This window comes from Thalassococcus profundi (assembly GCF_003344785.1).
In the GTDB taxonomy this organism is placed as follows: domain Bacteria; phylum Pseudomonadota; class Alphaproteobacteria; order Rhodobacterales; family Rhodobacteraceae; genus Puniceibacterium; species Puniceibacterium profundi.
The window spans coordinates 112,821-168,671 of the sequence record NZ_QPMK01000004.1 but is presented as its reverse complement, the minus strand read 5'-3'; the positions used below and the strand labels follow the sequence as shown (position 1 = coordinate 168,671).

Genomic DNA, 55,851 nt, shown 5'->3' with positions numbered 1-55,851 from the left:
TACGACGCCACCCGCATCGCCGACCGTCTCGACAACATCCATTTCGTGCAGCGGCCCATGGTTGCGCGCGACATTCCCGACCCCCGCGAGATGGATCTCAACACCCTCTACGCCTGCTGCGCCGGGACCACCAAGCACGTGGGCACGTCGTTCAGCGAAGCCGCCTTTGCCCGCGATGCCCTGCGGATGCTGCACCTGATAGCGGGGACCGAAACTGCCTGGCGCGCGCGGCCTTTCGTCAGCAATTCCAACTGCTTCGTCGTCCCGCCGATGAAATTCGCGCTGGAAAGCTGCGAGGTGATGGAGGCCTGTATCGAGGGCGGCATGCCGGTGCTGCTGCTCTCCGCAGGCCAGGCCGGGGCCACGGCGCCCGCCTCGATCGCCGGGGCGATTGTGCAGGCGGTGGCGGAATGCCTGGCAGGGCTGGTCTACGTCAACGCCATAAGGCCCGGCCATCCGGCAATCTTCGGCACCTGGCCTTTCGTTTCTGACCTGCGCACCGGCGCGATGTCCGGCGGGTCCGGCGAACAGGCGCTGCTGACCGCGGGCTGCGCACAGATGCATCGCTACTACGACCTGCCCGGCGGCGCCGCGGCCGGCATCGCCGATGCCAAGCTGCCCGACATGCAGGCCGGATGGGAACAGATGTGCTCCAACGTGCTGGCGGGCGCGTCGGGTCTCAACATGGTCTACGAAGCCGCGGGCATGCATGCGTCATTGCTGGGCTTCTGCCACGAATCGCTGATCCTCGGCGACGACCTTATCGGCCAGGCGCTGCGCTGCGTGCGTGGCATAGAGGTGACCGAGGACGCGCTCAGCCTCGAGGTTATTCGCGCCACCTGTTTGGACGGACCGGGCCACTACCTGGGGTCGGAGCAGACTCTTTCGCTGATGCAGACCGATTACGTCTATCCCAACCTCGGGGACCGGTCCTCGCCCAAGGAATGGGCTGAACGCGGCCAGCCCAACCTGATCGCTGCCGCCACCGCGCGCAAGATCGCGCTGCTGGCCAGGCCTTCTACGGCGCGCTTCGATCCGATGACCGACCGCGCCATCCGCGCGGCCTTCCCCATCCACCTGCCCGCCTGACCCCGCATCGACCCGGCACGCCCTGCCTCGGCTTCATCTTGCCCCTAAACCTCCGGGGGAGTCCGCGCGCCCCGCGCGGACGGGGGCTGGCCCCCGCCCGGCCCAGGGTCTACACCACGTGCATCACCGCCCTTCAGGAGCCACGCCGATGCCCTACCTTCTCCTCGCTCTCGCGATCCTCGCCGAGACCATCGGCACCACGGCGCTGCAGGCCAGCCAACAATTCACCAAACCCCTGCCGTCGCTGCTGGTGCTGGTCTGCTACGGGCTCGCAATTTATCTGCTCGCGGTCTGCCTCAAGTTCTTTCCGGTCGGCATCGCCTATGCGCTCTGGGCAGGGCTCGGAATCGTGCTGATCGCGCTCCTGGGCTTTCTGGTCTTCGGCCAAAGGCTCGACCTGCCGGCGGTCATCGGCATCGCGCTCATCATCGCCGGGATCGTGGTCATCAATCTCTTTTCCGAGACTGCGACGCATTAGGGTCTGGCCTTTCGGACCGTCCCGCTTTAGGGCGCAGGCAGCACACCCGAAAGTGAGACGAACATGGACCTTCGCAACGTTGCGATCATCGCGCATGTGGACCACGGCAAGACGACGCTGGTGGACGAGCTTCTGAAGCAATCCGGCACCTACCGGGAAAACCAGGCCACCACCGAACGCGCCATGGACAGCAACGACCTCGAGCGCGAGCGCGGTATCACCATCCTGGCCAAGGCCACCTCGGTCGAATGGAAGGGCCACCGCATCAACATCGTCGACACCCCCGGCCACGCCGATTTCGGCGGTGAAGTCGAACGCATCCTGAGCATGGTCGACGGCGTCGTGCTGCTGGTCGATGCCGCCGAAGGCCCGATGCCGCAGACCAAGTTCGTGACCTCCAAGGCGCTGGCGCTGGGGCTGCGGCCCATCGTGGTGCTCAACAAGGTCGACAAGCCCGATGCCGAACCCGACCGGGCGCTCGACGAATGTTTCGACCTCTTCGCCAACCTTGGCGCCGACGAAGACCAGCTCGACTTCCCGCATCTCTATGCCTCGGGCCGCTCCGGCTGGGCCGATGCTGAACTCGACGGGCCGCGCAAGAACCTCGACGCGCTCTTCAAGCTGATCCTGAACCACGTTCCCGCGCCGAAACAGCTCAAGCGCCAGGACGAGGATTTCCGCATGCTGGCGACGACGCTGGGCAACGATCCCTTCGTGGGCCGCATCCTCACCGGCCGCGTGGAATCGGGCAAGATCAAGGTCGGTGCCACCGTGCAGGCGCTGAGCCGCATCGGCCAGAAGATCGAACAGTTCCGCGTGACCAAGATCACCGCCTTCCGGGGCCTCGCACAGCAGGACATTCCCGAAGCGGTGGCAGGCGACATCGTCAGCCTCGCGGGCATGACCAAAGCCACCGTCGCCGACACGATCTGCGCGCTCGCGGTCGAGGAACCGCTCGAAGCGCAGCCCATCGACCCGCCGACCATCACCGTGACCTTCGGCATCAACGACAGCCCGCTGGCGGGTCGCGACGGCAAGAAGGTGCAGTCGCGCGTCATCCGAGAACGTCTGATGAAGGAAGCCGAAAGCAACGTTGCGATCAAGATCAAGGACACCCCCGGCGGCGAAGCCTTCGAGGTGTCGGGCCGCGGCGAACTGCAGATGGGCGTGCTGATCGAGAACATGCGCCGCGAAGGGTTCGAGCTCAGCATCTCGCGGCCGCAGGTCATCATCCGCGACGGCGAAAACGGCCCCGAAGAGCCGGTTGAGGAAGTCACCATCGACGTCGACGACGACTATTCCGGCGCGGTGATCGAAAAGATCACCGGCGCGCGCAAGGGCGAGCTGGTAGAGATGAAGCCCGCCGGCGCCGGCAAGACCCGCATCATCGCCCATGTGCCCGCGCGCGGTCTGATCGGCTATCACGGCGAGTTTCTCACCGACACCCGCGGCACCGGGGTGATGAACCGCGTCTTTCACAGCTGGGCGCCACACAAGGGCGCGATCCCGGGCCGCCGGGCCGGGGTGCTGATCTCCATGGAGAACGGCACCGCCGTGGCCTATGCGCTCTGGAAGCTTGAGGATCGCGGCAAGTTTTTCATCGGTGCGCAGGAAGCGGTCTACACCGGCATGATCATCGGCGAGCACAGCCGCGACAACGACCTCGAGGTGAATCCGCTGAAAGGCAAGCAACTCACCAACGTGCGCGCCAGCGGCACGGACGAGGCGGTGCGCCTGACCACGCCGATCACGCTGACCCTGGAACAGGCCATCGCCTATATCAACGACGATGAACTGGTCGAAGTGACGCCGAATTCGATCCGGCTGCGCAAGCGCTACCTCGACCCGCACGAACGCAAGCGGATGGCGCGGGCCAGCTGACACGGCTCCAGCGCCCCGGACCACGGTCCGGGGCATCGCCGTTCAGAACGGCCCCTTGAAGATGAAGAACGCCCCCAGCGCGATGAATCCGAAGCCGACAGCATGGTTCAGCGTCAGCGGCTCGCGCAGGTAGACAACTGAGAACACCGCGAAGACCACAAGCGTGATGATCTCCTGAAAGGTCTTGAGCTCTGCCGCCGAGTAGACGCCATGGCCGAGCCGGTTGGCCGGAACTGCCAGGCAATATTCGATCAGCGCGATTCCCCAGCTGACGAAAATCACCAGATAAAGCGGCTGGCCGGGGAATTTCAGATGCCCGTACCAAGCCAGTGTCATGAACAGGTTCGACGCCGCCAGAAGCACCAGCGGCAGCCAATACGCCATCGGCATGTCGTTCGTCTTACTCGGTCGTCTCGACGATGATCAGGTCACGCTCCGACGCACCCCGCGCATGGTCCAGCGCCTCCTGGTACTCGGGCGAGCGGTAGCATTGCTCCGCCGCCTCGAGGCTGGGAAAGCGCGCTACCACGTGCCGGGCCTTTTCCGTGCCATCCGCCGCCGTGTTGCCTTCTAACGTCGCGAAGGCGCCGCCGCGGGCGATGAAGGACCCGCCATGCGCGGCGATGGCCGGACCCGCAAGCTTGGCATAACGGCCGTAGGCCTCGGCATCGGTGACGTGCACATGGGCGATCCAGAGTGCGGGCATGGTCTATCCTTCCAGAACTTTCTCCGCCGCGGCGATCGCGGCCTCTGCATTCTCGGCGCTGGCGCCACCGCCCTGCGCCATGTCGGGCCGGCCGCCGCCGCCCTTGCCGCCCAGCTCCGGCACCGCCGCCTTCACGAGGTCGACCGCCGACACGCGTCCCGTCAGGTCCTGCGTGACGCCCGCCGCGACCGCCGCCTTGCCCCCGGTGTCGGCGATCAGCAGAACCGCGCCCGACCCCAGCTTGGCCTTCAGGTCGTCGATCAGCGGCGGCAGGTCCTTGCCCGACACGCCCGACAGCACCTGCGCGAGGAAGGGCACGCCGCCCACGTCCCGCGCCGCGGCGCCGCCGCCCTGCCCCGAACCGCCGGACATCGCCAGGTCGCGGCGCAATTGCGCCAGCTCGTTGCTCAGCGCGCGGCGTTCCTCCAGCAGCGCCTGCACCCGCGCCACCGCCTCGGCGCCGCCGACCTTGAGCATCGTCTCGATCTCGCTCAGTGCCTGGTCCCGGCCCCGCAGCGCCGCCATGGCGGGCGCACCGGTCAGCGCCTCGATCCGCCGCACGCCGGCCGAGGACGCGGTTTCCGAGGTCACCGCGAACATGCCGATGTCGCCGGTGCGCTGCACATGCGTCCCGCCGCAAAGCTCCAGCGAATAGGTCGTCCCGTCCGCGCCTTTGCCGGATCCGGGCAACGCTCCCATCGACACCACGCGCACCTCGTCGCCGTATTTCTCGCCGAAGAGCGCCTGCGCGCCGATGGCGCGGGCATCGTCCGGGCTCATGATCCGGGTCGACACGGCGCTGTTCTGGCGAATGTAGTCGTTCACCTCGCGCTCGACCTGTCCGATCTCCGCGGCACTCAGCGCCTTGGAATGGCTGAAATCGAACCGCAGCCGGCCTTCGGCATTGAGCGATCCGCGCTGCGCCACATGGTCGCCGAGCGCCCGCCGCAGCGCCTCGTGCAGCAGGTGCGTCGCCGAATGGTTGGCACGGATGGCGCCGCGGCGGGCGTGATCGACCTCCGCCGCCACCGCCTCGCCCTTGCTCAGCGCGCCTTGCTCGACCTCGACGAGATGCGCGAAAAGCCGTCCGCCGCCCATCCTCTGGGTGTCGGTGACGCGGGTGCGGTCCTCCTCGTTCTCGAGCCGGCGCAGGTAGCCGGTGTCGCCGACCTGGCCACCGGCCTCGCCGTAGAACGGCGTCTGGTTCAGCACGACCCAGCCGCTTTCCCCGGCCTCGAGCCGCGACACCAACGCGCCGTCCTTGACCAGCGCCAGCACCTGCGCTTCGGCGATCTCGGTGTCGTAACCCAGGAAATCCGTGCCGCCGTGCTGTTCTAACAGGTCGAACCAGATCGCGAGGTCGGCGCTTTCGCCGGTGCCGGACCACGCCGCGCGCGCCTTGGCCTTCTGCTCGGCCATGGCCGCGTCGAACCCTTCGATATCCAGCGTCCGGCCCTTTTCGCGCAGCGCATCCTGGGTGAGGTCGAGCGGAAAGCCATAGGTGTCGTAGAGCTTGAACGCCGCTTCGCCCGGCAGCGCCACATCCTCGGGCAGACCCGTGAGTTCATCGTCCAGAAGCTTCAGTCCGCGGTCCAGCGTCTGCTTGAACTTGGTCTCTTCGCCCAGCAGCAGGTCCTCGATCAGCGGCTGCGCGCGCCCCAGCTCGGGGTATGCCGCCCCCATCTGCCGCACAAGCGCGGGCACCAGGCGATACATGATCGGATCCTTCGCGCCCAGCATGTGCGCGTGCCGCATGGCGCGGCGCATGATCCGGCGCAGCACGTAGCCGCGACCGTCGTTGGACGGCATCACCCCGTCGGCGATCAGGAAGGAGGTCGAGCGCAGGTGATCCGCGATGACCCGGTGATGGGTCTTGCCGGGGCCGTCGGGGTCCGACGACGACACCTCGGCGCTGGCCTCGATCAGGGCGCGCATGAGATCGGTGTCGTAATTGTCGTGTTTGCCCTGCAGCAGCGCGCCAATCCGCTCCAGCCCCATGCCGGTGTCGATCGACTGCATGTCAAGCTCGCGCATCGAGCCGTCCTCGAACTGCTCGTTCTGCATGAAGACGATGTTCCAGATCTCGATGAACCGGTCGCCGTCTTCCTCGGCGCTACCCGGAGGGCCGCCCCAGATATGATCGCCGTGATCGTAAAAGATCTCGGTGCACGGCCCGCACGGCCCGGTCGGCCCCATCTGCCAGAAGTTGTCCGAGGTGGCGATTGGGATGATCCGGCTTTCCGGGACGCCGACCTTCTTCCAGATCTCGAAGGCCTCGTCGTCGGTGTGATAGACGGTGGCATAAAGCCGGTTCTTGTCGATGCCGAAGTCGCGGGTGATCAGCTCATAGGCAAAGGGGATGGCTTCGGTCTTGAAATAATCGCCGAAGCTGAAATTCCCAAGCATTTCAAAGAAGGTATGGTGCCGTGCCGTGTAGCCCACGTTGTCCAGATCGTTGTGCTTGCCGCCGGCGCGCACGCATTTCTGGCTGGTTGTGGCGCGGGTGTAGTCGCGCCGTTCGACCCCGGTGAAGAGGTTTTTGAACTGAACCATGCCCGAGTTGGCAAAGAGCAGCGTCGGGTCGTTGCGCGGCACCAGCGGGCTCGACGGCACGACCTCGTGGCCCTGTTTTTCGAAGTAGCTCAGAAAGGTCGAGCGGATGTCGTTCAGCGTCTGCATGTCTTGGGGCCTTCGGGGCTTGGAGCGGCGTTTGCGCAGGTGTAGCGCCGCACCCTGCCGCTGTCCATAAGCCCAAGGTCTTTCCGGTCTGCGCCATCCTCCGGCACGAAAAAGGGCGCTCCCCTAGGAGCGCCCTGATACTGGTCTTCCATGCCGATGGCCGGCCGAGATTCTCAGGCTTCCATCACATCGTCTTCGGAACTGTCGGTCTCATCCATGTGGAAGTCGAGCCCGTGCGCCGCCCGGATCTTGTCCTCGATTTCCAGCGCGACGCGGCTGTTCTCCTTGAGGAAGGTCTTGGCGTTCTCCCGGCCCTGGCCGATGCGCTCGTCGCCGTAGGAATACCAGGCGCCGGATTTTTCGACCACGCCGGCCTTGACGCCCAGATCCAGCAACTCGCCGGTCTTGGAAATGCCCTCGCCGTACATGATGTCGAACTCGACCTGCTTGAACGGCGGCGCCACCTTGTTCTTGACCACCTTGACACGGGTGGCGTTGCCCACGACCTCGTCGCGGTCCTTGATCGCACCGATGCGGCGGATGTCGAGCCGCACGGAGCTGTAGAATTTCAGCGCGTTGCCGCCCGTCGTCGTCTCGGGCGAGCCGAACATGACGCCGATCTTCATCCGGATCTGGTTGATGAAGATCACCATGCAGTTGCTGCGCGCGATCGAGCCGGTCAGCTTGCGCATCGCCTGGCTCATCAGGCGGGCATGCACGCCGACGCTGCTGTCGCCCATGTCGCCCTCGAGCTCGGATTTCGGCGTGAGGGCCGCGACCGAATCGACCACCACGACGCTGACCGCGCCCGAGCGCACCAGCGTGTCGGTGATCTCGAGCGCCTGTTCGCCGTTGTCGGGCTGCGAGATCAGCAGTTCGTCCAGGTCGACGCCCAGCTTGCGCGCATATTGCGGATCAAGCGCGTGTTCGGCATCGACGAAGGCGCAGACGCCGCCCTTTTTCTGTTCCTCTGCAACGCAATGCAGCGTCAGCGTCGTCTTGCCCGAGGATTCGGGGCCGTAGATCTCGATGATCCGGCCCTTGGGCAAGCCGCCGATTCCCAGCGCGATGTCGAGCCCCAGCGATCCGGTCGAAGTCGATTCGATATCCTTGAGCGGATTGTCTCCGCCCAGCTTCATGATCGAGCCCTTGCCGAACTGCCGTTCGATCTGCGCCAGGGCGCTGTCGAGCGCCTTCTGCTTGTCGCCGCTCTTCTTGCTGTCCATGGTCAAAAGATCCGCCGCTGCCATATTTTGCACTCCTTATTCCATACCCGCGGTCGGGTTTCCATCCCCGCCGCCTGGCTGCAATTGCTGCTTTCGTTCGCCTCTTGTTCTCACCTTCATGCGGACAAAAGAAGAACATTTCAAGTAAATTCGTCACTTCCTCACCTTTTACCTTTTCGGTTAAGGAGTGGTTTACGGCGACGGGCAGCAAGGAGGGCGGCGGCATGTTGGTGTTCTGGAAACAGCGTCTGGTGATGCTCGCCGTGCCGAAGACCGGCACATCGGCCTACGAGGCGGCGCTCGGTCCGCATGCCTCGATGACGGTGCTCGATCCGCCCGAGCTGAAACACGCGCCGGTCTATCGCTACAATCGGTTCTTCCGCCCGATGTTCGAGAAAATGGGCGTCGAGCACATGGATGTACTGGCGGTGATCCGCGAACCGGTGTCCTGGCTTGGCAGCTGGTACCGGTACCGCCAACGCCCGTTTCTCAACGGCAAGCCGACCTCGACCGCGGGCATGGATTTCGACGCGTTCGTGCAGGCCTATTGCCAGGGCGATCGCCCGCCCTTCGCCAATGTCGGCAGCCAGTCCAAATTCGTGGAGCCGCGGCCCAACGGCACCGCCGTGAGCCACCTGTTCCAATACGAGGATCAGGCCCGGCTGATCGGGTTTCTCGAGCATCGGCTCGGGCTGACGCTGGACCTGCCACGCGAGAACATATCTCCGCGGGCCGCGCTCGACCTGGCGTCGGACACCGAGGCGAAGCTGCGGCGCAAGTGCGCCGAGGATTTCGCGCTCTGGGACCGGGCCGGACAGCACGGGTGAACGGGCGCGACCTTAGCGCAGGCGCGACGCGTTTTGAGGCCCCTGCCGGCGCGCCGTACAGCGCCGGCGGCACGGGACGGGACCCTCCGGCGTTTCGCGTTGAACCTTCCTCAACTGACGCTGCCTGAAATCAAAGATTTCAACGCGTTAAGCGATAACTCTCGTGTCAAGGTAAACGCAAAATGCTCTGGCGGGACCTAATCGGTCAGGCGATCTGCTGGTGCACGGTTTCGGTGAGATCGTTGAGCGAAAACGGCTTCGGCAGGAAGGTCGAATTGGGGATCTGTTCCTTGTCGCTGCCAAAGATATCCTCGGCATAGCCCGACACGAAGACCACCCGCGTGTCCGGCCGGTCCTGAAGCGCACGCCGGACCCAGGTCGGGCCATCCATGCCTGGCATGACCACATCGGTGACGAAGACATCCACCGTCAAGTCCCTGTCCGAAAGCACGTCGAGCGCCGCCTCGGCGCAATCGGCCTCGATCACGGTAAAACCCCGCAGCTTGAGCGCGCGCGACGCAAAAGCGCGCACCGGCGCCTCGTCCTCGACCAGCAGCACGACGCCGCGTCCCTGGGCGGGCATCTTGCGCGGCAGGTTGGGTTCCTTCCCGGCGTGCGGCACGAGGCGCGCGTCATGGCTGGGCAGCAGCAAGGTGAAACAGCTGCCTTTGCCCGGCTCCGAATCGACGAAGATGAACCCGCCCGTCTGCTTGACGATGCCATAGACCGTCGAGAGGCCCAGCCCCGTGCCCTCGCCGGTGCGCTTGGTGGTGTAGAACGGCTCGAAGATCTTTTGCAACTTGTCGCTGGGGATGCCGATGCCCGCGTCGATCACCTTGACCGAGACGTAGGATCCCGGGGCCACCTTGGCGCGGTCGCGCAGCATCGGTTCCTTGAGGAGAAGCTGCCCGGTCTCGATCACGATGTCGCCGCCGTCCGGCATGGCATCGCGGGCATTCACCACCAGGTTCATCATCACCTGTTCCAGCTGCCGCTTGTCGCCACGGATCGCCGGCAGGACCGGATCGTGCCGCAGGGTCAGCGACACCTTCTCGCCCACCAGCCGGTTCAACAGGTGGGTGAGATCGGACAGCGTGTCGCGCAGATCCATCACCTCCGGGCGCAGCGTCTGCTTGCGCGAAAAGGCCAGAAGCTGGCCCACGAGCGCGGCGGCGCGGTTGGCGTTCTGGTGGATCTGCACAAGATCCCCATAATCCGGGTCACCCTGGTCATGGCGCAGCAACATCAGGTCGCAATGTCCTGAAATCGCAGTCAGAAGGTTGTTGAAGTCATGCGCCACGCCACCCGCGAGCTGGCCGATCGCCTGCATTTTCTGGCTTTGGACGAACTGCGCCTCCAGCGTCTTGAGTTCTGTCGCGTCGTTGAGCACCGCGACCAGCGCAGGCTGGCCGTTCTCGACGATGCGGTTCAGCGTGACCTGGACAAAGACCTCGCGGTCGCGGCGTGTCAGCCGCAGGAACTCCGACCGGCTGAGCCCTCGCCCCGCCGCCGCATCGGCAAGCCAGTCCCGGATCGAGCGGCCCAGCCCCTCCATATAGTCCGAAAGCTTTGCGCCCGCGGTCTCTTCGGCGTCAAGCATCGACCGCGCCTCGGCATTGGCCTGCAGGACCTCTCCGTCGGCGGCGACCTTGAGAAGCGGCACCGGCAGGTAATTGAAATCGGTGGTATCCGCGGCGGGCGTCTTTTCGGCGGGGACCGGCAGAAGCACCAGCTCTTCGCGTCCCGGCCCGGTGGGGATGACGCTGGCCAGGTAGGACACCGGCCCGTCGCCGGTCAGCACTGCGTTGATCTTGCCGGACCGCAGCGGCGGGTCGGCCAGCACGTCGTCGATGCGTTTGGCGCGTTTCCCGATCAGGTTGCGCGCCACCTCGTTCATCGACAGGACCGCCCCGTTCCGACCCAGCGTAAACACCGGCATCTGGCGCGCCGCGACAGCCGCATCCGAAATGTCCCCGCCTTCGAAGGATTCGATCCGCCACATCAGGCAGCCAGGCGCGATGGCGCGGGCGGTGATGCGCAGGTGACCGCCGCCGACGGGGATATCCTCGGTCGCGACGGCGCTGTCCTGCGCCCCCTGTTGCAGCCGGAATAGAATGGCCGCCGGGTTGGCAAAGAGCGGGCGCAGGAGGCCGGTGATGCTCTGCTCAGCGCCGGGGCCGGACGTGCGCCCGAAGCGGCTGCGCGCGGCCTCGTTGAGGCTGAGCACGGCGCCGTCGGAATCGGTGAGCACGCAGGCGGCGGCGTCCCGCTCCACAAAGGCCGAGATGACGCGGAAGTTGCGCCTTTGCGCGCGGCCGACCCAGACCTGGATCACCCAGACACCGGCCGCGATGATCAGGAAGGCCATCCCCCCCGCGATCAGACCGAGCTGGACCGCGCGCGACGGGGCAACCGCCGCCATCCCGATGCAGACCAGACCCAACAGCACCACGAGAGCCGTGCGGCGGGCCAGTCCGCGCGTGCTGCGCGCCATCGACCCGATGTTGAGAACTGCGTCCGACAAATTCTTCCCCCGACCAGAACCGTGATTCGCGTCGTGTCTTTTTAAGCGGGCAAGGTTTAAGCGCGACTTAACTCTCGCGTGTCTACCTTTGGTGGAATTGGGAGATTAGCGCAGGCGCGTCATGCAAGCGACAAAAAATCCGTCACCGCCGTCGGCAGGCAGGAATTGCCGATCGGAGGCGCACCGCCATTCGGGTAAATCGGCACAGAAGATCCTGATCTGGCTCATATTTTCCGGCTCCAGCACGGAACAGGTCGCATAGGCCAAAACGCCGCCCGGAGCCACGTACCCTTGGGCCCGGCGCAGGATGGCGGCCTGCACGTCGCGCAGGGCGTCGAGCCGGTCGGGCGTCAGGGTCCACTTGCCCTCGGGTGCGCGCCGCCAGGCGCCGCTGCCGGAACAGGGCACGTCGCAGAGCACCACGTCGTACTGGCCAGTCGGGTTGGGCAGCGGAACGATCTCGGCTCCGGCCCGTGCCGCGCGGGCGGGCAGATCGCGCATGCGCCCGGGATCGCTGTCATGGGCCATCACCTGCCCGCGGGTGCGTGCCGCCATGGCCAGCGCCTTGCCGCCGCCGCCGGCACAGTAATCGAGCACGCGCTGCCCGGGACGCAGGGGCAATGCATCGACAACCGCCTGGCTTGCCGCATCCTGCAACTCGACCAGCCCGTCGCGGAAAGCCCTCGATCCGTTGATCCGGCGCGGGTTCTCCAGCACCTCGAGCGCCTGCGCGGATAGCGGGTGCGGACGCGTGGCGATCCCGTCCTCGTTCAGCGCCGCCTGGGCCGTCGCGATATCGGCCCGCAGGGTGTTGACGCGCAGGAACACCGGCGCGCGGTGGCGCAGGGCCTCGGCCACGTCGGCTGCGGCGTCACCCAGCGACTCGCGGAAGAGCGCACACAGCCAGTCCGGAAGGTCCATGAGGTCTTCCGCGCCGGGATCGGACCCTGCGGCGCGTTCCCGCTCGTCAAGCGGCGCGGGTGCGTGACGCTCGCCGGTGAAAAGCCTGTCCGGATCCTCGCCGGACAGCAGCAAAGACCCGCGCAACAGCGCCCGGCCGCCCTCGCCCCCGCCGCGCACGGCGGCGGACCGGCGGCGGCGCAGCACGTCGAACACGAGGTCGCGCACCGCGGCGCGGTCGCCGGAGCCGGCATAGCGCGCGCCCCGCGCCCAGTTGGTCAGCGCCTGTTCGGCTGCGATCTCCGGTCCGATCCGGTCCAACACCTCGATCGCCGCCTGCGCGCGGGCTGCGGGGGTCATATCAAAACCCCGGCGATGGGATCAGCCCATGCGATAGTTGGGGCTTTCGCGGGTGATCTGAACGTCATGCACATGGCTTTCCTTGAGGCCTGCACCGGTGATCTTCACGAAGGTGCAGTTGCGGCGCATCTCTTCGACCGTGGCGTTGCCGGTGTAACCCATCGCGGCACGCAGGCCGCCCACCAGCTGGTGCAGCACGGCGGTGGCGGTGCCCTTGTAGGCCACCTGCCCCTCGATGCCCTCGGGCACCAGCTTGTCGCTGGCGGCATCCTTCTGGAAATAGCGGTCGGCCGAGCCCTGGGCCATCGCCGCAAGGCTGCCCATGCCGCGGTAGGCCTTGAAGGTGCGGCCCTGGTAAAGGATGACCTCGCCCGGGCTTTCGTCGGTGCCGGCGATCATGCTGCCCACCATGGCGCAGGAGGCACCCGCCGCGATGGCCTTGGCGAAATCGCCCGAGAACTTGATGCCGCCGTCGGCGATCACGGGCGTGTCGCCCGCGGCCTCGGCACAGTCCATGATGGCGGTCATCTGCGGCACGCCGACGCCCGCAACGACGCGCGTGGTGCAGATCGACCCCGGGCCGATGCCGACCTTGACCGCATCCGCCCCGGCTCCGATCAGGGCGCGCGTCGCCTCGGCGGTGGCGACGTTGCCCGCGACCACCTGCACCTCGTTCGACAGTTTCTTGACGCGTTCCACGGCGAGGCCGACGCCTTCGGAATGGCCATGCGCGGTGTCGATCACGATCATGTCGACGCCGGCGTCGATCAGCGCCTGGCTGCGCTCGAACCCGGCATCGCCCACGGTCGAGGCCGCCGCCACGCGCAGCCGGCCCAGCCGGTCCTTGCAGGCGGTGGGGTTGAGCACGGCCTGTTCGGTGTCCTTGAGCGTCAGCAGACCGGTGAGCTTGCCGTCCTTGTCGGTAACCAGCAGCTTTTCGATCCGCCGCGCTTTCATCAGATCGATGGCCTCCTGCCGGTCGGCGGGTTCGCGCAGAATGGCGAGGTTGTCCGAGGTCATCATCACCCGCACAGGCGTGTCGTCGCGGCTGGCAAAGCGCATGTCGCGGTTGGTGACAATGCCGACCACCCGGCCTTTTTCGTCCACGACCGGGAAGCCGGTGAAGTTGTAGCGTTCGATCAACGCCTTGGCATCGGCCAGCGTCTGGTCGGGGCGCAGGGTCACGGGCGAATAGACGATGCCGCTTTCGAAGCGCTTGACCCGGCGCACTTCGCGGGCCTGTTGCTCGACCGTCAGGTTGCGGTGAACGACCCCCATGCCCCCCGCCTGGGCCATGGTGATGGCCATGCGGCTTTCAGTGACCGTGTCCATGGCCGAGCTGAGCAGCGGGATGTTCAGCGCGATGGACTTGGTGACCTGGGTGCGGGTGTCCGCCGTGCTCGGCAGCACGTTGGAGGCGGCGGGAACCAGCAGGACGTCATCGAAGGTGAGAGCCTCGCGAATCTCCATGAGAATACCTTTCCACGGGGAGCATCGTTTGGCGCGTCCCTATCGCACGGTTGGCGGGTCAGGGAAACCCCATTCGCGTTGTCCCGCGCGAGATGCCGCATGTCCCCTCAGGTCGCCGGGGCGGCCCGGACCGCGCAGCGGACCGCAAGGAACGTCAGCCACGCCGCGCCGCGTCGATCGCGGCGACGTCGATCTTCGTCATTTCCATCATCGCGACGAAGGCGCGGCGCGCCTCTTCGCCGCCCGCCGCCAGAGCCTCGGTCAGGGTGCGTGGCGTGATCTGCCAGGACAGGCCCCACCGGTCCTTGCACCAGCCGCAGGCGCTTTCGCGTCCGCCGTTGCCGACGATGGCGTCCCAGTACCTGTCGGTCTCGGCCTGGTCCTCGGTCGCGACCTGGAAGGAAAACGCCTCGGTCTGGTGAAACGCCGGCCCGCCGTTCAGCCCGAGGCAGGGAATGCCCAGCACGGTGAAGGTCACGGTCAGCACGTCGCCCGCGCGGCCCGAGGGAAAATCCGACGGGGCGTGAAAGACATCGTGCACGGCGCTGTCCGGGAAGGTCTCCGCATAGAACCGCGCCGCCGCCTCGGCGTCGCGGTCGTACCAGAGACAGATCGTGTTCTTCGCTATGGCCATCGCCGCACCTTTCCCAATCGGGTTGCCGATGTCACGATAGCACCGATCCGCCGTACGCCCCAGACCCCGCGCATCTGCCCTCTTTCCCCGCGCGCCGTTCGGGGCCATCCTCGCACCGACCGCAAGGAGCCCCCCATGTCGCACAGCTATGCCACCGGCCGCCTGAACCTGCCCTTCACCGGCATCTGCACCTTTGCCAAGAAGCCCTACATGGCGGACTGGAGCGCCATCGACGCCGATGCCTGCATCCTCGGCGCGCCGTTCGACGCGGGCACGCAGTACCGCGCCGGGGCGCGGTTTGGCCCGCGCGGGCTGCGCGAGGCCTCGACTCTCTTCAGCTTCGGACATGCCGGGGCCTATGATCACGAGGATGACGCCACATACCTCGGGCCGGAGGTGCGGGTCGTGGACCTGGGCGACGCGGACATCGTGCACACGGACACGACGCAGAGCCATGCCAATATCGAGGCGGGCGTCCGCGCCATCCTCGCGGCCAAGGCATTGCCGGTGGTGATCGGCGGCGACCATTCGGTCAACATCCCCGCCCTGCGCGCTTTCGACGGCCAGGGCAACATCCACGTGCTGCAGATCGACGCGCATCTCGATTTCGTCGACGAACGCCACGGGGTGCGCACCGGCCACGGCAACCCGATGCGCCGGGCGGCCGAATTGCCCTTTGTCACGGGGCTGACGCAGGTGGGGATTCGCAACGTCAGCTCCACCGCGCGCGAGGGCTACGAGGATGCCCGCGCCATGGGGTCTGACATCCTGTCCGTGCGGCAGGCGCGCGCGCTGGGAACGGAGGCGGTGGCGGCGCGGCTGCCCGCGGGCGCGCAGGTTTACATCACGCTCGACATCGACGCCTTCTGCCCCTCCATCGCGCCGGGCACCGGCACGCCGAGCCACGGCGGGTTTCTCTATTACGAGGTGCTGGAACTCTTGCAGGCGGTCGCGCGCAGGCACCGGGTGGTGGGTATCGATCTGGTCGAGGTGGCGCCGGATTACGATCCCACCGGATCAACGTCGATCCTGGGGGCGCAGGTGCTGATGAACCTGCTCGGCTTCGTCTTCCACGCGCGGGCGACGCACGCCTGACGCGAGGACGCCCCAACAACCGGCGGCAATGCGCCCATCGCGCCCGGCAGGCGGTAAAATCGCGATGCCCCCCTTGCAGACCCCTGCCGTTCCCTCGCAAGGAGGGCATGCTGCAGTTGCAAAGAACGCAGAGGAATCGCCATGTCCCTTCCGCTTTCCGGTCTCACCGTTCTGGACCTCACCCATGTGCTCGCGGGCCCGTTCTGCGCGCTGACCCTGGCCGATCTCGGCGCCAGGGTCATCAAGGTCGAACGCCCCGGCAGCGGCGACGACACCCGCGCCTTCCCGCCCTTCAAGGACGGCAAGAGCGGCTATTTCGCCGCCATCAACCATTCCAAAAAATCCATCGCGCTCGACCTCAAGAAGGAGGCCGACCGCGCCATCTTCGACCGGCTTCTGGCCCGCGCCGACGTGCTGCTGGAAAACTTCCGTCCCGGCGTTTTGGACCGGCTGGGCTACGGCTGGACGGATGTGCATGCCGCCAACCCGGCGCTGGTCTACGGATCGGTCTCGGGCTATGGCCAGACCGGGCCGGACGCGCGCCGCCCCGCCTACGACATGATCGCCCAGGCCCGCGGCGGCGTCATGTCGGTGACCGGAGAGCCGGGCCGCGGCCCCGTGCGCGCCGGCGCCTCCGTGGGCGACATTGCCGCGGGCATGTACCTGACACAGGGAGTGCTGGCGGCGCTTTACGACCGGCAGCGCACCGGGCTGGGCCGGCGCGTCGACGTGTCGATGCTGGACAGCCAGCTCGCGATCCTCGAACACGCGCTGGCGATCACCACCGTGACCGGCAAGGCCCCCGGCCCCACCGGGTCGCGCCATCCCTCCATCGCCCCGTTCGAATCGTTCCAGGCCTCCGACGGCTTCTTCGTCATCGCCGCCGGAAACGACGTGCTCTTCGAAAAGCTCTGCCTCGTGCTCGACCTGCCCGTCGCCGACGATCCGCGCTTCGCCACCAACGCGGCGCGCGTCACCAACGTGCGGCTGCTGAAGCGGCTGATCGAGGCGGTGACCCTGGATCAGACCCGCGCGCACTGGGTGGCGAAACTCACCGCGGCGGGTGTCCCCGCGAGCCAGATCCAGAGCCTGGACCAGGTCCTGAAGGATCCCCAGATCGCGGCGCGCAACATGGTCGTCGACGTGCTCGACCGCAACGGGCGGGCGGCGTTCAAGGCCGCAGGGAATCCGATCAAGCTGTCGGATGCCGAGGACCGCACCACCCGCGCCCCGGCGCCCGAGCTTGACGGCAACCGCGGCGAGATCCTGCGTTGGCTCGACGAAGGCTGAGCCGCGCCCGCGACGGTTTTGCCCGCGCGCATGACGCAACACGGGCTTTCCCTCGCCCGCGTTCCGACTATGGTGCCCGAAAGCCGGCCCCCGGCAACCGAACCAGCAGGATGCTTCGATGACCACCGATCCCCTTGTCGTCTTCACCCCCTCGGGCAAGCGCGGGCGCTTTGCCCGCGGCACGCCGGTGCTGACCGCCGCGCGACAGCTGGGCGTCGATCTCGATTCGGTCTGCGGCGGGCGCGGCATCTGTTCGAAATGCCAGATCACCCCGTCCTACGGCGAATTCTCCAAGCATGGCGTCACCGTCCGCGACGGTGCGCTCAGCGACTGGAACAAGGTCGAGGCGCGCTACGACGAAAAGCGCGGGCTCAAACCGGGCCGCCGTCTGGGCTGCCAGGCGCAGATTCTGAACGACGTGGTGATCGACGTGCCGCCCGAAAGCCAGGTTCACCGGCAGGTGGTGCGCAAGGCGGCTTCGGCCCGGACCATCCTGATGGATCCGGCCACCCGGCTTTACTACATCGAGGTGGCCGAGCCCGACATGCACGAACCCACCGGCGACCTGGAGCGTGTCGGCCGCGCACTGGCCGAGCAGTGGCAGATCCCCCGCATCACCACCGACCTGCCGACTCTCTCGAAATTGCAACCGATCCTGCGCAAGGGCGGCTGGACCATCACCGTCGCCCTGCACAAGACCCATGCCACCGACACGCCGCGGCTCGTCGCCGCCTGGCCCGGGCTGCACGAGGGCGGGATTTACGGGCTGGCCATCGACCTCGGCTCGACCACCGTCGCCGCACACCTGACCGATCTCGACACCGGTGCGGTCGTCGCCTCCTCGGGCATCATGAACCCGCAGATCCGCTTTGGCGAGGATCTGATGAGCCGGGTGTCCTACGTGATGATGAACCCCGGCGGCGATGCCGAGATGACCCGCGCCGTGCGCGAGGCCATCGACGCGCTGGCGGTCGAGATCGCGAAAGAGGCCGGGATCGACCCGTCGCTGATCCTCGAGACGGTCTTTGTCTGCAACCCGGTGATGCACCACCTGCTGCTGGGCATCGACCCGGTGGAACTGGGCCAGGCGCCCTTTGCGTTGGCGACGTCGGACGCGATGAACCTCACCGCGAAGGAACTCGACCTGACCAGCCTGCCGCCTTCGGGCGGGGTCTACGTCCTGCCCTGCATCGCCGGGCACGTGGGCGCGGATGCCGCCGCCGTGGCGCTGTCAGAGCAGCCGCACACCTCCGAAGACCTCGTGCTGATCGTCGACGTGGGGACCAATGCCGAGATCCTGCTGGGCAACACCTCCCGCGTGCTGGCCTGTTCCTCGCCCACCGGTCCCGCCTTCGAAGGCGCGCAGATCTCCAGTGGCCAGCGCGCCGCACCCGGCGCCATCGAAGCGATCCGCATCGACCCCGAGACCAAGGAGCCGCGATTCCGCATCATCGGCTCGGACCTCTGGTCCGACGAAGAGGGCTTCGACCTCGTCGCCGCCGATAGCGGCATCACCGGCATCTGCGGCTCGGGCATCATCGAGGCGGTGGCGGAACTCCGCCTCGCCGGGCTCATGGACCCCTCGGGTCTGATGGGGTCGGCTGACCAGACCGGCACCGCCCGGATGATCCCCGAGGGCCGCACCCATTCCTACGTCATCCATGACGGCACCGCCGACGGTGGCCCGCTCATCACCGTGACCCAGGGCGACATCCGCGCCATCCAACTGGCCAAGTCGGCGCTTTACGCAGGTGCGCGGCTGCTGATGGACGAGATGGGGGTCGAAAAGGTCGACCGCGTGGTGTTGGCGGGCGCCTTCGGCGCGCATATCTCGCCGAAACACGCCATGGTTCTGGGCATGATCCCCGACGTACCACTCGACAAGGTCACCAGCGCCGGCAACGCCGCAGGCACGGGCGCGCGCATCGCCCTCTGCAACCTGGGTGCGCGGGCGGATATCGAGGGCCGCGTGCGGCGCATCACCAAGGTCGAAACCGCCATCGAGCCGCGTTTCCAGGAGCATTTCGTCGCCGCCAACGCGATCCCGCACAAGACCGCGCCTTTTCCGGAACTGATGCAGATCGTGACCCTGCCCGAGGTCAGCTTCAACACCGGCGGAGACGACGGCGGCGGGCGTCGTCGGCGCAGACGCGCCTGACGACAGCCCTTGACGCACACGCGGCCCGGGCGTAATCCGAAAGCCGTGATGCGGGTATGGTGAAAAGGTATCACACGAGCTTCCCAAGCTCTTGTTACGGGTTCGATTCCCGTTACCCGCTCCACGATCACGCCATGGCTTCCCGGGCATCGACGGCCGCACCCGCTGTGCCGGCGGTCGTGCGGCACGCGAATGAGAGGAAATGTGCGACGCCAGGCGGGCGCACGGGCCTCGAACCATCACGCCAAAAGGGGCAACAGGCTCTCGCAATCAGAACCACGCCGCCTCAGTCGAGGGTCGCGTCGAACTCGATGATGCGTCTCCCGTCTTCGGATGCGGGTGCCGCGATGATCTTTGCATTGACGATGCCGGGACCGGAAAATTCGATCGCCCGATCCAGCACCTGCTCGGTGTCCTCGGTGACGGGATAGCCGTTGTTTCCCAGGCTTTCTTCCCATTCGGAAAACAGCACGTCGATGTCCGCGCCGGTCATGATGGAATACATCCGCACCGTGGAGCCGATGGCCCGATCGACGACCACCTCTGCATCCTCGGGCATGGCGAGCACTTCGGGAATCCAGCCCTGAACGCCTTCGTCCGCGGACACCATCGCCGCAGCGCAGAGCGACAGGCCAAGACCGAAGGCCGCGTTTCTGACCTGCGCCGGTGCGATCTGCCAGACGTGCGCCGCAAAAGCGCGGATGGGCGGGGCCGTGACGCCAGCAGCGTCCATAGGGCAAAATGAAGCGTTCATACGCGGACAGTACGCCGGGGCCGGGAATGGTCAATACACCGGCCGACCGAAACTGCAGCCCATGCGGCGATCGGCGTGTTTCGGCGATCCGAATGCGCTTGATCGGCAGGAACACGCCCGTCCATTTGCGTCATGGCGACAGATGGTTAGGTGCTGGTCCACCTGTCAGACAAAAAGGAAGGACAGCACGATATGACCTTGAAGAACACAGTCGCCGTGACCATTGCGACCGTCACTCTTTCCGTCGCTCCGGCGCTGGTCGCGCCTGCAATGGCACAAGAGTCGCAGCCCGCGACCGAAGTTCCCGACACCGAGCTTGATGCCTTCGTCGTGGCCTACAAGGACGTCGTGGCCATCGAGCAATCGTACAGCGATGAATTCGAAGCCGCCGCGAGCGAGGAGGAACAACAGTCCATCGTCAACCAGGCTCAGATCGAAATGACGCAGGCCATCGAGGACGCACCGAATATCGGCGTTGATCGCTACGTCGAGATCCTCCAGATGGCTCAGACGGATCCGGAACTGCAGCAGGAACTGGGGTCCCGTCTCGAAAACTGACCTTGGCCGTCGAGCATAATGCGCATCCGCTGCAGATTCCCGCCTGCGCGGATGCGTCCTCCAGACAAGTGCGGCCCGCCTTGACTTACGGACGCTATACCGCTCGCGCGGTCTTCGGCGTCTGGGCTGTCGTGACGATCCGCATGCCCTCAGGCCTCTCGAAAACGCCGGTATCCGGCGAACCGATGCTCCGGCACGGGCGTGCGCACCCGTGAAAGAGGCGGGCGACGGTGCCCGCTCCGGGCGCGCGCGAGGATCACAACCGCGCCCTTAACTGCGCCACGCCGCGGCGCAACTCGTCGCGCACCGGCCCGTCGCGCGGGGCGTCGCGCAGCGTCGTCAGCAGCGCCTCCGACGGCTGTACCTTGCGGACCCAGCCGAGCCCTCGCAGCACGGCGCTTGCAATGTCCGGCAAGCGATCCGGAATCTCCTGCCCCGAGAGCGTCGCCCAGACCCCGGACCAGAGCCGCGCCACGGTCCAGGGGTTGTAGCCGCCGCCGCCCGCCACGATCAGCCGCGGCGCCAGCGCGCTCAGGTCCCGGACCGCGCGCCAGTGGCTGCGGTTGGACAGCGCCAGCCGCGACAGCGGATCCTCGGTCACGGCATCGGCACCGCATTGCAGGTAGATCGCATCGGGGGCGAACGCCGCCACGGCGGGCAGGATCATTTCGTCAAGCGCCAGCGCGAATTCGCTGTCGTTGAAGCCGCGCGGCACCGGCAGGTTGAACGCCGCGCCGCCGCCGGTGTCCTCCAGCGCGCCGGTGAAGGGCCAGCGCCGGTCCTCGTGCACCGAGATCATCCGCACCGCGTCGGACCCGTCGAAGGCCACTGCCACCCCGTCGCAATGATGCGCGTCGATGTCGACATAGGCGACGCGGCGCAGGCCCATGGCCAGCAGCCGCTGGATCGTCAGCACCGGTTCGTTGAGATAGCAGAACCCCGACGCACGGTCGGGCAGACCGTGATGCGTGCCGCCGCCGGGGTTGTAGACGACGCCGCCCTGCGCGACGAGTTCCGCCGCCAGCAGCCCGCCGCCCACGGCCGTCGCCGGACGGCGGTACATCTCGGGAAAGACCGGGTTCGACATGTCGCCCAGCCCGTGGCGCAGACGCACCGCGTCCGACACCTCCTGCGCCGCCTCAGCGGCCACCAGCGCCTGCACATAGTCCGGTGTGTGAAAGCCCAGAAGCGCGGCCGGCTTGGCGCGCGGGCTGGTGCGGTAACGCGCTTCGTCCAGCCATCCCATGGCGCGGCAGAGGTCGATGACCGTCGGCACGCGCGGGATCGACAGCGGGTGCAACCGTCCGTAGGACGACCCGCGGTAGATCTGCGATCCGATAAAGAACGGCTCCATCCCGGGCAGGTAACACGGCACCGCCACGGGCCAAGCGGAAAACCGAATTGTCCAACCGGGCGGGACGGTCTAAGTCATGGGCGACCATGTCCTTTTCGCTCCCCTCTCCGCAGACGATCCTGCTCTCGCTCGCGCTGTGCCTCGCGGGCGGCGCCGGCGGTGCGCTCGCCGCCAAGCTGTCGGTGCCGATGCCCTGGATGCTGGGCAGCCTGCTGGTCACCGCGCTGGTGGTGGCCTTCGCCGGAGAGACGGGGCTGCGCGGCTACACCTTTCCGCAAGGCCTGCGCAACGGTTTCATCGCGATGATCGGGGTGATGATCGGCACGCAGGTCACGCCGGAACTCGCGCGCGCCCTGGTGACGCTGCCGCTGACCGTGGCGGCGCTCTTGGTCTTCGTGCTGATCGCCCATGCCGGCAACTACCTGATCTTTCACCGCCTTGGCGGTCTCGACCGCGCCACGGCCTTCTACAGCGCCACGCCAGGCGGGCTGATGGAAAGCATCCTGATGGGCGAAACCGTGGGCGCCGACGTGCGGGTGCTGACCATGCAGCAGTTCCTGCGCATCATCCTCGTGATCACGCTGGTGCCCACGGCCCTGTCGATCTGGTCCGGCGCGCCTGTGGGCACGGCGGCGGGCGTGGTGCCGGGCGGCGATGCGCCCGTGCCTCCGCTTTCGCTGGCGGTCATCGCCCTTGCCGCCGCCGCGGGGCTGGCCTTCGCGCGGCTGGTGCATCTTCCCGCCTCGCAGCTCATCGGCCCGATGCTGCTCTCGGCGGCGCTGACGCTCTCGGGTCTCGTCGACCTTCACCTGCCGTTCTGGCTCATCGCCGTGGCGCAGGTGGTGGTCGGCGTCAGCCTCGGCATGCGATTTCGGGGCGTCACGGGGCGGCTCTTGCGGCGGTCGCTCGGACTGAGCCTCGCGTCGGTGATGTTCATGCTGGCGGTGGGCGCGGCGCTGTCCTGGGGGCTGCTGATGGTGACGGACCTCGGCTTTCTAACCTTGCTGCTGAGCTTTGCGCCCGGCGGCGTGACGGAGATGTCGCTGGTTGCGCTGAGCCTCGCGGTCAGCCCGGCGCTGGTGACACTGCACCACGTGCTGCGCATCCTGATGACGGTGTTCGAGCTGATGCTGTCCGCGCGGCTTTTCGGCTTCGTGAAACCGGTCGAGGCGGACCCTCGGTAGCGCCGTCTGACCTCGCAGAGCCTGCGGAAGTTAACTTACCACCGCGCCCGGGCCGAAACCGCCCTAGCCTTCCGCCTTTTCGGCAAGATGCAGCCATTCCTCTTCGGCTTTCCCAAGCGCCTCCTGGCGCGTCACCAGCGCTTCGGTCGCTTTTTTGAACTTCACCGGTTCGCGGGTGAAAAGGTCCGGGTCCGCCAGCAGTTGCTCGAGCTTGGCGATCTCCGCCTCCAGCTTCTCGATCTCGGCGGGCAGCGCCTCGAGACGGTGCTTTTCGGTAAAGCTCATGGCCTTCCGCGGCGCCGGTTTGGTCGCCTGTTTTTCCGGTTTCGCAGAACCCGCGGACTTGGCAACGTCGCGCGCGGGCCCCGGCTCCTGCGCCCGTTTCTGCGCCTGGTAATCGCTCCACCCGCCGGCGTAGACGGTGGCCCGCCCCTGCCCTTCGAGCGCCACGGTGGTCGTCGCCACCCGGTCGAGGAAGTCGCGATCGTGGCTGATCAGCAGCACGGTGCCGTCGTATTCGCCCAGCAGGTCCTGCAAAAGGTCCAGCGTTTCCACGTCCAGGTCGTTGGTCGGTTCGTCCAGCACCAGCAGGTTGCTTTCCCGCGCCATGATCTTGGCCAGCAGCAGCCGCGCCTTTTCGCCGCCCGACAAGGCTCGGACCGGCGCGCGGGCCTGGCGTTCGTCGAACAGGAACTCCTTGAGGTAGCCCACGACATGCTTGGGCTGGCCGCGCACGAGGATCTGGTCGGCCTTGCCCGACACGCGCATCTCGGGATCGCCGGTCAGGTTCTCCCAGAGCGAGGCGTCGTGGTCGAGCTTCGCGCGGGTCTGGTCGAAGACGGCGGGCAACAGGTTGGTGCCCAGCGTGACGGTGCCGCTGTCCGGCGCGATCTCACCCATCAACAGGCGGATGAAGGAGGTCTTGCCGACGCCGTTCGGCCCGACGATGGCCACCCGGTCGCCGCGCTGCACGGTGAGCGAGAAATCGCGGAGAATGGTCACGTCTTCAAAGGCTTTCGAGACGTTCTTGATCTCGGCCACCTTCTTGCCCGAGGTCTGGCCCGAGGACAGGTCCATCGCCGCAGCACCCTGGCGGCGGATCATGCCCGCCCGTTCCGCGCGCAGGTCCTGGAGGGCGCGCACCCGGCCCTGGTTGCGCTTGCGCCGGGCGCTGATCCCTTCGACCGCCCAACGCGCCTCGGCCTTGATCTTGCGGTCGAGCTTGTGGCGCTGCATGTCCTCGTCTTCCCAGACCTTGTCGCGCCAGGCCTCGAAGGCGGCAAAGCCCTGCTCCTGCCGCCGCACCATGCCGCGATCGATCCAGAGCGTGGCACGGGTGAGCTCGTTCAGGAACCGCCGGTCGTGGCTGATCAGGACAAAGCCCTTGCGGGTCGATTTCAGCTCATCTTCCAGCCAGCCGATCGCCTCGATATCGAGGTGGTTGGTGGGCTCGTCGAGCAGCATAAGCTCCGGGTCCTGCGCCATCAAACGGGCCAGCGCCGCGCGCCGCCGCTCCCCGCCGGATGCGGTGCCGACGGGACGGTCGGGATCGAACTTCAGCCCCTCGCCGGCCCGTTCGACCTTGTACATCTCGCCGGGGTCCAGCCCCTCGGCGGCGTAATCGCCCAGGGTCGTGAAACCCGAGAGGTCGGGGTCCTGCTCCATGTAGCCGACCGACACGCCCGTCGGCACCGTGCGCTCGCCGCGGTCGGGCTCCACCAGCCCGGCCATGACCTTCATCAGGGTCGACTTGCCCGACCCGTTGCGCCCCACCAGCGCCACGCGGTCGCCGGGCTGCACCACAAGGTCCAGCCGGTCAAAGATCGGGTCCCCGCCGAAGGTCAGGGAAATGTCGGAAAGCTGCAAAAGCGGTATCTGTGCCATGCGCACCCGCTAGGCCCCGGCGCGCACGGCGTCAAGGTGGCGCGTTTTCCTCGAGGAAAACGGACCGGAAACCTCGAGGTTTCCGGTGCGCCGGACACGGACCGAGGGTCCAGCGACACCGGCGCGCGATGGTCTTGGCCGGGGCGCGTTTTCCCCTAGGAAAACGGCCCGGAAAATTCGAATTTTCCGGGCTCTACCCGGCGACGGCCCTCAGCAGGCGTTTGCGGGCGGGCGGAATGGCGGCGATCTCGACCCCGGTGAAGACATGCAGCGTGTTCATCCGGGCGTCGATCACCGCGTGATCGCTGACCCAGCCGCCCATGGCGAGGTAGGTGCGCAGCAGCGGCGGCATCGCGGCGAGCCCCTTGCGCGCATCGGGTTTGCGCCGCAGCCGCGCGGCAAAGCGAAAGACCTGCGGCGCCTTGAGGCCCGGCGCCCAGCGGCGCGGCGCCAGAGACCGCGCCTTGAGCACCGCGAAGGCGTCGGAATAGGGCTGTGGATCGGTGCCGCGGAAGGACGCGCAACCGAACAGCAGCTCGACCCCCGACGCATCGACATAGGCGGTCATCGCCCCCCAGGCGACGCGCAGGATATCGGGGTCGTGTGCCTCGGGATGCAGGCAGAACCGGCCCATCTCGATCATCGGGCCCGCGAAGGCCTCCAGCGCCGACAGATCGTAGAATTGCGCCGAATAGCTGCGCCCGATCTCCGCGCCGCCGGACAGAGGCAGCAGGCGGAAGCAGCAGACCAGCCGGCCGCCGCTCCGCTCTTCGACGAGGATATGCACGCAGCTTGCGTCGTACCGGTCCCGGTCGCGGCCCGCCCGCCCGTGAAAGGCCAGATGCCGCAGCGCCTGGGCCGCGGCCACGTCCCCCGCGGTGTGGGCCACGCGGGCCCGGTAGCGTCCGCGCTCCAGCCCGGTCAGCGCCGGCGCCCTGCCCTGGCCTGCGTCCGGCTCCGGGGCGGTCTCAGGCGGGTCGGGCAGAGGCATGGCGGGGCGCGATCAGCCGTCGGGGTTCAGAAGGTTCTCGGCAGAGATCCGGCCGATGTTGCCGAAGAGCTTGCGGATGAAGCCGATGTCGCCATCCGCCGACTCGGTCACGCGCCGGCTGATCGGCACGACCTGCCCGTCCTGCAGCCCGTAGCGTTCGATGTTGTTCACCACGCCCTCGGGACTGAAGGAGATGGCCAGGACCTGGCGGTCGACCATCTCGGGATTGCGCCAGCCGTAATGACGCACCTGGGATTCGATGTAGTAATAGCCGCTGGCGTTCAACACGCCCGAGGTCGTCGGCACGCCGATCACCTCGGCCACCGTGTCGCGGGTGTCGACGCCGACCACGATTTGTTGAAGATCCGCTTCGGACGGCACGTAGCCATGGCTGCGGAACCGCTCCGTACAGGCGGTGAGCGCGACACAGCTGGCCACAAGAAGCGCCAGCTTCATCCCCGATCGTCTGCCTCGCATGCCGCCCCTCTTGTCATGGCTGGTAGTGCCTTCTATTCCGCTTACATAAGAGATGTGGATCGTTCAAGTAAAGGAAGCGCTTACCTTATGACCAACGCAAAGTCCGCCCCCGGCGTATTCCGGGTCGCGGCGCTCTCGTCGAAGACCCCGCAACAGTTCGACCTGCGTCCCGAGGCCGAGGCCCGCGCCGCGATCGCGGAGCAGATCGGCCTGTCCGCGCTGCGCAAGCTGAGCTTTTCGGGCGAGATCGCACCGCTGGGCAAACGCGGCTGGGAACTCAGCGGGACGCTGGGCGCCACGGTGGTGCAGCCCTGCGTGGTGACGCTGGCCCCGGTCACCACCCGCATCGACGAAGAGGTCACGCGCCGCTTTCTGCCGGCGGAAGAGGTGCTGCCCGAGGTCGACCCCGGCGCCGAGATCGAGATGCCCGAGGACGACACCGCGGAACCGTTGGGGGATGTCATCGACACCCGGGCGGTGATGATCGAGGCGCTCACCCTCGCGCTGCCGCTCTACCCGCGCGCGGAGGATGCCGAACTGGGCGAGGCGGTCTTTGCAGAAGACGGCGCAGAGCCGCTGCGCGACGCCGATCTCAAACCCTTCGCGGCCCTTGCGGCGCTGAAAAACAAAGCCTCGGATGACGGCTGAGACATGACCCTTGCGGCTGCGCAACAAATCGCTTGCGGTTTGGATTTTTCCCCCTATTTTCGCGCCTTCACATGGATTCCGGGTTGTATCCTTGCCTGCCTTAAGTCAAAGAGGCCGGACATCCCGACAACCGGGCATGGCCGCCATGCCCTCACACGAAAGATCGAGGTCAAGACATGGCCGTTCAACAGAACAAAGTCTCCAAGTCGCGCCGCAACAACCGCCGCGCCCACGATGCGCTGGTTGCCGGCAACCCGAACGAATGCGACAACTGCGGCGAACTTAAGCGTCCGCATCACGTCTGCCCGTCCTGCGGTCACTACGCAGAGCGTGAAGTCGTCGCTCTCAACGACGAAATCGACCTGGACGAAGACGCAGCCTAAACCGGACCCAAGGCCCACCGCATGACCTCTACGCAGGATCACACGAAGGCGGGCACGGGACAGGTTGTGCTTTCCATCGACGCCATGGGGGGCGATCACGGACCGGCGGCGGTTGTCGCCGGAATTGCCGCGTCTGCGCGCAAGAACCCCGAGATTCGCTTTCTCCTGCACGGGCGCGCCGATGAACTGCACCGGCTGGTGTCGAAAAAGCGCGGCCTTGCCGAGGTCTGCGACATCCGCGATGCGCAAGGCGTCGTGCGCATGGACGACAAGCCCAGCCACGTCATGCGCAACGGCAAGGACACATCGATGTGGTCGGCGCTCGACTCGGTCCGCAATGGCGAGGCGACGGTGGCCGTCAGTTGCGGCAACACCGGTGCGCTGATGGCGCTGTCCATGGTGCGGCTGCGCAAGCTGCCCGGCGTTAACCGCCCCGCAATCGCGATCCTCTGGCCGTCGCGCAACGACCATGGCTTCAACGTCATGCTGGATGTCGGCGCCGACATCCGCGCCGATGCGCGCGACCTGCTGCAATACGCACTGATGGGGGCATCCTACGCCCGCAACGGGCTCGCGCTCGAACGCCCGCGCGTCGGGCTGCTGAACGTCGGCACCGAGGAACACAAGGGCCGGGCCGAGCTCAAGGACGCGCATGACCTGATCAGCCGGCAGGCCGACGAGGCGCATTACGAATTCGTCGGCTTCGTCGAGGGCGGCGACATTCCCGGCAACCGCTGCGACGTGATCGTCACCGACGGCTTTACTGGCAACGTGGCGCTCAAGACCGGTGAAGGCACCGCCAGCCTGATCGGCGACCTGCTGAAAGAGGCGTTCGCCTATTCGCCCCTGTCGCGGCTGGCATCGCTGCTGGCGCTGACCTCTCTCAAACGTCTGAAAAAGCGCATCGACCCGCGCCGGGTCAACGGCGGCGTGTTCCTCGGCCTCAACGGCACGGTGGTGAAATCCCACGGCTCGGCCGACGAAACCGGCGTGTCCGCGGCGGTCAAGCTGGCGTTCAAGCTCGCGCAGAACGGCTTTGGCGACAAGCTGGCCGCACGGGTCGCCTCGGCGGCCGACATCATGCCCGAACCCGACCCGGCCAAGGATGGAACCCACTCATGACGTTGCGTGCCCAGGTCGCCGGCGTCGGCCATTACCTTCCCGACCGCGTCGTGCCGAACTCCGAATTCGAACAGACACTGGCCACCTCGGATGAGTGGATCCGCTCGCGCTCGGGCATCGAGCGCCGGCATTTCGCTGCCGAAGGCCAGACCACGTCGGACATGGCCACCCGCGCGGCGCGCGCCGCGCTCGACGACGCCGGGCTCGCCGTGGCGGATATCGACGCCATCATCGTCGCCACCTCGACCGCCGACCTGACCTTTCCGTCGGCCGCCACGATGGTACAGGCCGAACTGGGCATGACCCACGGCTTTGCCTTCGACGTGCAGGCGGTCTGCGCCGGGTTCGTCTATGCGCTCACCAATGCCAACGCGCTGATCCTGTCCGGTCAGGCGACCCGCGTGCTGGTCATCGGGGCCGAGACTTTCAGCCGGATCATGGACTGGACCGACCGCAGCACCTGCGTGCTTTTTGGCGACGGCGCCGGTGCGCTGGTGCTCGAGGCCGCGACCGGCACCGGCACCAATGCCGACCGCGGCATCCTGGCGACCGATCTCAATTCCGACGGGCGGCACCGCGACATCCTCTATGTCGACGGCGGCGTGTCGACCCAGTCCACCGGCTACCTGCGCATGGAAGGCAAGGAAGTCTTCCGCCACGCCGTGGAAAAGCTGGCCGCGACGGCGCAGACCGCGCTGGCCAAAGCCGGGCTCGAAAGCAGCGACATCGACTGGGTCGTGCCGCATCAGGCCAATATCCGGATCATCCAGGGCACCGCGAAAAAGCTCGGCCTGCCGATGGACCGGGTGGTGGTGACGGTGCAGGATCACGGCAATACCTCGGCGGCGTCGATTCCCCTGGCGCTGTCCGTGGGCAAGGACCGCGGCCAGATCAAGCAGGGTGACCTGGTGGTCACCGAGGCGATCGGCGGCGGGCTTGCGTGGGGCGCTGTCGTCCTGCGCTGGTAGAGCGCGCCGCAGCGCTTAAAAGCCGTGTTGCAAGCCATTGATATTGACTCGGAAATTCACAAGACCCTATGCTTGTGCAAAATCGGAGGGATGGCCATGGGCGACAAGACCTTGACGAGGATGGACCTGAGCGAGGCGGTGTTCCGAGAGGTCGGGCTGTCGCGCAACGAAAGCGCCGAACTCGTCGAAAGCGTTCTGACCCACATGTCCGATGCCCTCGTCGGCGGCGAGCAGGTCAAGATATCGTCCTTCGGCACCTTTTCGGTCCGTGAGAAAGCCGCCCGCGTGGGCCGCAATCCCAAGACCGGAGAAGAGGTGCCGATCCAGCCGCGCCGGGTCCTGACCTTCCGACCGTCGCATCTGATGAAAGACCGCGTGGCGGACGGCAACAAGCGCTAGGCAGACCCAAATGGCAAAATCACGCGACGCGTTCCGCACCATCAGCGAGGTGGCGGAGTGGCTTGAGACACCCGCGCATGTCCTGCGATTCTGGGAAAGCAAGTTCACCCAGGTAAAACCGGTGAAGCGCGCCGGCGGACGGCGGTACTACCGCCCCGCCGACATGGCGCTTCTGGGCGGCATCAAGACGCTGCTGCACGAGGAAGGCATGACCATCAAGGGCGTGCAGAAGATCCTGCGCGAACAGGGGGTCAAGCACGTCGCGGCGCTGTCCGCCCCGGTGGATGACGACACCGAAGAAGAGATCCCGGACGCGCCCTTTATCGACGCAGCGGAACCTGACGACACCGTGGTGCAATTCACGCCTGCCGCCTCCGAACCGGCGCCGAAGCCGCAGACGCCAGAGCCGCAGGGCGCTATGGACTTCGCCGATCCGGAGCGATCGGTCACCACCCTCGCGGAGACCGAAGAGGCTGTCGACGAGGCGGCCCCCAACGGCGAGACCACCGACCCATCCGGCCAAGAGCGCGCGACGGAACCTGTCGACACGATGCCGCCGGAGACCGCCCCGGAACCTGCCCAGGACACGCCGTCTTCTCTGGAGCAGGACACTTCGGCGGAGTCGGAGGCCGCAGCCACCGACGGTCCGACGATGTCAGTTGCCGGGGACGCCGCGGCGGCATCCGAACCTGACATCCTCGCGGACCCCAAGCAAGATCCTCACCCGCAGGATGCAGCGTCCCACGAGGAGGCGCCGGACCTGCCCGAGGCCGCGATCACCGCGGCAGACCCGGAACCGCAAGCGCCGCCACCCGCCGCAGAAGAGCCGGACCCGCAGGCCACACAGGCAAGTGAGGATGCGCCGGATCGGACCGACGCCGGGATTTCTGCGGCAGAGCCGGACACACACGTTCCGACACCCTCCGCAGAGGTGGAGGCCGCACCGCTCGATGAGGGTTCACCGGTTCGCCCCGAGGCCGCGATTTCCGCGGCAGAGCCCGAACCGCAAGCGCCGCCGCCCGCAGCAGAGGCGCCGGACCCGCAGGACGCACAGCCCGAAGAGGACGACCCGGAGCCGGCACCCTCCCTCTTCACCGGACCAGCCCAGGACCGGGATGGTGCCGCACAGGCCGATATGCCGCAGGACACGGAGACATCCGGCGAAGACAGCTTTGCCGATGACGACAGCAGCCCCTTGCCCGATTTCCTCAAGACCCCGCTTGCACCCGCGCTGGAGACCAAGAGCGCAGAGGCCGTGGCCGCGGAAGGCGCCGCCCCCGAAAGCGCTGTGCCCGACGACGCCCCGGATCACGTCGCGCCCGATCCTCTGACCGCCACTGCAGAACCTGGCGTCGACGCGGCGCCAGCCGAGACAGAGCCGGAGGAAACCACCGAGCCGCCTGCCCCGGACGGTCCCGCAGCGGCCACGGAAGACTCCGCACCGCCCAAGGGTCTGCCGGACCTGCCCGATCTCGACGCCATAGAACCGTCAACGGGCCCGCTGTCTGCTCTTGCGCGCCTCTACAACCTCTCCCCGCAGGATACCGAAAGGCTGGCCCCGGTGGTCGCCCAGCTGCGCGCCCTGCAAGACCGGCTTTCCGGCGGCGTCCGCTGATCGCATCGCAGTGTGATTTCGGGGTTGCCCCCGCGCGCAAAACCGGTATGACACGCAGCAGTCGGGCTATAGCGCAGCCTGGTAGCGCGTCCGTCTGGGGGACGGAAGGTCGCAGGTTCGAGTCCTGCTAGCCCGACCAATCACACCTTCGCTGCCAGTTCCCGCGCCGTTCTGCGCGCTTTGGCATTTCCCCCCTCGCCCCGCCTTGCTAGAAGACCTGAACAGTTTTCCGGGGGCCGTGCCATGACAGGCGTGCTTGCAAGCCAGCAGATCGAAACGCTTATCTCCGACGGCGCGATCCGGATGGAGGTCGCGGCGGTCGAGGGTCAGGTGCAGCCCGCCAGCCTCGATTTGCGACTGGGACATGTGGCCTACCGCGTGCGGGCGTCGTTTCTCGCCGGCAGCGGTCAGCGGGTGTCGGAGCGGCTGGAGGAATTCGAGATGCACCGGGTCGACCTTTCGGACGGGGCGGTGCTGGAAAAGGGCTGCGTCTACCTCGTGCCTTTGCTCGAAAGCCTCGCCCTGCCCCAGGGAATCCACGCCATCGCCAACGCCAAAAGCTCCACCGGGCGGCTCGACCTGCTCACGCGGACCATCACCGATGGCGGCACCGAATTCGACCGGATCGCCGAAGGGTATACCGGGCCGCTCTACGCCGAAATCTGCCCGCGGTCGTTCTCGGTGCTGGTGCGCACCGGCATGCGGCTCAACCAGATCCGGTTCCGCGACGGGCGGGCGGTGCTGGACGATGCAGAACTGACGGCGCTTCACGCGACGGAAACGCTGGTGACAGGCGGCGCGCCGGTGATCCGCGACGGGCTGGGCTTCTCGGTCGATTTGCGGCCCGAGGACACCGACCTCGTGGGCTACCGCGCCAAGCCGCACACCGGGGTCATCGACCTCGACCGCATCGGCGCCTACGATCCGGCGGAGTTCTGGGAAGAATTGCGCACGGACATAGGCCGGATCATCCTCGACCCGGACGCCTTCTATATCCTCGTCAGCCGCGAGGCGGTGCACATCCCGCCGACCTACGCGGCCGAGATGGCGCCGTACCTGGCCATGGTGGGCGAGTTCCGTGTGCATTACGCCGGGTTCTTCGATCCGGGGTTCGGCCATGCGCAGGCAGGCGGTACCGGATCGCGCGGCGTGCTCGAGGTGCGCTGCCACGAGGCGCCCTTCGTTCTGGAGCATGGACAGATCGTCGGGCGGCTGGTCTACGAGCGCATGTCTCAGCAGCCAGCACAGCTTTACGGCCAGGGCATCAAGTCGAACTACCAGGGCCAGGGCCTGAAACTCTCCAAGCAGTTTCGCGCCTGACGCGCCGTATGCGCAGGGAACCGGCAAACTTTTGCCGATCCGCGATCACGCCACGGCCAAGCATCGCCAACTTTCTGAAATCTTTGGGAAAGCCGCGGAACGCGATGGGCCGGGCCGGACTTGTCTGACGGAAGGCGCTCATGCCTTTGCGCAACAAAACAAGGACAAGACCAATGAACATCAAGAAAACCGCACTTTATTCCTCTGTCATCCTCGCCGTCGCAGCCTCCCCGGCACTCGCAGCACTTTCGGCGAACACCACGACCGAACTGAACCTGCGCTCCGGTCCGGGCGCCCAATACGACATCCAGAGCGTCATCCCGGCGTCGGCCGAAGTTGCCGTCGAAGGCTGCCTTGCGGGTGGCGAATGGTGCGAAGTGTCCTTCGGCGGGGAAACCGGCTGGGCCTATTCCGCCTACCTGACGACCCCGGTCGAAAACGAACCGGTGGTGCTGTACCAAGCGCCGCAGACGATCGAGATCGAGACCGTGACCTATGACAACGGCAACAAGGCCGTCGGCGGCACCGCCGGTGCGGGCTTTGGCGCCGCCGCGGGCGCGCTGCTGGTGGGCGGTCCCGCCGCCGTCGCTGCAGGCGCGATCCTGGGTGCTGCGACAGGAGCGTCCTCGACCGTGGAAGAAGAGACCGTGACCTACGTGCGTCAAAACCCGGTCGAGCCGGTGTACCTTGAAGGCGAAGTTGCCGTGGGTGCGGGTGTGCCCGAGACCGTGACGATCTACGAGACGCCGGCGCAAGGCTATTCCTATGTCAACGTCAACAACCAGCCGGTGGTGATCGACAACGACACCCGCCGCATCGTCACGGTGATCCGTTAACAGATTGCGAATGGAGGTCCGGATTCGCGCCCAAGTCGCGCGACCGGGCGTCCGGTGCCGGTATCCGAGCGATGCCGGACCAGCGCCGTCCCGCCCCCGCGGGGCGGCGTCATGTCTTCGCTACATCCGGCCTGCGCGGCGGGCGATGCGCGCGGCCTGGCGTGCGCGGCGGGCGTTCTGCTTGCCCTGCCGCGCCTGCTGACGCTCTTCGGGTGTCATGTCCTGCGGCTTCTTGCCCTTGCCGAAAGCCTTGTCGATCCCGGCATTCACGCCCTTGTTCATGACTTTGCGAAAAATCATCCGGGTGATCATGTTGATGATGCCGTTGGCGTTCATTGCGCCCTCCTGTGGCTGCTCCATCCTAACATAGTACGTGAATGTGCAGATTTCAGGGCCGCGGCGCCGGTCAGTCCTCGAAAAGCTCGCTCTGGCCCTCGTCGGTCTCTTCCTCGCTGTCCACATCGCCTTCGCCCGCCTTGGGCAAGGCTCCCAGCGGCGGCCGGTTGTCCAGCAGGCCGGCGGCGCGCAACTCCTTGAGGCCCGGCAGATCGCGCGCGGTTTCCAGCCCGAAGTGATCGAGGAAACCCGGCGTCACCACGAAGGTCACCGGACGGCCCGGGGTCATCTTGCGACGCCCGAAACGGATCCACTCCATCTCGATCAGCTGGTCGATGGTGCCGCGCGACACCGACACGCCACGGATCTCCTCGATCTCGGCGCGGGTGACCGGCTGGTGATAGGCGATGATCGCCAGCGTTTCGATGGCGGCGCGGCTCAGCTTGCGGGTCTCCACCGTTTCTTTCTGCATCAGGAACCCGAGGTCGGGCGCGGTCCGCATGGCCCAGTCGTCGCCGACCTTGACCAACCGCACGCCGCGCCCCTCGTAGCGCTTGCGCAGATGCACCAGCGCCTCTGCGGCGTCGCAGCCATGCGGCATGCGGGCGTTAAGCTCCTTGACCGACACCGGATCGGCGGTGGCAAAGAGGATCGCCTCGATCATGCGTTCCTGTTCGGCCATCACCGGGGCCGCGAAGAGGCTTTCGCCCTGCTGGTCCTGCGTCTTCTCCTCGGCCTCCTCGGGCAGCGGCGGATCGTTCTCGGGCTCAGCTGTCATCGCGGCCCTCCTTACGACGCAGTTCGATGGGCGCGAACAGCTCGGACTGGCGCAGTTCGGCGCGGCCTTCCTTGACCAGTTCCAGCGAGGCGGCAAAGGTCGCGGCGGTGGCAGAGCGCCATTTCACCGGATCCGCATCCCAGCCTTCGGGCAGGTAGGCGGAAATCTCGGTCCAGGTGCCCGCAAAGCCGATCATGCCGCGCATCCGGTCCAGCGCCTGTTCCATGGTCCAGACCGAATCGCGGTCCATCACGAAGGGGCGGAATTCGTCGCGGGTGCGGATGCGCGCGTAGCCCTGCATCAGGTCCAGCAGCGTCGCGGTGTATTTCACCGCCCTCACCCATTCGACCTGCTGGGTCTGACCGCGGGCGAAAAAGTCCCGTCCCAGCCGGTCGCGGCCCATGAGCCGCGCGGCGACGTCGCGCATCGCCTGCAGGCGTTCGAGCTGAAACGCCAGGTGCGCCGCCAGTTCCTCGCCTGAGGGGCCTTCTTCGGCGGGATCGGGGGGCAGCAGCAGGCGGGATTTCAGGAAGGCGAGCCAGGCCGCCATCACGAGGTAATCGGCGGCCAGTTCGATGCGCAGTTCCTTGGCCTTTTCGACGAAGGCCAGGTATTGCCGCGCCAGCGCCAGCACCGAGATCTTGCGCAGGTCCACCTTCTGCGTCCGGCTCAGCGTCAGCAACAGGTCGAGCGGGCCTTCGAAGCCGTCGACATCGACGATCAGCGCCTCCGCCGCCAGGCGGTCGGCGACGCTTTGCGGCTCGGGCAGGAAGGTCTCAGGGTCGGTGGTCATCGGGCGGGTCCGTCGGCAACGCCTCAAGCTTCGCCCTCAGCGTGGCCATGTCAACCGGTTCCGGGTCGCGGCGCACGGCCAGTGCCGCCTCGGCACGGGCCTGGGCGGCATCGGTCATGGCACCCGCCGCCTCCATCAGCGGCACCATCTCGGCCATGTCGCCGTTGCAGTGGAGCACCGCATCACAGCCCGCCGCCAGCGCCGCCGCACCGCGTTCGGCCACCGTTCCGGACAGCGCCTGCATGGAAATATCGTCGGTCATGATGAAGCCGCCAAAGCCGATCTCGTCGCGGATGAGCCGCATCATCTCGGGCGAGATGGTGGCCGGCGCGCCGTCGAAAGCGTCGTAGACCAGATGCGCCGTCATGCCCATCGGCAGGTCGGCAAAAGGTTTGAACGCCGCGAAATCCAGCGCCTGCAAGGTCTCTGCCGGGGCGGTGATACGCGGCAGATCGTGGTGGCTGTCCATCTGCGCAAGGCCATGGCCCGGCATGTGCTTGATCACCGGCAGCACCCCGCCCGCCAACAGCCCCTCGGCCACGGCGCGGCCCACGGCAACCACCTGCTCCAGCGTCTCGCCGTAGCAGCGGTTGCGCAGAAAGGGATGGGTGTCGGCCCGGGCCAGGTCCAGCATCGGGGCGCAGTCCACGTCGATGCCGTAGCTGCGCATCTCGAGCGCGGTGATCTGGTAGCGCAGCGCCATGCCCTCCGCTGCATGTGCCCCAAGAGCCGCGACGTGTTCGAGCGGCGGCAGCCATTCGGTGGCCAGGGGGGCGCGCAGGCGCTGCACTCGGCCGCCTTCCTGGTCCACCAGGATCGGCGCATCCCAGCCGACGCCGTCGCGCAGCTCCGAGGTCAGTGCGCGCAGTTGGTCGGCGCTGTCGATGTTGCGGGCAAAGAGGATGAAACCGAACGGGTTCGCATCGCGGAAAAAGCGGCGCTCCTCGGGGCCGAGGCGCGGCCCGGCGCAGCCCAGGATCGCCGCGCCAAAGCGGCCCGTCAACGCGACACCACCGGGATGCAGTCGGCGTCTCCGGCGACGAAGGCGGCGCAGAACCGGCGGGCATCCGAGATATCCTCGAACCCGTGCGCGCGCAGGCGGTAGAACGTGCGTCCGCCGGAGCTGGCCTTCTGGATCACCCGGTCCTTTTCCTCCATGTAGTCGCCGAACCGGGCCTCGAGCCGCGCCCATTCGGACCGCGCCACCTCGGCTGAATCGTAGGCGCCGAGCTGTACGAGGCGGGTGCCCGCGGGCAGTGTCTCGGGGTCGATCTCGGCCACCTGGGGCGCGGCCGGGGCAGCTTCGGGCTGCGCGAGGGCGGTGCTGACCAGCCCGCCGGGACGATTGCGCGGACGCAGCGACCGCGCGACGGTGCCCTCGCTGTCCAGCACGCCGGTCACGGGCGCCTCTTCGGTTTCGAGCGGGGTGAGCGTCGCCACAGCGGGGGCGCTTTCGGGCCGGGGCGCGTCGGGATCGAACAGCGGTTCGATGTCACTGGCGATCTGGTCCGCCAGCGCCTGGATCGGATCGTCCGCAGCTGTTTCGGACTCAGTCGTGTCTTCGGCCTCTGATGCCGGAGCGGGCGCGTCCTCGGCCGGTCCCATGTCGGGCGCCGCTTCGGAAAGCTGAAGCGTTTCCGCATCGCGCTGGTCCGGCATCGCGGCAGGGCGCGGCGCCAGTTCGGCTTGCGGCACATCCTCTTCTGAAAGATCCGGCGGCCGCGGCGCCAGCGTCAGGCGGTCGGCAGGATCGGCGGCGACGCCGGTTCCGGCCACGTCGTTGACCGACAGGCCCTGATGATCGGCTGCCTCTCCACCGGGGTTCTGCGGGGCCACGCGCATCGGCCCGCTGGTGGCCTCGACCACGGGGATGCCGGTTACGTCCCGCACCAGCAACCGGTAGCCCCAGACCGCCACGCCGGCGATCAGGGCCAGGGACACCACCGCCCCGGCCCAATTCGCGGTACTGGCCAGATTGCCTTTCGACTCGGACCCCGCCACGGGACCCGCCTGATCGTATGTCGCCATGTCTGCCTTTCTGCCCCGGCGGCCCTGGCCACCGAACGGTTCTTGCACTGCCTCACCCGGCCATGGCGCGCCTTGGTCAGCGCATCTCGGTTGCCGGGGTTACGCCCAAGATACCAAGCCCGCCGGAAATCACAACAGAAACGGCCCGCGCGAGGGCGATTTTGGCCTGTGTTGCGGCGGGATCGTGCTCTTGCAGGAACCGCAGCGACGTATCGTCGTTGCCGGCGTTCCAAAGCGTGTGCAGGTCCGAGGCCAGTTCGAAAAGGTAGAAGGCGATCCGGTGCGGTTCGTGCGTGCGCGCCGCGATCTCGACCAGCCGCGGCCATTCGGCGACCTTCTTGGCCAGCGCGATCTCCAGATCGTGGGTCAGGCCCGAGAGATCCGCCGCCCGCAGGGTGTCGTCGGTGCAGTCGATCCCGGCCTCGGCGGCCTTGCGCAGCACCGAGGAGATCCGGGCGCTGGCGTATTGCACGTAGAAGACCGGGTTTTCCTTGGACTGTTCCTTGACCTTGTCGAAGTCGAAATCGAGTGCTGCATCGGATTTGCGCGTCAGCATGTGAAAACGCGCGGCATCGGAACCCACCATCTCGACCACGTCGCGCAGAGTAACGAAGGTGCCCGCGCGTTTCGACATCTTGAAAGGCTGGCCGTTCTTGAAGAGCTTGACCAACTGAATGAGCTTGATGTCCAGCGGCACGCGGCTTTCCGACAGCGCCGAGACGGCGGCCTTCATGCGTTTGACATAGCCGCCGTGATCGGCGCCGAAGATGTCGATCAGCATGTCGTAGCCACGGCTGACCTTGTCGTAGTGATAGGCGATGTCGGGGGCGAAATAGGTCCAGCTGCCGTCGGATTTCTTGATCGGCCGGTCGACGTCGTCGCCGTAGTCGGTGGACTTGAACAGAGTCTGCTCGCGCGGTTCCCAATCCTCGGGCGTCTTGCCCTTGGGCGGCTCCAGCGTGCCGCGGTAGATCAGGCCCTTGTCCCGCAGTTCCTCGATGGCCTTTTCGATCAGGCCGGTGTCGTAGAGCGACTTTTCCGAAAAGAAGTGATCCATGACCACGCCAAGCGACGCGAGGTCGGTGCGGATGAGGTCCATCATCGCGTCGGTGGCGAAGGTCCGCACCTCTTCGAGCCACTCGGATTCCTCGGCCTCCAGGTACTTGTCGCCAACCTTGGCCTTCAGCGCCTCGCCCACGTCGATCAGGTAGTCGCCGGGATAGCTGCCCTCCGGCCAGTCGACGGAAAGGTCGTGCGCTTCGAGATAGCGCAGGTAGACCGACCGCGCGAGCACATCGACCTGCGCGCCGCCGTCGTTGATGTAGTATTCGCGTGTCACGTCGTAGCCCGCATAGGCCAGCAGCGACGCGGTCGCGTCCCCGACGATGGCGCCGCGCGCGTGCCCGACGTGCATCGGACCGGTGGGGTTGGCGCTGACGTATTCGACGTTGACCCGCTTGCCCTGCCCCATCCCGGACCGGCCATAGGCCGATCCCTTCGCGATCACGTCTTTCGCAAGATCCTGCCAGACGGACGGCGCCAGCCGCAGGTTCAGGAACCCCGGCCCCGCGACCTCGGCCGTCGTGATCCGGTCGTCCTCGGCCAGCAGCGGCGCAAGCGCTTCGGCGATATCGCGCGGCTTCATCTTCGCGGGCTTGGCCAGCACCATCGCGGCATTCGTGGCCATGTCCCCGTGCAGCGGATCGCGCGGCGGCTCTACCGTGACCGGACCCAGGTCCAAGCCATCGGGCAGCGTGCCCTTGGATTGCAGTTGCGCGATGGCGCCGGCCACCAGATGGCCGATGTCGGTAAAGAGGTTCATGGGATGTGCTCCGGACTGTTGGCGTCCGTCTAGCATGTGCGCGGGCAAGGTCAAATAGACGGCGGCGCGGACAATGCGGATGACCGGAGACGGGTTCCGTGACGCTGACCCGGCGGAACCTCCGCACGTCCAGAAACGGCATGAATTCGCCACGCCGCGGCGCGGAAAAAAGCGGGATTGCCCATCTCTCCGGCCACGTGCCCCACGGCGGAGGAACATCGGTGGAAGGCGCGGGTTGATTGGACATGAAGGCGCCGCCCCCCCGGTGCCCGACAAACTGAAAGGACGTACCCATGACCTTTAACAGCAAATCCCTGAGCCTTGCCGCGATCCTCGCCGCCTCTGTGTCCGGCGCGGCCATCGCCCAAGAGAACACCACCACCGAAACCGCACCCGGCGTGGAGTTCGAAGACGAAGGCTCCATGGAACTGCCCCAAGACGAAATGGGCACCAACACCGACGTGAGCACCGGCATGGACGGCACCGGCAGCATGGACAGCACCGCCGGCATGGATTCGACCACCGAAATGGACAGTGGGTCCGAGATGAGCGCATCGAACGACATGGACTCGGGCAATAGCGACAAGTGGACCTATGGCAAGGTGCTGTCGTCGATGAAATCCGGCGAAAACACCGAAGTCGACCTGAGCACCGTCGAAGCCGATGCCGAGATCGACACGATCAGGCTGTCGGAGGTTTCGGGTAACGCTGACGAGAACGCGCAATCGCTGGATACCGCGCTGGCCGAGAACGAGATGGAGATGGACGATTTCCAGAGCTCGGTCGCGGAAAACGACCAGATCAACGCCGCGGTCGAAGCCGACGGCTTCAGCAGCGACAACGTTCTGGGCGTCTACAAGACCGCGAACGGCACGATCGAAGTGCTGATCGACGACCGCGCCTGATACGTTCGCAATAACCTAAACCTGCGCCCCCTTCGATCAGTCGGAGGGGGCATTTTTCGTTCCGTTCCCTTGACCGTTGCCCCTGCCGTTCTCGGCCTTGGTCGCCTCGTGGCGCTCCTTGCGCTCCGGCATCACCGAGAGGATTCGCATGCCGACGGTTTCGCGCGGCTCGTCCTCCGGCCCCAGCAGCCGCAGTTCTCCGGCAGAGCCGATGTCGGCCAGAACGGCGGCGTCGGGGTTGGTCTTGCGCCAATCCTCGATGGTGAATTCCTCGGACAGCTTCGTCACCCGGAACTCGCAGCCGCCGGCAATGCGCCGGTTGGCCTCGTCATAGGTGTCGTCGGGGCCGAACTTCCGCCCGCCGAGGGATGCCGGCAGCGCGTGGCGGGTGCTGCTTTCCTTGGCGCGGCGCACCTCAAAGACGTTTTCCCGGCCGAATTCCGGGGCAAGGTCGCTGGTCACCAACGTGTTGTAGGCGTCGTTGTCGGTTGCGGCGATGATCTTTTCGTAGCGCACGAGGTCGAGCCGGTCCTCGGCTACCTCGGACAGGATGTCGCCGAAGAAGGTCTCGATCCCCGCCTCGCGCGCGCCGCGCAGATGGGTATGGTTCGGGTCGGCGATGGCCACCGGCAGCTCCATCTTCTCGAAGGCCTTGGCCAGCGCCACCGACCAGGGCGACCCACCGACGATCAGCACGCCCGGACGCTCCGACGCCACCAGACCCAGCCAACGGGCCATGGGCTGCAACGTAAAGCCGTGCAGCAGAACGCTGGCCGCGACCAGCGCGAAGGCCAGCGTAGAGACCTGCGTGCCGTCCTCGATCCCGATGCTGGCCAGCCGTTCGCCGAAAAGCCCGGCGACCGCCACCAGCACGACACCGCGCGGACCGGTGAAGGCCACGAGCAGCCGCTCTTTCCACGGGATGCCGGAGAAGGCCAGCGACGCCAGAACCGACACCGGGCGCGCGACGAAGATCACGACGCAGACGAAGGCCAGCGTCGACCAGTCCATGCTCAGCAGCGTGTCGCGGTCCATGTTGGCCGCCAGCAGGATGAACACGCCCGACACCAGCATGACCGTGGCATGTTCCTTGAACCGCCGAAGCTCGGTGTAGCTCGGCAGGTCGGAATTGGCGATGTATATGCCCATGAGCGTGACGGCGAGAAGACCGCTTTCGTGCAGGACCGCGTCCGACAGGGCAAAGACCAGAAGCAGCAGCACGAAGAGCACCGGCACCTTCATGTATTCGGGCACCATGCCCAGGGTGAAGGCCTTGACCAGCCCCCAGCCCGCGGCAATGCCCAGCACGGAGGCGACGACGATGCCCAGGACCAGATCCTGCACCGCTGCGCCTGCTCCGGTCGCCGTCTGCAGAACGATGACCACTTCGAAGGCCAGAACAGCCGCCAGCGCGCCCACCGGATCGTTGACGATGGCTTCCCACTGCAAGAGCTTGGCGGGGCGGCTTTTCAGCCGCGCCTGGCGCAGGAGCGGCGCGATCACCGTGGGGCCGGTGACGATCATGATGCCGCCGAACACCGCCGAGGTCTCCCAACTCAGCCCCGCCACGTAATGCAACGCCGCCGACGATACTGCCCAACCCAGTGGCGCGCCGACGAAGACCAGCCGCCGCACGCCGACTGCGGCATCGCGCAGGGTGTGGAAGTTGAGCGTCAGACCGCCCTCGAAGAGAATGATCGCCACGGCAATGGCGATGAGCGGCGACATCAGGTTGCCGAAATCCTGAGACGGGTTCAGCAGCCCAAGCCCCGGCCCAACGATCAGGCCCGCCGCAAGCATCAGCACGATGGCCGGCATCCGCAGCCGCCAGGCCAGCCATTGCGAGCCGACCCCCAGGGCCCCAACGAGCGCGAACCCGAGAACCGGGTCGATCCCGGCGATGTCCGATGTGGCCATGTTATCTCCGTTGCCGCGGCGCCGCTCCGGCGGCACGGTTGTTCCTGCGTGCGATGTGTCCCGCAACGCTTCAATTTCATTCAGTATATGGCGGTCCCGTGCGATTGGTAGGGTGCAAGTCCCCGCGACACCGGATGCACCAGCATCCAAGCGCCACCGCTCAACGCAACGCAGCGCGCCGACACCCAGTTCCCGGCGCGAGGTCCAGAGCGCTCGCCTGCACTGTCGCGGCGACACCGGTCGGGCCGCGTTCCCCGAAGCGCAGCGCCTGCACGTTGCAACCGAAGGAGACACAGCTGACCGAGAAGGTCGCGCGAGGCGGGCCTTCGAGCACCCGGACAGGGCACCGACAGGCGGCGGGAACGGGCGCGAAAGACGCGGCCAGCCCTTCGTGAAAGAGGCCCCGATCTTGTCAGGTGGCGTCGTGCAGGATGTCGACGCCAAGCAGGCGCGCGTGCTGTTGCAGGGCGAACCGGTCGGTCATCCCGGCGATGTAGTCCGCCACCAGCCGCGCCAGCGCCGCGTCGTCCTGCGCCGCCGCGATGTCGTCGTGCCAGCGTTTGGGCAGCAGGTCGGGCCGGGACAGGTACAGCGGGAACAGGTCGTTGACGACCCTTGTCACCTTGACGCGCTGGTCCATCACCGACGGCGCGCGGTACATGTGCCCGAAAAGAAAATCCCGGATCGCCCGAATGTCGCGCCACATCGGCGGCGAGAAAGAGATCGCGTCGCGGCCCAGTTCGCGAATCTCCTGTGCGGAGGCACAGCCCGACGCCGCCAGCAACGCCCGCGAAAAATCGATCACGTCGCCGACCATGGCGCCGAAGACCCGGCGCAGCGCCTCGTGGCGGCGGCGGTAGGGATCGAGTCGGGGATAGGCTGCGTCGACCTCGGCATACGCCGGGCCGACGATGGGCAGCGCGATGATTTCCGCCTCGGTGAATAGCCCCGCGCGCAGCCCGTCGTGCAGGTCGTGGTTGTTGTAGGCGATGTCGTCGGCCAGCGCTGCCACCTGCGCCTCCGCACTCGCGTGGGTGTGCAGTTCGAGGTCGTGCAGCGCGGCGTATTCGGCCAGGGCATGCGGCAGGTCTCCGGTCACCGGACCGTTGTGTTTCGCAATGCCTTCAAGGGTTTCCCACGTCAGGTTCAACCCGTCGAACGCGGCATAGTGCCGTTCGAGCGAGGTGACGATGCGGATCGTCTGCGCATTGTGATCGAACCCGCCATAGGGGTCCATCAATGCATGCAGCGCGTCCTCACCGGTATGGCCGAAAGGCGTGTGGCCCAGGTCGTGCGCCAATGCCACCGCCTCGGTCAGGTCGGTGTTCAGCCCCAGCGCGCCGCAAATCGTCCGCGCCACCTGCGCCACCTCGATCGTGTGGGTGAGCCGTGTGCGGTAGAAATCACCTTCGTGTTCGACAAAGACCTGGGTCTTGTGCTTGAGCCGCCGGAAGGCCGAGGAATGGATGATCCGGTCGCGGTCACGCTGAAAGCAGGAGCGGAAGGCGCTTTCCTCTTCCGCCACCCGGCGCCCGCGGCTTCGGCGCGGATCGCTTGCATAGCTGGCCTGCATGTCGTCCCCGTTCTTTGGCGATGTCCGTGTCGCCATGTCCTTGTCGCCTGTCCCGCGCGTTCGTATATTATGAACGGAAGCGATAAGAAACCTGTCCGGAGGATATCATGCAGCTGCCGCCGAAAGTCACCGACCGCGCCTTTGCCCGCCTCGCCGAGATCGGCGCGTCGGACCAGGGCCAGGCGCTGCGCGTCGCCGTCGAAGGCGGCGGATGCTCGGGCTTCCAGTACGAAATCAAGCTGGATGCGCCGGAAGAGGACGACCTGGTGCTCGAAGGCCAGGGGCAGCGGGTGGTGGTGGATTCGGTGTCGCTGCCGTTCCTGTCCAACGCGGTGATCGACTTCACCGAGGAACTGATCGGCGCCCGCTTCGTGATCGAGAACCCGAACGCCACGTCGTCCTGCGGCTGCGGCACGTCTTTCTCGATGTGATCAGGCGCGCAGGCCCCGCGCCCGCGCGGGCAGCGCGTCATCCAGCACCAACCACAGCCCCGAGGCGACGACCAGCGTCACGCCTGTGACCGTCCCCGCGCCCGGCACCTCGCCGAAAGCCGCGTATCCGATCACCACCATCCAGACGAATTGCAGGTTCATCAGCGGCGTCGCGACGTAGGCCGGCAGCAGCCGCAGCGCCACGGTCACCAACCAGCGCGCCGCGAAAAGGCAGACCGCGTAGGCCGCGACCCAGGCAAAGTCAGCGGCGGGCATGGCACGCCAGACGAAGGGCAGCGCCGTGCCCATGACCACGAGAATGGCGAGGTTCGGGTAGAAGACCTGCGCCAGGGCGTTGCGCTCGAACCGGCCAATGTAGCGCGCGCAAAGCATCGAGCCGGTCCCGGTCACCGCGGCCATCAGCGCCCAGCCATGCCCCGCCTGAACCGAGGACATGCCCCCCGGCATCAGGCACCAGATCCCCACCAGACCCAGCGCCAGCGCGCCGTAGGCCGAGGCGCGCAGCGGCTCGCCCAAGGTGGGCCCGCTCATCAGGCCGGCGATCACCGGCATGAGACCGATGAAGAGGAACACATCCGCGAAGGGCAAGAGCCGGAAGGCCTGGAAAAAGCCGATGCAGGCCAGCACCGTCAGGGCGGCGCGCAGGGCCATGGCGCGCGGGGCGCAGGTGCGCAGACCCCCTGCCCCCACAGATCGCGCGGAGCGGCTGGCGGCAAAGGACAGCATCAGCACCATGGCCGAGGACAGCGCGAAGAGCTGCGGCGCGGCATAGCCGCCGGCGATGAACTTGGTGATCCCGTCAGCCGCGGAAATGGTCAGCGTGTAGAGTGCGACCAGCCCGGCCCCGGCCAGCGATGCCGCCCGCATGGTCATGCGGGCCGTCCGGCGCCGTCGGCGCGTGCAAAGCCCTCGAAAAAGTCGGCGAAATGCTCGCAGGAGGATTCGGCCATCCGGACCACCCCCATCGCCTCGGCCGAGAGCTGCGCCTGCATGTGACCACGCATCTGCTGCCAGTCGCCCGAGCGTGCGCCGTCCATCCGGAACATGCATTCCGACATCTCGCGCAGGGCCGCCGACCGCACCGGCGAGCGGTCGAATCGGACGCGCCCCGGCACCACCGGCTGGGTAAAGCTGCGCCTGCCCGAAAGGGCCTGGTGCCAGTTGCAGACAAGGTATTCGTGGTAATCGTCCTGCACGCTCGCCTGCGGCGACGTGGTCAGCTCGAACAGGTGCGTTTCACGGTCCAGCCAGTCGGTCCAGAGCGGCGGCGGCGTCTCCCTGGCATAGCGCAGGGCGATGCAGATCTCGGCCAGCAAGTCGGCGTTCTGATCGAGATAGGCCAAAAGTCCAGCGTAATTCAGGCTGGTGATGGCCGCCGGTTCCAGTGCAGGATCGGTGCGTCCGTATTCACTGAGGTAGAACACCGCGTGGGTCAGCTCGTAGGCGGCTTTCTTGTTTGGCAGGGTAAATGTTTGCGAGCGGCCGATGAAGGCGCGCATCCGATCCTCGAGTCCGCCGTCCTGCGGAAGCGGATCGCGACCCCGGCGGGCCATCAGCCGCCGCGCCTCCATGCGCTGCAGGTCCGACAGCTCGGCCATGGCCAGCTCCTGCGACGCCGCCCAGTCGACCAGTTCCGCGCCCTTGTCGCCCGGCATGCCGAGCGCTTCGAGATCGAGCGTGATCGACAGCAGGAAGCGGTAGTATTGCGGGAAAAAGCGCAAGCGCTTCTCGACGGTGGCGTAAAACCCGCTGTGCGCGGCCAGCGTGGTGTCGTCAAGCCGCGCCCCGGTGCATTCCAGAATGTTCAGGATCTCGGCGTTTTCCTTGAGCCAGAACACGTCGTCGCCGGTGCGCCGTTCGGCGGCAAAGCTGTGCAGAAGCGCGCTGGTGCGCGCCTCTGGTGTTTGGATCCGGGAGGGGGGTGTCAGCTGAATGACATTGGTCATGGTCTCTCTCCTCTGGCTGAGAGAGGGGCCGATCCGCCCCTCCGGGATCGATGGTCGGCTCAGGAACCGGAGGTGAAGAGCGCGCAGCCCTCGCCTTCGCCCGCGGCCTCTGCGGTCACCGGAGCGGAGCCGGAGGTGAAGGCCTCGACCGCGTCGCCGGTGGCGGCAACCGTGCCAGCGGGCGCGGAGCCGGAGGTGAACGCCTCGACTGCATCGCCGGTGGCGGCGACGGTGCCTGCGGGGGCGGAGCCGGAAGTGAACGCCTCGACCGCGTCGCCAGTGGCCGCAAAGGTGCCTGCGGGGGAGGATCCGGAGGTGAAGGCCTCGACTGCGTCGCCGGTCGCCGCAAAGGTGCCTGCGGGGGCGGATCCGGAGGTGAAGGCCTCGACTGCGTCGCCGGTCGCCGTGGCGCTGCCAACGGGCGCCGAACCCGAGGTGAAAAGACCCACGGCCTCGCCCGACAGCGCCAGGCCCGAAGTCGCCGGCGCGGAACCGGAGGTGAAGAGATCGGCGCAATCGCCCATCAGCATGTCGCCCGACGCGCTCGGAGCGGAGCCGGACGTGAAGAGCGCGCAGTCGTCGCCGCCGTGCATGTCCGCACCGCGCGCCGGGGCGGATGCGTCAACGAAATGTTCGGAAATGGTGTGCTTGAGTTGTGCCGACATGGTGTCCTCCGTCGTTGGTTACCCTTCAACGCTTGCACGGGCTAATTGTTTGACAAAGGAATATTCTTGCTATGCGTGTTATCCAAAAGCTTATCCACGCACCGAACGCATGCTAGCTTTTTGGACCGAATAAGCTTTCCGAAACCATCCACAGAAAAATAATAATTTTCGATTTCAAACAATAGCTTACAATCCGAAGCTAATCCAAAGTCGAATCACATCGGAAAGAATTGAAAGCGTCGCGCCAATTCCACGCAACGCGCAGGCGGCTTGCCACCCGCAGTGCCATAGGCGATAGAATGGCACAACCAGCGGGAGTGCCGGAAATGAAAATTGCGACCTTCAACATCAACGGAATCAAGGCGCGCGCCGAGGCCTTGCCGGCCTGGCTCGACGAGGCGTCTCCGGACGTGGTCCTGCTGCAGGAGATCAAGTCGATCGACGACGCCTTCCCCCGCGAGATCTTCGAGGACCGCGGCTACAACGTCGAAACCCACGGGCAGAAATCCTTCAACGGCGTCGCGATCCTGTCCAAGCTGCCGCTCGAGGACGTGACCCGCGGCCTGCCCGGCGATGACGCGGACGAGCAGGCACGCTGGATCGAGGCGACAGTTGTGGGCGACCGCCAGGCCGTGCGGATCTGCGGGCTTTACCTGCCCAACGGCAACCCGGTCGCATTCGGCAGCGACGGCACGCCAGAGCGCTCCGGCAAATACGGCTACAAGCTCGACTGGATGGACCGGCTGGAGGCCCGCGCCCGTGCCCTTCTGGACGCCGAGATGCCGGCGGTCATGGCCGGCGATTACAACGTCATCCCGCAGACCGAAGATGCCGCAAAGCCAAAGGCCTGGGACCGCGACGCGCTGTTCCTGCCCACCACCCGCGCCGCCTTTCGCCGCATCGTCAACCTGGGCTTCACCGATGCCTTCCGCGCCCGCACCCAAGGCGGCGGGCACTATTCGTTCTGGGACTACCAGGCGGGCGCCTGGCAGCGGAACAACGGCATCCGCATCGACCACCTGCTGCTGACGCCGGCCTGCGCCGACCTGATGACCGACTGCCAGATCGACCGCGCCGTGCGCGGCGGCGACAAGCCCTCGGATCACGTTCCGGTCTGGGTCGACCTCGCCGCCTGATCGCGTCCGCTGCGGCTTGAACCTGCGCTCCGGCACGCGTACATCTGTGCCAGAGAAGGCAAGCGGAGCGCAGACATGGCCATAGAGGCGCAGGAAATCGAAGACTTGATCCGCGCGGAATTCCCGCAGGCGAAAATCACGATCACCGACCTCGCGGGCGACGGCAACCACTACGCCGCCGAGGTGATCGACGAATCCTTCCGCGGCAAGAACCGGGTGCAGCAGCAGCGCGCGGTCTATGCGGCGCTCAAGGGCAAGATGGACGGTGCGCGCGGCGAGTTGCACGCGCTGGCCCTGACAACGAAGGTCCCGGACCCGGCATGATCCCGGGACTCGCGACCTTTCTTTCCGAGACCTGGCCGATCCTCGGCGCGCTGGCGCTGGTCGGCCTCATCACCTACGGCGCGCTGAGGCCCGCGATCCGCGCGGAGCAGCGCCGCCAAGACAGCCTGGAGAGCTCAGATGACTGACGCCAAGACAAAGATCGACGAAACCGTGAAAGCCAATGACGTGGTGCTTTACATGAAGGGCACCAAGTCGATGCCGCAATGCGGATTTTCCAGCCGCGTGGCGGGCGTACTGAACTACATGGGCGTCGACTATGCCGATGTGAACGTGCTGGCCGATGACGATATCCGCCAGGGCATCAAGGACTATTCCGACTGGCCCACCATTCCGCAGCTTTACGTCAAGGGCGAGTTCGTCGGCGGCTGCGACATCATCACCGAAATGACCCTGTCGGGCGAGCTTGACCAGCTTTTCGAGCAGAACGGCGTGACCTACAACAAGGACGCTGCGGACAAGATCCGCGAAGCCAACGGCTGAGCTTTCGTCAGACGATGTGATGAGGGGCGTGGCGACGGCTGCGCCCTTTTTTCTTGCGGTTGCAATGATCGAGAGCGCTGGAGCGAGGGGCCAGCCCCTCGCGCTCCCCGGAGATTTATTGGCAAGATGAAGCAGCGATGTTGCGGACGTGGCGCCCTGCCCCTCAACTGGCCGCCTTTTCCTCGATCTCGTCGGCCAGCGCTTCGGCGCGGGCGGCGAGTTCGGCGAGGCTGTCGGTCACGCCTTCGGGCAGAACCGGCACCTCGACGCGCTGCGGTTCGGGCGCCGGGGCGTCGCGCAGGGCGCGGATCTGGTCTTCCATGCCGGCGGCACGGTCCTCGGCTTCGCGCAGGCGATCCTCGAGTCCGGCGGTCTTGTCGGCCAGCATCAGACCGGCCATGAGCAGCATCCGCGCCTCGGGCACCCGGCCGATCTGGTCGACCAGCACCGAGGCTTCGGCGTCGAGCATACGGGCGGCTGCCTGCAGGTACTGTTCCTCGCCCTCCTGGCAGGCCACTTCGAAGCTGCGGCCGCCGATAGTGATTTCGACTTCGGGCATCAGGCGCTCTCCTCTGAGGCGGCCTCGGCCAGGAGCGGTTCGAGCGTGTCGAGCAGCAGCTGGTTTTCGGCCATGTCGGCGGCGCGTGCGGCGCGCAGGGCTTCGAGTTCGGCCAGCATGGCCTTGTTGATCAGGTGCGGCTCTCCGACGTTCTGTTCCAGCGCGTTGCGCAGTTCCACGTTGGTGGCGCTGAGCATCTCGTTGGCGCGGCGCAGGCGCTGCAATTCGCCGTCGAGCCGGCCCAGCGTCGCGGACGATCCGCTGGCCTGGGCCCGCAGCTGGGCGACCTCGGTCTCCTGCTTCTCGCGAATCGCCCTCACCCGTTCCTCGAGCTGGGCATTGGCGAGCCGTTCGTCTTCGAGCGCCTCGCGCAGGGCGACGAGTTCCTCTGCATCGGCGCCGTCCGGGGCGGTCGCCGCAGCGGGATCGACCGCGCGGGACTCGACGGCTTCGACACCCTTGGCGATGCGGTCAAGCGCCTGGGTGATCCGCCGCTGCAATTCGTCTATCTGGGTCATGGGTTTGCCCTTTGCACTGCCATCGGAGCCTATGCGCGGCCGGTCTCCGAATCGCCGCCGCTCCGTTAAAGCAGAGTTTATCAACCTGCATCGGAAAATGCGCCCCCTTATCCGTCAAGGCCTTATGGGCCGCGCTTGATCTTCGCCGCCGGGCTGGTAAGAGGCGAGGGCCGCCCGAGTTTCAAAAAAGGATGCCGCCCCGTGGATATCGACGCCCTCCGCTCCGCCAACCCCGACCACTGGATGCGCGCCGCCGCGATCCGCGCCCTGACGCTCGATGCCGTCGCCGCCGCGAAATCCGGGCATTCCGGCATGCCGATGGGTATGGCCGACGTGGCGACGGTCCTCTATGAAAAGCACCTTAAATTCGACGCCTCGGCCCCGCATTGGCCGGACCGCGACCGGTTCATCCTGTCCGCCGGCCACGGGTCGATGCTGATCTATTCGCTGCTTTACCTAACGGGCGACGCGCAGATCACGCTCGACGAGATCAAGAACTTCCGCCAATGGGGCGCACGCACGGCGGGCCATCCGGAGAACTTCCTGGCCGATGCCATCGAATCCACCACCGGCCCGCTGGGCCAGGGCATTTCCATGTCCGTGGGGTTCGCCATCGCCGAGGAAGCCATGCGCGCGCGCTTCGGCGCCAAGCTGGTGGACCACCATACCTACGTGATCGCCGGTGACGGCTGCCTGATGGAGGGCGTGAGCCAGGAGGCCATCACCCTCGCCGGCCGCCAGCAGCTGTCGCGACTCGTCGTGTTCTGGGACAACAACAGCATCACCATCGACGGCAAGGTCGACCTTGCCGACCGCACCGACCAGGTCAAGCGGTTCGAAGCCGCCGGCTGGCACGTGCAGGAGATCGACGGCCACAACCCCGAAGAGATCGACGCCGCAATCACCGCGGCCAAGAAATCCAAGCAGCCGTCGATGATCGCCTGCAAGACCCACATCGCCCTGGGCCACGCGGCGCAGGACACCTCCAAGGGTCACGGCGCGCTGACCGATGCCGACCAGATGGCCGAGGCAAAGGCCGCCTATGGCTGGACCACCGGGCCGTTCGAGGTACCCGAGGACGTCAAGGCGCAGTGGGAAGCGATCGGCAAGCGCGGCGCCGAGGCGCGCGACGCCTGGGAGGCGCGGCTCGAAGGCATGTCGGCGGGCAAGCAGGCAGAATTCGCCCGGACCCTGGCGGGCACCGCGCCGAAGAAACTGAGCGCGACTATCAAGGCGCTGAAAAAGCAGGTCTCCGAGAGCGCGCCGTCGGTGGCGACACGCAAGAGCTCGGAAATGGTGCTGGAAGTGCTGAACCCGATCCTGCCCGAAACAATCGGCGGGTCGGCGGACCTGACGGGGTCGAACAACACCCTGACCAAGGACCTTGGCACCTTCGACGAGACCAACCGCAAGGGCCGCTACATCTACTACGGCATCCGCGAACACGGCATGGCGGCAGCGATGAACGGCATGGCGCTGCATGGCGGCATCCGGCCCTACGGCGGCACGTTCTTCTGCTTCACCGACTATGCCCGTCCGGCGATGCGGCTGGCGGCGCTGATGAAGGTGCCGACGGTCTTTGTCATGACCCATGACAGCATCGGCCTGGGCGAGGATGGCCCCACCCACCAGCCGGTCGAACACCTGGCGATCTGCCGCGCGACGCCCAACACGCTGGTCTTCCGCCCCGCCGACACGGTCGAGACCGCCGAGGCCTGGGAACTGGCCGTGACGCAGGACGGCACGCCGTCGGTGCTGGCGCTGAGCCGCCAGAACCTGCCGACCGTGCGGACCGAGCACAAGACCAAGAACCTGACCGCGCAGGGCGCCTACGTCCTTGCCGATGCCACCGGCAAGCGCCAGGCGCTGCTGATGGCCACCGGGTCCGAAGTGTCGGTCGCCATGGCCGCGCGCGACATTCTCGAGGCCGAGGGCATCGGCACCCGTGTCGTCTCCATGCCCTGCTGGGAGCTTTTCGAAGAGCAGGACGAGGCCTATCGCAAGCGCGTGCTGCCCGGCGGGCCGGTGCGGGTCGCGGTCGAGGCGGGCGTGCGGCTGGGCTGGGACCGCTGGCTTTTCGGCGAGCGCGGCAAGCGCGAGAAGTCGGGCTTCGTCGGCATGCACGGCTTCGGCTCATCTGCCCCGGCAGAGACGCTTTACGAAAAGTTCGGGATCACCGCGGAAGCCACCGCCCAGAAGGTGCGCGACCTGCTGATGGGCAATTGGCAGGAGACCCGGCGCTGATCCGCGGCACCTGAGCTTAGGGTCGGGATCTCCGAGACCGCATAAGGAAGCGCCGCCCATTCCAGGCGGCGCTTTTCGCTTACATCACAACAACTTGAGCCGACACGTTGCGTCATCACACGAAGACGCCAATGCGCCTCAGCGCCCCTTGAAGAGCCCGCCGAGAATGCCGCGCACGATGCGCCGGCCGGTGGTGCCTTTGAGTTCCTTGACCACGACCTTTGCCATCGCCTCGCCGAAACTGTCGGTGTCGCGGTGGCGCGTGCTCCAGGTCTTGCGCGCCGGCTGGGTGGTCGACCGCCCGACGCGCGTGCCGGAATAGCGCCGGCCGGCGGTGTATTCGCGCTCTGCCGCCTGCATCTCGTCCTCGCGCTGCTCAAGGGCCGCGGCCTCGGCGGCGGCCTTGTCGGCGCGCTCCTTCAGCATCTCGTAGGCCGAGGCGCGGTCGACCGGCGCGTCGTACTTGCCCCGCAGGTCCGACCCATAGAGCACGCCGCCGCGTTCCTGCGCCGAAATCGGGCCCAGCTGCGACGACGGCGGGCGGACCAGCGTGCGCTGCACCACGCCCGGCACACCCTTCTTTTCCAGCATCGAGGTCACCGCCTCGCCCACGCCGACTTCGCGGATCGCCTGTTCGGTGTCGAAGTCGGGGTTCTCGCGGTAGGTCTCTGCCGCCATGCGCAGCGCCTTCTTGTCGCGCGCGGTGAAGGCGCGCAGCGCATGCTGCACGCGGTTGCCGAGTTGGCCCAGGATGTCCTCGGGCACGTCGTCAGGGTTCTGGGTGATGAAATAGACGCCGACACCCTTGGACCGGATCAGCCGCGCGACCTGCTCGACCTTGTCCACCAGCGCCTTGGGGGCGTCATCGAACAGCAAATGCGCCTCGTCGAAGAAGAACACGAGCTTGGGCTTTTCTGGGTCACCCACCTCGGGCAGTTCCTCGAAAAGCTCGGACAGCAGCCAGAGCAGGAAGGTCGCGTAAAGCCGCGGCGAGGCCATCAGTGTGTCGGCAGCGAGGATGTTGATCTGCCCGCGCCCGTCCGGCGCCGTGCGCATGAGATCCGCGAGGTCCAGCGCCGGTTCGCCGAAGAAATCCGCAGCGCCCTGGTTTTCCAGCACCAGCAGGCGGCGCTGGATCGCACCCACCGACTGCACCGCGATGTTGCCGTAGCGCAGGGACAGCGTGTCGCGGTTCTCTCCGACCCAGACCAGCAGCGCCTGCAGGTCCTTGAGATCGAGCAGCGGCAGGCCCTCCTCGTCGGCAAGGCGGAAAGCGATATTGAGGATACCTTCCTGCGCTTCCGACAATTCCAGCAGGCGCGAGATCAACAGCGGCCCCATCTCGGCCACGGTGGTGCGCACCGGGTGGCCCTGCCGGCCGAAAAGGTCCCAGAAGGTCACCGGGAACGCGGTGTAGCCATAGTCTTCAAAGCCGATCTTGGCCGCACGCTCCATGAACGCTTCGTGCAGCTTGTGCGTCTCGGTCCCGCTGGCGGCGAGGCCCGAGAGGTCGCCCTTGACGTCGGACAGGAAGACCGGGACGCCTTGGGCGGAAAAACCTTCGGCGAGGATCTGCAGGGTCACGGTCTTGCCGGTGCCGGTAGCCCCGGCGATCAGCCCGTGGCGGTTGGCGTATTTCAGGCTGAGCCATTGCTTTTCTCCGTAGTCCGGGCCGCCGCCGCCCACGAATATCCCGTCACTCATCCACCGCCGCCTTTTTGCAAAAGTTATCGTGCGGGGCTGAACATACTAACTTAACCACTTGCTGCCAGTATGAATTATGTCCGGCGCCACATGTCCTCTTTGGCGGCCGGACTGACTTCCTCCCTGTCAGACTGCCGCGCCTTCGGGCGCGGCTTTTTTGTCTGGAATGAGACGCTTAGGCCGATTCAACAAGACTGTTGACCGGGCGGGGGAAGTTTCGTAGCGTCTGCACATAACATAGTCGGCCAGTCCGGCAGGGAGAGACAGGGAAAAGGAGCCGCAATGGCTCCTTTTCTATTTTTATCAGGGGCTTACCCCTCCGATCTTGCCACTGATCCCGTGCGGGTTTCCGCTGAACTGGACCACGCGACACCGGTTCCACGCGTTTTTGCGCCTGACAGTGCCCCGCACCCGTGCTACCCCGCGATCAGAACCAAGACAGGAAAGTCCGGGAGTTTCTAGATGACCAAACACCTTACCCTTGCGACCGCCCTCGTGGCACTGATGATGTCGGGTGCCGTTCAGGCGCAGGACACCGACCCCGCCGCGGAAGCTCCGGCGGCAGAAGCTCCAGCAGCCGAAGCCCCGGCAACCGACGCTCCGGCCGCCGAAGCGCCCGCCGCCGACGCGCCCGCCACCGCGACGGCACCGGGGCTCGATACGGGCCAGCCGGTCGGCAATGCGGACGAGGACGATACCTACGTCAAATCCACCGAAGGCGACTGGGACGTACAGTGCCTGCGGGTGGAGCAAGGCGAAGAGCCCTGCCAGATGTACCAGTTGCTGCAGGACGGCAACGGCAACAGCGTGGCCGAAGTCAGCATCTTCAAGGTCGAAGGCGCCGGCCAGGTGGCCGCAGGCGCGACCTTTATCGTACCGCTGGGCACGCTGCTGACCGAAAAGCTGACCATCCAGGTCGACAGCGCTCAGGCCAAGCGGTACGACCTGTCGTTCTGCGTCCAGATCGGCTGCTACGCGCGCGTCGGCTTTACCGAAGCAGAGGTGAACGCCTTCCGCCGCGGCCAGGTGGCCCGCGTCACGATCACGCCGTTCCAGGCGCCCGATCAGCGCGTGACGGTGAACATGTCGCTGGCGGGCTTCACCGCGGCCTACGACCAGATCACCGCGCTCGAACAATAAGCGCCGAAGATCAGGCAGTAGGAAAAGCCCGGGTGCCGCACCCGGGCTTTTTCATGGGCGCGGCGCGTCGGCGAGGCCGTCCAGCACTGCCTGCGCCGCGCGCGTCCCCGGCGCCGGTCCGTCCAGCCCCAGCCGGTCCATCGTCAGCGCCATGGCGCGGGACTGCGCCTGCGGTGCGTCGAGCGTCGCCAGCACCGCGTCGGTAATCGGGCCGGGCCGGCACTTGGGACCGATGAATTCGGGCACGACACGGGTGTCCGACACCAGGTTCACCAAAGTCACCGTGTCGATGCGCAGCATACGCCCGATGACCTGACGGCTGATCCAGTTCATGTCATAGGCGACGACCATCGGCGTGCCGACCGCCGCAAGCTCCAGCGACACCGTGCCCGATGCCGCCAGCGCCACATCGGCGGCCGCGAAGGCGCTGCGCTTGACCAGCGCCGCTTCGGCCCCCAGATCGCGCGGGTCGAGCACGATGGGCCGCCCCGGCCAGTCCGCCACCAGAGCCTGCACCAACCCCGCCACCGGTGCCGCGGCTGGCAGCACGAAGCGCAGATCGGGCCGCGCCGCGTGCAGCCGGGCGATCACCTCGCCGAAGACGGGCCCGAGCCGCGTCACCTCGGACCGCCGGGACCCCGGCAGCACCAGCAGCATCGGCGCCTCGCCCAGGCCCTGTGTCAGCCGGAACCGCGCCACG

Annotated in this window: 53 protein-coding genes and 2 tRNA genes (2 of these 55 running past the window's edge); 27 read left to right on the top strand and 28 right to left on the bottom strand. The window is 66.8% G+C overall.

Annotated features, from left to right (window positions below; genetic code table 11):
- The 3 genes from DU478_RS07850 to typA form a co-directional block, all read left to right on the top strand.
- Positions 1-1,089: the 3' portion of a trimethylamine methyltransferase family protein gene (locus tag DU478_RS07850; protein WP_114510399.1), read on the top strand. It extends 450 nt beyond the left edge of the window; only the last 1,089 of its 1,539 coding nucleotides appear in the window; its start codon lies beyond the left edge, outside the window; it ends in the stop codon at positions 1,087-1,089.
- Between the two features lie 148 nt (positions 1,090-1,237).
- Positions 1,238-1,567, top strand: coding sequence for an SMR family transporter (locus DU478_RS07845; RefSeq protein WP_114510398.1), 330 nt, complete (start codon positions 1,238-1,240; stop codon positions 1,565-1,567).
- Between the two features lie 63 nt (positions 1,568-1,630).
- Entirely contained in the window at positions 1,631-3,448 is a 1,818-nt protein-coding gene (gene typA / locus DU478_RS07840; RefSeq protein WP_114510397.1) for a translational GTPase TypA, read from the top strand.
- Positions 3,449-3,490: 42 nt separating this feature from the next.
- Here typA and DU478_RS07835 read toward each other — a convergent pair whose 3' ends face one another.
- The 4 genes from DU478_RS07835 to recA form a co-directional block, all read right to left on the bottom strand.
- Complete coding sequence (locus DU478_RS07835; protein WP_114510396.1) at positions 3,491-3,832, bottom strand: DMT family protein; 342 nt, start codon at positions 3,830-3,832, stop codon at positions 3,491-3,493.
- Between the two features lie 16 nt (positions 3,833-3,848).
- Entirely contained in the window at positions 3,849-4,154 is a 306-nt protein-coding gene (locus tag DU478_RS07830) for a DUF1330 domain-containing protein (RefSeq protein ID WP_114510395.1), read from the bottom strand.
- Between the two features lie 3 nt (positions 4,155-4,157).
- The gene (alaS, locus tag DU478_RS07825; RefSeq protein ID WP_114510394.1) at positions 4,158-6,833 is read right to left on the bottom strand and encodes an alanine--tRNA ligase; all 2,676 of its coding nucleotides are present in this window, start codon (positions 6,831-6,833) and stop codon (positions 4,158-4,160) included.
- Positions 6,834-7,006: 173 nt separating this feature from the next.
- Positions 7,007-8,083 (bottom strand): recombinase RecA, encoded by a 1,077-nt coding sequence (recA, locus tag DU478_RS07820; protein ID WP_114510393.1) that lies wholly within the window; start codon positions 8,081-8,083, stop codon positions 7,007-7,009.
- 200 nt (positions 8,084-8,283) lie between these two features.
- On the opposite strand from recA, the gene DU478_RS07815 reads away from it, so the two are divergent.
- Positions 8,284-8,886, top strand: coding sequence for a gamma-glutamyl kinase (locus DU478_RS07815; RefSeq protein ID WP_114510392.1), 603 nt, complete (start codon positions 8,284-8,286; stop codon positions 8,884-8,886).
- A 205-nt stretch (positions 8,887-9,091) separates the two neighbouring features.
- Here DU478_RS07815 and DU478_RS07810 read toward each other — a convergent pair whose 3' ends face one another.
- From DU478_RS07810 to DU478_RS07795, 4 genes are all read right to left on the bottom strand, one after another.
- Positions 9,092-11,380 (bottom strand): ATP-binding protein, encoded by a 2,289-nt coding sequence (locus DU478_RS07810; RefSeq protein ID WP_114510391.1) that lies wholly within the window; start codon positions 11,378-11,380, stop codon positions 9,092-9,094.
- Between the two features lie 135 nt (positions 11,381-11,515).
- Entirely contained in the window at positions 11,516-12,670 is a 1,155-nt protein-coding gene (locus DU478_RS07805) for an RsmB/NOP family class I SAM-dependent RNA methyltransferase (protein ID WP_114510390.1), read from the bottom strand.
- A 21-nt stretch (positions 12,671-12,691) separates the two neighbouring features.
- Positions 12,692-14,140 (bottom strand): IMP dehydrogenase, encoded by a 1,449-nt coding sequence (gene guaB, locus DU478_RS07800; protein ID WP_114510389.1) that lies wholly within the window; start codon positions 14,138-14,140, stop codon positions 12,692-12,694.
- A 154-nt stretch (positions 14,141-14,294) separates the two neighbouring features.
- Positions 14,295-14,774 (bottom strand): VOC family protein, encoded by a 480-nt coding sequence (locus tag DU478_RS07795; RefSeq protein ID WP_114510388.1) that lies wholly within the window; start codon positions 14,772-14,774, stop codon positions 14,295-14,297.
- A gap of 135 nt (positions 14,775-14,909) precedes the next feature.
- Here DU478_RS07795 and speB point away from each other — a divergent pair, with 135 nt between their 5' ends.
- From speB to DU478_RS07775, 4 genes are all read left to right on the top strand, one after another.
- A complete protein-coding gene (speB, locus tag DU478_RS07790; RefSeq protein ID WP_114510387.1) occupies positions 14,910-15,869 on the top strand; it encodes an agmatinase in 960 nt (319 codons plus the stop codon).
- Between the two features lie 141 nt (positions 15,870-16,010).
- On the top strand, positions 16,011-17,159 hold the full coding sequence (locus DU478_RS07785) for a CaiB/BaiF CoA transferase family protein (protein WP_114510386.1): 1,149 nt from the start codon (positions 16,011-16,013) through the stop codon (positions 17,157-17,159).
- A gap of 118 nt (positions 17,160-17,277) precedes the next feature.
- Positions 17,278-19,317: an ASKHA domain-containing protein gene (locus DU478_RS07780; protein ID WP_114510385.1), complete on the top strand. Its 2,040-nt coding sequence runs from the start codon at positions 17,278-17,280 to the stop codon at positions 19,315-19,317.
- 50 nt (positions 19,318-19,367) lie between these two features.
- Positions 19,368-19,441 (top strand) — tRNA-Gly (locus DU478_RS07775).
- 162 nt (positions 19,442-19,603) lie between these two features.
- Here the strand turns inward: DU478_RS07775 and DU478_RS07770 are convergent.
- Entirely contained in the window at positions 19,604-20,050 is a 447-nt protein-coding gene (locus DU478_RS07770; protein ID WP_114510384.1) for a hypothetical protein, read from the bottom strand.
- A gap of 213 nt (positions 20,051-20,263) precedes the next feature.
- Between DU478_RS07770 and DU478_RS07765 the strand changes: the two genes are divergently transcribed.
- The gene (locus tag DU478_RS07765; protein ID WP_114510383.1) at positions 20,264-20,629 is read left to right on the top strand and encodes a DUF4168 domain-containing protein; all 366 of its coding nucleotides are present in this window, start codon (positions 20,264-20,266) and stop codon (positions 20,627-20,629) included.
- Between the two features lie 256 nt (positions 20,630-20,885).
- Here DU478_RS07765 and DU478_RS07760 read toward each other — a convergent pair whose 3' ends face one another.
- Complete coding sequence (locus DU478_RS07760) at positions 20,886-21,983, bottom strand: acetoin utilization protein AcuC (protein WP_114510382.1); 1,098 nt, start codon at positions 21,981-21,983, stop codon at positions 20,886-20,888.
- Positions 21,984-22,069: 86 nt separating this feature from the next.
- Between DU478_RS07760 and DU478_RS07755 the strand changes: the two genes are divergently transcribed.
- Positions 22,070-23,167, top strand: a complete 1,098-nt coding sequence (locus DU478_RS07755) for an AbrB family transcriptional regulator (protein ID WP_114510381.1) — start codon at positions 22,070-22,072, stop codon at positions 23,165-23,167.
- A 63-nt stretch (positions 23,168-23,230) separates the two neighbouring features.
- Here the strand turns inward: DU478_RS07755 and DU478_RS07750 are convergent, their stop codons facing one another.
- The 3 genes from DU478_RS07750 to DU478_RS07740 all read right to left on the bottom strand — a co-directional run bounded on the left by DU478_RS07750 (position 23,231) and on the right by DU478_RS07740 (position 26,519).
- Complete coding sequence (locus tag DU478_RS07750) at positions 23,231-25,051, bottom strand: ABC-F family ATP-binding cassette domain-containing protein (protein ID WP_114510380.1); 1,821 nt, start codon at positions 25,049-25,051, stop codon at positions 23,231-23,233.
- 193 nt (positions 25,052-25,244) lie between these two features.
- Positions 25,245-26,042 (bottom strand): GNAT family N-acetyltransferase, encoded by a 798-nt coding sequence (locus DU478_RS07745; RefSeq protein WP_114510379.1) that lies wholly within the window; start codon positions 26,040-26,042, stop codon positions 25,245-25,247.
- Positions 26,043-26,054: 12 nt separating this feature from the next.
- Positions 26,055-26,519, bottom strand: a complete 465-nt coding sequence (locus DU478_RS07740) for an outer membrane protein assembly factor BamE (protein WP_114510378.1) — start codon at positions 26,517-26,519, stop codon at positions 26,055-26,057.
- A gap of 87 nt (positions 26,520-26,606) precedes the next feature.
- On the opposite strand from DU478_RS07740, the gene DU478_RS07735 reads away from it, so the two are divergent.
- From DU478_RS07735 to DU478_RS07695, 9 genes are all read left to right on the top strand, one after another.
- Positions 26,607-27,167 (top strand): YceD family protein, encoded by a 561-nt coding sequence (locus DU478_RS07735; RefSeq protein WP_233501155.1) that lies wholly within the window; start codon positions 26,607-26,609, stop codon positions 27,165-27,167.
- Between the two features lie 176 nt (positions 27,168-27,343).
- Positions 27,344-27,550 carry a 50S ribosomal protein L32 gene (gene rpmF / locus DU478_RS07730; RefSeq protein WP_114510376.1) on the top strand — a complete coding sequence of 69 codons (207 nt, stop codon included), beginning with the start codon at positions 27,344-27,346 and terminating at the stop codon, positions 27,548-27,550.
- A gap of 21 nt (positions 27,551-27,571) precedes the next feature.
- Positions 27,572-28,672, top strand: a complete 1,101-nt coding sequence (gene plsX / locus DU478_RS07725) for a phosphate acyltransferase PlsX (protein WP_114510375.1) — start codon at positions 27,572-27,574, stop codon at positions 28,670-28,672.
- Positions 28,669-29,640 carry a beta-ketoacyl-ACP synthase III gene (locus DU478_RS07720; RefSeq protein ID WP_114510374.1) on the top strand — a complete coding sequence of 324 codons (972 nt, stop codon included), beginning with the start codon at positions 28,669-28,671 and terminating at the stop codon, positions 29,638-29,640. The genes plsX and DU478_RS07720 overlap by 4 nt, the downstream gene beginning before the upstream one ends.
- A 96-nt stretch (positions 29,641-29,736) precedes the next feature.
- Positions 29,737-30,039, top strand: a complete 303-nt coding sequence (gene ihfA, locus DU478_RS07715) for an integration host factor subunit alpha (protein WP_114510506.1) — start codon at positions 29,737-29,739, stop codon at positions 30,037-30,039.
- A 10-nt stretch (positions 30,040-30,049) separates the two neighbouring features.
- On the top strand, positions 30,050-31,654 hold the full coding sequence (locus DU478_RS23305; protein ID WP_233501154.1) for a MerR family transcriptional regulator: 1,605 nt from the start codon (positions 30,050-30,052) through the stop codon (positions 31,652-31,654).
- Positions 31,655-31,716: 62 nt separating this feature from the next.
- Positions 31,717-31,793, top strand: a tRNA-Pro gene (locus tag DU478_RS07705).
- 104 nt (positions 31,794-31,897) lie between these two features.
- Complete coding sequence (locus DU478_RS07700; protein WP_114510373.1) at positions 31,898-32,974, top strand: 2'-deoxycytidine 5'-triphosphate deaminase; 1,077 nt, start codon at positions 31,898-31,900, stop codon at positions 32,972-32,974.
- A 173-nt stretch (positions 32,975-33,147) separates the two neighbouring features.
- Complete coding sequence (locus tag DU478_RS07695) at positions 33,148-33,810, top strand: DUF1236 domain-containing protein (protein WP_114510372.1); 663 nt, start codon at positions 33,148-33,150, stop codon at positions 33,808-33,810.
- Positions 33,811-33,930: 120 nt separating this feature from the next.
- Here the strand turns inward: DU478_RS07695 and DU478_RS07690 are convergent, their stop codons facing one another.
- From DU478_RS07690 to argS, 6 genes are all read right to left on the bottom strand, one after another.
- Positions 33,931-34,146, bottom strand: coding sequence for a hypothetical protein (locus DU478_RS07690; protein ID WP_114510371.1), 216 nt, complete (start codon positions 34,144-34,146; stop codon positions 33,931-33,933).
- Between the two features lie 70 nt (positions 34,147-34,216).
- Positions 34,217-34,924, bottom strand: coding sequence for an SMC-Scp complex subunit ScpB (scpB, locus tag DU478_RS07685; protein ID WP_114510370.1), 708 nt, complete (start codon positions 34,922-34,924; stop codon positions 34,217-34,219).
- The gene (locus DU478_RS07680) at positions 34,914-35,717 is read right to left on the bottom strand and encodes a segregation and condensation protein A (protein WP_114510369.1); all 804 of its coding nucleotides are present in this window, start codon (positions 35,715-35,717) and stop codon (positions 34,914-34,916) included. Before DU478_RS07680 ends, scpB begins: the two co-directional genes overlap by 11 nt.
- Positions 35,701-36,720, bottom strand: coding sequence for a glycoside hydrolase family 3 N-terminal domain-containing protein (locus tag DU478_RS07675; protein WP_233501153.1), 1,020 nt, complete (start codon positions 36,718-36,720; stop codon positions 35,701-35,703). The genes DU478_RS07680 and DU478_RS07675 overlap by 17 nt, the downstream gene beginning before the upstream one ends.
- On the bottom strand, positions 36,717-37,745 hold the full coding sequence (locus DU478_RS23300) for an SPOR domain-containing protein (protein WP_233501152.1): 1,029 nt from the start codon (positions 37,743-37,745) through the stop codon (positions 36,717-36,719). The genes DU478_RS07675 and DU478_RS23300 overlap by 4 nt, the downstream gene beginning before the upstream one ends.
- Before the next feature lie 76 nt (positions 37,746-37,821).
- The gene (gene argS / locus DU478_RS07670; protein WP_114510367.1) at positions 37,822-39,567 is read right to left on the bottom strand and encodes an arginine--tRNA ligase; all 1,746 of its coding nucleotides are present in this window, start codon (positions 39,565-39,567) and stop codon (positions 37,822-37,824) included.
- 293 nt (positions 39,568-39,860) lie between these two features.
- Between argS and DU478_RS07665 the strand changes: the two genes are divergently transcribed.
- Positions 39,861-40,472, top strand: a complete 612-nt coding sequence (locus DU478_RS07665) for a hypothetical protein (RefSeq protein WP_114510366.1) — start codon at positions 39,861-39,863, stop codon at positions 40,470-40,472.
- A 36-nt stretch (positions 40,473-40,508) separates the two neighbouring features.
- Here the strand turns inward: DU478_RS07665 and DU478_RS07660 are convergent, their stop codons facing one another.
- Positions 40,509-42,389 (bottom strand): cation:proton antiporter, encoded by a 1,881-nt coding sequence (locus DU478_RS07660; RefSeq protein WP_114510365.1) that lies wholly within the window; start codon positions 42,387-42,389, stop codon positions 40,509-40,511.
- A gap of 412 nt (positions 42,390-42,801) precedes the next feature.
- Complete coding sequence (locus DU478_RS07655; RefSeq protein WP_407703151.1) at positions 42,802-43,998, bottom strand: deoxyguanosinetriphosphate triphosphohydrolase; 1,197 nt, start codon at positions 43,996-43,998, stop codon at positions 42,802-42,804.
- Between the two features lie 71 nt (positions 43,999-44,069).
- Between DU478_RS07655 and DU478_RS07650 the strand changes: the two genes are divergently transcribed.
- Entirely contained in the window at positions 44,070-44,393 is a 324-nt protein-coding gene (locus DU478_RS07650; protein WP_114510363.1) for a HesB/IscA family protein, read from the top strand.
- Here DU478_RS07650 and DU478_RS07645 read toward each other — a convergent pair whose 3' ends face one another.
- From DU478_RS07645 to DU478_RS07635, 3 genes are read right to left on the bottom strand one after another with little or no spacing between them, the layout of a single operon-like run.
- Positions 44,394-45,287 (bottom strand): DMT family transporter, encoded by an 894-nt coding sequence (locus DU478_RS07645; protein ID WP_325048090.1) that lies wholly within the window; start codon positions 45,285-45,287, stop codon positions 44,394-44,396.
- Positions 45,284-46,360 (bottom strand): DUF6902 family protein, encoded by a 1,077-nt coding sequence (locus DU478_RS07640; RefSeq protein ID WP_114510362.1) that lies wholly within the window; start codon positions 46,358-46,360, stop codon positions 45,284-45,286. Before DU478_RS07640 ends, DU478_RS07645 begins: the two co-directional genes overlap by 4 nt.
- A 59-nt stretch (positions 46,361-46,419) precedes the next feature.
- A complete protein-coding gene (locus tag DU478_RS07635) occupies positions 46,420-47,025 on the bottom strand; it encodes a DUF6749 family protein (protein WP_114510361.1) in 606 nt (201 codons plus the stop codon).
- Between the two features lie 326 nt (positions 47,026-47,351).
- On the opposite strand from DU478_RS07635, the gene xth reads away from it, so the two are divergent.
- From xth to grxD, 4 genes are all read left to right on the top strand, one after another.
- Positions 47,352-48,161: an exodeoxyribonuclease III gene (xth, locus tag DU478_RS07630; protein WP_114510360.1), complete on the top strand. Its 810-nt coding sequence runs from the start codon at positions 47,352-47,354 to the stop codon at positions 48,159-48,161.
- Between the two features lie 75 nt (positions 48,162-48,236).
- Positions 48,237-48,485: a BolA/IbaG family iron-sulfur metabolism protein gene (locus DU478_RS07625; protein ID WP_114510359.1), complete on the top strand. Its 249-nt coding sequence runs from the start codon at positions 48,237-48,239 to the stop codon at positions 48,483-48,485.
- A complete protein-coding gene (locus DU478_RS22865) occupies positions 48,482-48,631 on the top strand; it encodes a hypothetical protein (protein ID WP_158545756.1) in 150 nt (49 codons plus the stop codon). The genes DU478_RS07625 and DU478_RS22865 overlap by 4 nt, the downstream gene beginning before the upstream one ends.
- Complete coding sequence (gene grxD / locus DU478_RS07620) at positions 48,624-48,986, top strand: Grx4 family monothiol glutaredoxin (RefSeq protein WP_114510358.1); 363 nt, start codon at positions 48,624-48,626, stop codon at positions 48,984-48,986. The genes DU478_RS22865 and grxD overlap by 8 nt, the downstream gene beginning before the upstream one ends.
- A gap of 163 nt (positions 48,987-49,149) precedes the next feature.
- Here grxD and DU478_RS07615 read toward each other — a convergent pair whose 3' ends face one another.
- Together DU478_RS07615 and DU478_RS07610 are read right to left on the bottom strand one after the other, a co-directional pair.
- The gene (locus DU478_RS07615; RefSeq protein WP_114510357.1) at positions 49,150-49,545 is read right to left on the bottom strand and encodes a cell division protein ZapA; all 396 of its coding nucleotides are present in this window, start codon (positions 49,543-49,545) and stop codon (positions 49,150-49,152) included.
- Positions 49,545-50,063 (bottom strand): hypothetical protein, encoded by a 519-nt coding sequence (locus DU478_RS07610; RefSeq protein WP_114510356.1) that lies wholly within the window; start codon positions 50,061-50,063, stop codon positions 49,545-49,547. Before DU478_RS07610 ends, DU478_RS07615 begins: the two co-directional genes overlap by 1 nt.
- A 201-nt stretch (positions 50,064-50,264) precedes the next feature.
- On the opposite strand from DU478_RS07610, the gene tkt reads away from it, so the two are divergent.
- Entirely contained in the window at positions 50,265-52,307 is a 2,043-nt protein-coding gene (gene tkt / locus DU478_RS07605) for a transketolase (RefSeq protein WP_114510355.1), read from the top strand.
- Between the two features lie 138 nt (positions 52,308-52,445).
- On the opposite strand, the gene DU478_RS07600 is transcribed toward tkt, so the two are convergent.
- The gene (locus DU478_RS07600; protein ID WP_114510354.1) at positions 52,446-54,011 is read right to left on the bottom strand and encodes a helicase HerA-like domain-containing protein; all 1,566 of its coding nucleotides are present in this window, start codon (positions 54,009-54,011) and stop codon (positions 52,446-52,448) included.
- A 462-nt stretch (positions 54,012-54,473) separates the two neighbouring features.
- On the opposite strand from DU478_RS07600, the gene DU478_RS07595 reads away from it, so the two are divergent.
- Complete coding sequence (locus tag DU478_RS07595) at positions 54,474-55,151, top strand: invasion associated locus B family protein (RefSeq protein WP_114510353.1); 678 nt, start codon at positions 54,474-54,476, stop codon at positions 55,149-55,151.
- 51 nt (positions 55,152-55,202) lie between these two features.
- On the opposite strand, the gene lpxB is transcribed toward DU478_RS07595, so the two are convergent.
- Positions 55,203-55,851, bottom strand: partial view of a lipid-A-disaccharide synthase gene (gene lpxB / locus DU478_RS07590; RefSeq protein WP_114510352.1) — the 3' portion only. It continues 518 nt past the right edge of the window; 649 of the gene's 1,167 nt are visible here — the last part of the coding sequence; the start codon falls outside the window, past its right edge; it ends in the stop codon at positions 55,203-55,205.

What these genes read in the sequence shown, in the direction of transcription:
- DU478_RS07845 (WP_114510398.1), top strand. Translation starts at nt 1,238, where the DNA reads ATGCCCTACCTTCTCCTCGCTCTCGCGATCCTCGCCGAGACCATCGGC.
- typA (WP_114510397.1), top strand. Translation starts at nt 1,631, where the DNA reads ATGGACCTTCGCAACGTTGCGATCATCGCGCATGTGGACCACGGCAAG.
- DU478_RS07835 (WP_114510396.1), bottom strand. Translation starts at nt 3,832, where the DNA reads ATGGCGTATTGGCTGCCGCTGGTGCTTCTGGCGGCGTCGAACCTGTTC.
- DU478_RS07830 (WP_114510395.1), bottom strand. Translation starts at nt 4,154, where the DNA reads ATGCCCGCACTCTGGATCGCCCATGTGCACGTCACCGATGCCGAGGCC.
- alaS (WP_114510394.1), bottom strand. Translation starts at nt 6,833, where the DNA reads ATGCAGACGCTGAACGACATCCGCTCGACCTTTCTGAGCTACTTCGAA.
- recA (WP_114510393.1), bottom strand. Translation starts at nt 8,083, where the DNA reads ATGGCAGCGGCGGATCTTTTGACCATGGACAGCAAGAAGAGCGGCGAC.
- DU478_RS07815 (WP_114510392.1), top strand. Translation starts at nt 8,284, where the DNA reads ATGTTGGTGTTCTGGAAACAGCGTCTGGTGATGCTCGCCGTGCCGAAG.
- DU478_RS07810 (WP_114510391.1), bottom strand. Translation starts at nt 11,380, where the DNA reads ATGGCGCGCAGCACGCGCGGACTGGCCCGCCGCACGGCTCTCGTGGTG.
- DU478_RS07805 (WP_114510390.1), bottom strand. Translation starts at nt 12,670, where the DNA reads ATGACCCCCGCAGCCCGCGCGCAGGCGGCGATCGAGGTGTTGGACCGG.
- guaB (WP_114510389.1), bottom strand. Translation starts at nt 14,140, where the DNA reads ATGGAGATTCGCGAGGCTCTCACCTTCGATGACGTCCTGCTGGTTCCC.
- DU478_RS07795 (WP_114510388.1), bottom strand. Translation starts at nt 14,774, where the DNA reads ATGGCCATAGCGAAGAACACGATCTGTCTCTGGTACGACCGCGACGCC.
- speB (WP_114510387.1), top strand. Translation starts at nt 14,910, where the DNA reads ATGTCGCACAGCTATGCCACCGGCCGCCTGAACCTGCCCTTCACCGGC.
- DU478_RS07785 (WP_114510386.1), top strand. Translation starts at nt 16,011, where the DNA reads ATGTCCCTTCCGCTTTCCGGTCTCACCGTTCTGGACCTCACCCATGTG.
- DU478_RS07780 (WP_114510385.1), top strand. Translation starts at nt 17,278, where the DNA reads ATGACCACCGATCCCCTTGTCGTCTTCACCCCCTCGGGCAAGCGCGGG.
- DU478_RS07770 (WP_114510384.1), bottom strand. Translation starts at nt 20,050, where the DNA reads ATGGACGCTGCTGGCGTCACGGCCCCGCCCATCCGCGCTTTTGCGGCG.
- DU478_RS07765 (WP_114510383.1), top strand. Translation starts at nt 20,264, where the DNA reads ATGACCTTGAAGAACACAGTCGCCGTGACCATTGCGACCGTCACTCTT.
- DU478_RS07760 (WP_114510382.1), bottom strand. Translation starts at nt 21,983, where the DNA reads ATGGAGCCGTTCTTTATCGGATCGCAGATCTACCGCGGGTCGTCCTAC.
- DU478_RS07755 (WP_114510381.1), top strand. Translation starts at nt 22,070, where the DNA reads ATGTCCTTTTCGCTCCCCTCTCCGCAGACGATCCTGCTCTCGCTCGCG.
- DU478_RS07750 (WP_114510380.1), bottom strand. Translation starts at nt 25,051, where the DNA reads ATGGCACAGATACCGCTTTTGCAGCTTTCCGACATTTCCCTGACCTTC.
- DU478_RS07745 (WP_114510379.1), bottom strand. Translation starts at nt 26,042, where the DNA reads ATGCCTCTGCCCGACCCGCCTGAGACCGCCCCGGAGCCGGACGCAGGC.
- DU478_RS07740 (WP_114510378.1), bottom strand. Translation starts at nt 26,519, where the DNA reads ATGCGAGGCAGACGATCGGGGATGAAGCTGGCGCTTCTTGTGGCCAGC.
- DU478_RS07735 (WP_233501155.1), top strand. Translation starts at nt 26,607, where the DNA reads ATGACCAACGCAAAGTCCGCCCCCGGCGTATTCCGGGTCGCGGCGCTC.
- rpmF (WP_114510376.1), top strand. Translation starts at nt 27,344, where the DNA reads ATGGCCGTTCAACAGAACAAAGTCTCCAAGTCGCGCCGCAACAACCGC.
- plsX (WP_114510375.1), top strand. Translation starts at nt 27,572, where the DNA reads ATGACCTCTACGCAGGATCACACGAAGGCGGGCACGGGACAGGTTGTG.
- DU478_RS07720 (WP_114510374.1), top strand. Translation starts at nt 28,669, where the DNA reads ATGACGTTGCGTGCCCAGGTCGCCGGCGTCGGCCATTACCTTCCCGAC.
- ihfA (WP_114510506.1), top strand. Translation starts at nt 29,737, where the DNA reads ATGGGCGACAAGACCTTGACGAGGATGGACCTGAGCGAGGCGGTGTTC.
- DU478_RS23305 (WP_233501154.1), top strand. Translation starts at nt 30,050, where the DNA reads ATGGCAAAATCACGCGACGCGTTCCGCACCATCAGCGAGGTGGCGGAG.
- DU478_RS07700 (WP_114510373.1), top strand. Translation starts at nt 31,898, where the DNA reads ATGACAGGCGTGCTTGCAAGCCAGCAGATCGAAACGCTTATCTCCGAC.
- DU478_RS07695 (WP_114510372.1), top strand. Translation starts at nt 33,148, where the DNA reads ATGAACATCAAGAAAACCGCACTTTATTCCTCTGTCATCCTCGCCGTC.
- DU478_RS07690 (WP_114510371.1), bottom strand. Translation starts at nt 34,146, where the DNA reads ATGAACGCCAACGGCATCATCAACATGATCACCCGGATGATTTTTCGC.
- scpB (WP_114510370.1), bottom strand. Translation starts at nt 34,924, where the DNA reads ATGACAGCTGAGCCCGAGAACGATCCGCCGCTGCCCGAGGAGGCCGAG.
- DU478_RS07680 (WP_114510369.1), bottom strand. Translation starts at nt 35,717, where the DNA reads ATGACCACCGACCCTGAGACCTTCCTGCCCGAGCCGCAAAGCGTCGCC.
- DU478_RS23300 (WP_233501152.1), bottom strand. Translation starts at nt 37,745, where the DNA reads ATGGCGACATACGATCAGGCGGGTCCCGTGGCGGGGTCCGAGTCGAAA.
- argS (WP_114510367.1), bottom strand. Translation starts at nt 39,567, where the DNA reads ATGAACCTCTTTACCGACATCGGCCATCTGGTGGCCGGCGCCATCGCG.
- DU478_RS07665 (WP_114510366.1), top strand. Translation starts at nt 39,861, where the DNA reads ATGACCTTTAACAGCAAATCCCTGAGCCTTGCCGCGATCCTCGCCGCC.
- DU478_RS07660 (WP_114510365.1), bottom strand. Translation starts at nt 42,389, where the DNA reads ATGGCCACATCGGACATCGCCGGGATCGACCCGGTTCTCGGGTTCGCG.
- DU478_RS07655 (WP_407703151.1), bottom strand. Translation starts at nt 43,998, where the DNA reads ATGGCGACACGGACATCGCCAAAGAACGGGGACGACATGCAGGCCAGC.
- DU478_RS07650 (WP_114510363.1), top strand. Translation starts at nt 44,070, where the DNA reads ATGCAGCTGCCGCCGAAAGTCACCGACCGCGCCTTTGCCCGCCTCGCC.
- DU478_RS07645 (WP_325048090.1), bottom strand. Translation starts at nt 45,287, where the DNA reads ATGACCATGCGGGCGGCATCGCTGGCCGGGGCCGGGCTGGTCGCACTC.
- DU478_RS07640 (WP_114510362.1), bottom strand. Translation starts at nt 46,360, where the DNA reads ATGACCAATGTCATTCAGCTGACACCCCCCTCCCGGATCCAAACACCA.
- DU478_RS07635 (WP_114510361.1), bottom strand. Translation starts at nt 47,025, where the DNA reads ATGTCGGCACAACTCAAGCACACCATTTCCGAACATTTCGTTGACGCA.
- xth (WP_114510360.1), top strand. Translation starts at nt 47,352, where the DNA reads ATGAAAATTGCGACCTTCAACATCAACGGAATCAAGGCGCGCGCCGAG.
- DU478_RS07625 (WP_114510359.1), top strand. Translation starts at nt 48,237, where the DNA reads ATGGCCATAGAGGCGCAGGAAATCGAAGACTTGATCCGCGCGGAATTC.
- DU478_RS22865 (WP_158545756.1), top strand. Translation starts at nt 48,482, where the DNA reads ATGATCCCGGGACTCGCGACCTTTCTTTCCGAGACCTGGCCGATCCTC.
- grxD (WP_114510358.1), top strand. Translation starts at nt 48,624, where the DNA reads ATGACTGACGCCAAGACAAAGATCGACGAAACCGTGAAAGCCAATGAC.
- DU478_RS07615 (WP_114510357.1), bottom strand. Translation starts at nt 49,545, where the DNA reads ATGCCCGAAGTCGAAATCACTATCGGCGGCCGCAGCTTCGAAGTGGCC.
- DU478_RS07610 (WP_114510356.1), bottom strand. Translation starts at nt 50,063, where the DNA reads ATGACCCAGATAGACGAATTGCAGCGGCGGATCACCCAGGCGCTTGAC.
- DU478_RS07600 (WP_114510354.1), bottom strand. Translation starts at nt 54,011, where the DNA reads ATGAGTGACGGGATATTCGTGGGCGGCGGCGGCCCGGACTACGGAGAA.
- DU478_RS07595 (WP_114510353.1), top strand. Translation starts at nt 54,474, where the DNA reads ATGACCAAACACCTTACCCTTGCGACCGCCCTCGTGGCACTGATGATG.